Origin of the sequence: Streptomyces sp. NPDC057253, assembly GCF_042669125.1 — a bacterium.
Taxonomy (GTDB): Bacteria; Actinomycetota; Actinomycetes; order Streptomycetales; family Streptomycetaceae; genus Streptomyces.
The window spans coordinates 1-57,505 of sequence record NZ_JBHUXV010000028.1; the positions used below are offsets into that span (position 1 = coordinate 1).

The following is a 57,505-nucleotide window of genomic DNA, read 5'->3' on the forward strand; positions in this document are numbered from 1 at the left end:
GACGCCGACCCTTCGTCGGCGCGTCAGCGCTGCAGTGTCAGCAGACCCGGACGGTAGGGCAGGAGGCCGTAGTCGCCGCCCGAGTTGGGGCTGCGGCCTTGGTAGAGCAGCTGGAGGTTGCAGGGGTCGACCGTCATGGTCTGGTCGGGGCCGGTGCGGATCAGCTCGCCGTGGCTGATGTCATTGGTCCACGTGGCTCCGCTGTTGGCCTTGCCGGCGAAGGGACTGCTCTCGGTCGCGGCCTGGGGTGTCCAGGAGCCGTTCAGACTGGTGGCCGTGAACGAGCGGAAGTAGCGGCCCTGCGAGCCGATCGCCTCGACGATCATGAGGTACCGGTTCTGGCCCTGGAGTTTGTAGACCTGCGGGGCTTCGAACAGGTTGTTCGTCGTGTCGCTCATGACCACCGTGGAGGTCGTGCCGAAACTGCCCGGGAAGTTCCCGATCGGCATACTGGCCCGGTAGATCTTGCCGTTGTCACCGGCGAAGAACAGGTACATGGTGGTCCCGTCGCCGATGAGGGTCTGGTCGATGGGGCCCGTTCCGGAGCCGGAGATGCTCCCGGAGAAGAGAACCTGCGGGGCGGACCAGCCGTTCGGGTTGGTGGGGTCGCTCGACGTCCGGTAGGAGAAGGCGGTCCCGCCCCACTGGTAGGCGAGCACCCAGATGTTCTTCGGGGCGAAGTACAGGAGCGTGGGCGCCACGGTGGACGACGACATCGTGTTCTGGCTGGCCGAGCCCATCTCCGACCAGTTGGTGAACAGGCCGAAGTTCATCGAGCCCCACGTCGTCCCGGTGTCGTGGGTCGTCGCGTAGACGAGTTGCCGGCCGTTGTAGGGGACGACGGTGAAGTCCTTGAGCGAGACCCAGCCTGCCTTCGGCTGCGCCAGGGCGCCCGTCGATGTCCAGCGGTACGCCGACGGCAGATCGCACGCGCCGGGGGTTTCGCTGCCGACCTTGACGAGCTGCCATTGCTGGTTGGCGCCACCCCAGTCGTCGTACTGGACGATGTTCGCGTTGTCGGCGGTGGAAGCGCCTTGCACCTCAAGGGCCTTGCTGGTGTGGCGCGAGATGAGCCGCACGTAGCCGTCGGAGCTGTCGGCCAGCCGCCACTGCTGGTTGGTGGCGTTCAGGTCGGTCCACTGGACGATGGAACCGCCGTTCGCGGTGGACCAGTTGTAGAGGTCCAGCACCTTGCCCGAGAGGCGGGACTTGAGGCGGTAGTAGCCGCCCCCGGAGTCCACGAACTGCCACTGCTGCTGGCTCTGATCGTTTCTGGACCACTGGGTGATGCGGGCGCCGTCGTTGGTGGCCATGTTGTAGACGTCCAGGGCTTTGCCGCTGTTGCGGTTGACCAGCACATACGAGGCGTTGGGGTCGACGGTCGCCGCGGCGGCGGGCTGAGCACCGAGGAAGGTGGCCACCAGCAGGAACGGCGCCAGGACCGCGAGCAAGCGTCTGATGGGGACCGTGGTCGGGGGGCGTAACCACATCTGGGGGCCTCCTTGGGGCGGGGCGGCGTCGGGGAATGCCTCTCTCGAAACATTCGATAAGTTCCCGGATCCTTCGACGCCACAAGCTAGGAATGCGGGCTCCCTAGGTCAAGGTCTCTCGCTGTTCTGTCTGCAAACCGCCTCTCCCGTACGGGGTGCGGCGAGCCGTGGCGATGATCGGAAGCGCCAGGGAATCGATGCACCGCCCGGTTCTCACTCAAGGGGTTTGAGCAGGGGTAGAGCGGTGATCTTGCGGTATCGGAGTAGTCGCCTGGAGGGCATATTTGGCCCTGCGGGGTGTATCGGCAGTGTTACCGGGGATTTCTTGCCCCGCGCGGCAAGGCTTCGAATGTTTCGAAGTGAAGATGGAAAGTTTCTCCGCGCAATGTATTGACGATCCACCGTCAACGCCTCAATCATCCATCTCCAGGGGTCGATCGTAGTTCGATATGTCGAACATAGGTTGTCGCGCGAGAGCCGCAAATGAAGTACCCCCGTGCGCTTCAGTCGTTCCGTGCTGTCTACCTTGGAGGCACAGCAATGGGTTCGTACGCCCTTCTCAGGCCAGGCGTCCGCTGGAGAAGCCGCGGTCTGCTGCCAGCGCTGCTCGTCGGCGTCCTCTGCACGATCGCCGCGCTGATCACACCGCCGACCGCGCACGCCGCCGAAAGCACACTCGGTGCCGCGGCGGCGCAGAGCGGTCGCTACTTCGGTACCGCCATCGCCTCGGGCAGGCTGGGCGACTCGGCCTACACCACGATCGCGGCACGCGAGTTCAACTCCGTGACGGCCGAGAACGAGATGAAGATAGACGCCACCGAACCGCAGCGCGGCCAGTTCAACTTCACCGCCGGTGACCGCGTCTACAACTGGGCCGTACAGAACGGAAAGCAGGTCCGCGGACACACCCTGGCCTGGCACTCCCAGCAGCCCGGCTGGATGCAGAGCCTCAGCGGCAGCACCCTGCGCCAGGCGATGATCGACCACATCAACGGAGTGATGTACCACTACAAGGGCAAGATCGCCCAGTGGGACGTCGTCAACGAGGCCTTCGCCGACGGCAGTTCGGGCGGCCGGCGCGACTCCAACCTGCAACGCACCGGCAACGACTGGATCGAGGTCGCCTTCCGCACCGCGCGCGCCGCCGACCCCGCGGCCAAGCTCTGCTACAACGACTACAACATCGAGAACTGGACCTGGGCCAAGACCCAGGGCGTGTACAACATGGTCCGCGACTTCAAGCAGCGCGGCGTTCCGATCGACTGCGTCGGGTTCCAGTCGCACTTCAACAGCGGCAGCCCGTACAACAGCAACTTCCGCACCACGCTCCAGAGTTTCGCGGCTCTCGGCGTCGACGTGGCCATCACCGAACTGGACATCCAGGGCGCCTCGTCCACGACCTACGCCAATGTGACCAACGACTGCCTGGCCGTCCCGCGCTGCCTCGGCATCACCGTCTGGGGCGTGCGCGACACCGACTCCTGGCGATCGCAGGACACACCGCTGCTGTTCAACGGCGACGGCAGCAAGAAGCCCGCCTACACCGCCGTCCTCAACGCGCTCAACGGTGGCTCCACCACCACGCCTCCCCCCACGGGAGGCGGACAGATCAAGGGCGTCGGCTCGGGACGCTGCCTGGACGTGCCCAACGCCGGTACCACCGACGGCACCCAGGTCCAGCTGTGGGACTGCAACAGCGCCACCAACCAGCAGTGGACGCTCACCGACGCCGGTGAACTCAGGGTCTACGGCACCAAGTGCCTGGACGCCGGCGGCACGGGCAACGGCACCAGGGTGCAGATCTACAGCTGCTGGGGCGGCGACAACCAGAAGTGGCGCCTCAACTCCGACGGTTCCATCGTCGGCGTCCAGTCCGGACTCTGCCTGGACGCCGTCGGAGCCGCCACCGCCAACGGAACCCTGATCCAGCTCTACTCCTGCTCGAGCGGCAGCAACCAACGCTGGACCCGCACCTGACGCCAGGTCGTCCCGGGTCGCTGTCGTGAGGGCGGCGACCCGGTGATCGGCATGTTCCGGGGCACCTTCGCTTCAGCCCGACCGTGTCACGGCGGACAAGGAGGGTGGGGCCGTGCGAGCCGCGGTGAGAAGAGCGCCGTGGACGGCCGCGGACGCCGCGCGGGCGACGTAACGGCCGGTGTCCGAGGGCCATGTGTCGCGTTCCTGGTGGATCAGGAGGGACACCGCGCCGTGGGCGCCGGCACACAGCAGCCTGGCGGTTTCGGTCGTGCTGTCCATCGGCACGCCTGCGTCACGGCAGGCGGTGACCTTGTCCCGGAAGTAGCGGAAACACGCGTCCTCGTTGTGGCGGCTGGCCTCGGTGGCTTCGCCGTCCATCACCAGGCGGTACTGGGCGGGGTGCTGAAGCCCGAACGTGATGTAGGCGACGCAGGTTTCGTGGAGGGCCGTCACAGGGTCCGGGATGCCCCGGGACACCGCTTCCAGTTCGTCGAACAGTGAACTCCACACACGCAGGCACGTGGCGTGGACGAGGTCCTGCTTCGAGGCGAAGTGGAGATAGACGGCGGGCGGGGTGACTCCGGCGGTCGTTGCCACCGCGCGGATCGTCAGAGCGCCGGGGCCGTCGGCTTCGAGTATCCGGCCGGCGATGTCGAGCAGATGCTCGCGGAGCAGGCCACCTTGGCCTTTGGGGGCGCGAGCACGGGAGCCGGTCACGCAGGGGAGCCTTCGAGAGCGGGCGTCATCAGGAGGCCTTCGGCTCGACGGCGGTGACCACCTGGGTCACCCGGGCGCACAAGGCGCCTTCGGTGTCGTGCACGTCGACCTCGACGACGGTGTTGCGCCCCACGCGCAGGGGGCGAGCGGTCGCGACGACGTCCGTGCGGGCCGGTCGGAGGAAGTGCGTGGTCGACTCCACGGTGGCCGGTGCGGCACCAGGGGGACCGTTGAGGGCGGCGCACACGGCACCGCACACGTCGGCGAGCCCCATCAACGCCCCGCCGTGCAGGCCGCCGCCCACCGTGGAAAGCGACAGATCGTGCGCCAGCGTGGCGCGTACGCCGGCTGCGGTCATCTCCTCGAACACGACTCCCAGTGTTTTGGCGTACGGGGCGAGGGCGTAGACGTCATCGGCGGCAAGTGGTGACACGGCTGCTCCAGTTCAAGTTAGTGACGTTAAGTTATCGACGTTAACTCAGGCCGTCAATGCGGGATTTCTGTGAACGCCGGCGCGAGGGTGTCCAACCTCTTGACGGCCACCGTATGACTGCGTAGACATGGCTGCGCAGTCAGACAGAGGGAGAGTCCTCTGTCGAGGGCGATGCGGCCATCGGGAGACATCATGACGCCAACGCGAGGACGGGTCGGCAGTTCCGGCGTCGACCTGCCTCTCGCCCACCCTCGACCGCAGGCCGGCCCATCGACGAACCGAGGCTTATCCGGCCACCGTTGACCAGGAGCAACTTGCCCGGGCGACCCGCCTCGCGGCCCCCGTACGACCCCTGCGGCCGACTGCTTCACCAGCAGTCGGCCCACCGGCCCCCTTCCCGGCCGCGCCCACCACTCCGCGCCCCCGGGAACGCGGGCCCCGGACAACTTGCGCTGACCACGTACGCCAAGGGCCAGGGTTTCACCGTCACGTTCTGACGACGCCGTACCACCCCCTCACCCGACCTCCCAAGGTCGAACGACTTCGCCACCGCCGGGTGGCGAAGGGCCGCCCGGACGACGGCGGCCCGATCCGGCCGAACCCGCCTGACGCGACGACGCCACACCGTGAGCACTCGTGCACCCGCGGACCGCGATCGCGCGGACCGCCAGGCCTCGGCCCAACCGTGAGCAGAATGAGAATGCACATGAGAAGCAGACTGAGAAGATTCGGCGCGGCGCTGGCCGCCGTCTGTGCCGTCGTCGTGTCGCTCGTGGCGGCGCCCTCAGCAGGCGCGTACGCGCCGGTCCCCGGGACCGTCTACCAACTCCCCTCGAACCAGGCGTGTCTGAAGGGCCGGGGCAACTGCGCCATCTACCCGAAGGCCGCGCAGCTCAGGAACGGACAGCTGGTCGCCTCCTTCGAGCAGGCGACGGTCCCCGCGTCCGGTTCGGCGGTCGGTGAGACGCTGCCGGTGTACCGCAGCAGTGACGACGGCACGAGCTGGCAGCTGGTCTCGCAGGTCCGGGCCCCGGCCTACCTGTCGAGCGACCCGCAGTACGCCAAGTACACCAGCGCCTGGACGAACCCCTATCTGTACGTCCTGCCCCAGACCGTCGGCTCGCTGTCGGCGGGCACGCTGGTCATGGCCGCCGTGGTCTCCGGCGACGACTCCTACTACCTGGAGCACAAGGCGGCCGACCCCAACTGGACGCCCAGCGGCGACGGCGACCGCAGGGACCTGGCGATCGCGCTGTACTCCAGCACCGACCAGGGCACCACGTGGAGCTTCCTCAACATCATCACCGGAGGCGGCTGGCAGGGAGGCAGCGCGGGCAATGTCGGTGCCAACGTCTCGAACGCCAACACCAACCACCAGGTGGACCCGGTCTGGGAGCCGTACCTGATGGTCTACAACGGCCAGTTGGTGGCGTACTACTCCGACGAGAACGACTACACGGGCTACGACAGCAGCACGGGTGCGCTGACCATGGACCCCGCCAACGACACGGCCACGGACTCGCTCGGGCAGATCCTCGCGCACCGGACCTGGAACGGCTCGGCCGGCTCGGGCTGGAGCAGCGCGGTGGTGGACGTGACCGGGACGACGGTCACCATGGGGGGCACCAAGACGGAGATCGGCGGCGGCCGGCCGGGCATGACCAACGTCGTCCCCACCTCCGACGGCAAGTGGATGCTCACGTACGAGTACTGGGGCGGCGGCGACAACGTCCGCTACAAGGTGGCCAACGACCCGCTGCACTTCTTCTCCGTGGGCGGCACCAGCGGCACCGGCATCTCCACGCTTCCGGTCACCAGCGGCTCCGGGGCCGTACCGCAGGGCGGCAGCCCCGTCGTCATCCGCCTGCCCGACGGCCGCCTGCTCTACAACGCCGCCGGAAGCGGCAGTGTCTGGATGAATCCGACCGGCTCCAGCACCGGAACCTGGACGCAGTACCAGACCACCGTCCCGGGCGCCTACAGCCGCAATCTCACCTACGACGCCAACACCGGCCGTGTGGTGATCCTCGCGAACCAGGGCACGTCGACGATCATCAGCGCCGACATCGACTTCGGTCACTCGCAGGGCGCCCTCTACCAGATCGTCAACCGGCTGACCGGCCAGGTCATCGGCACCCGCAACAACACGACCGACGCGAACATCGGCAACGGCGACACCCCCGACGTCCGTCTGGAGAACGCCGGTTCGGCGTCCAACGCCGAGACCCAGTACTGGCACGTCACCACCAAGTCGAGCGGCATGACGCTGCTCAACGCGTCGGGCGGCCGGGCCGCGGCGATCTGGGGCAACAACGCGGTCGCGGGAGCGCAGATCGGCCAGTGGGTCGACAACACCTCCACGGGCCTGTGGAACATGGTCCAACTGGCCAACGGCAACTACCAGTTCCAGTCCAGAGGCAACACGAGCCTCTACCTCACCGGCGCCTCGACCGGCGCGAACCTGACCTTGCAGACCGCGACGAGCAACGGCTCCCAGGAGTGGCAGCTCGTGCCCGTCAGCGGCGGCACCCTCGCCGGCAACGCCCGCACCCTGACCAACGTCAACACCAACACCTGCCTGGACGACTACCAGGGGAACACGGCCAACGGCGCGAGCGTGGACCTGTGGTCGTGCACCGGCAGCACGCTCCAGCAGTTCAACGTGACCAGCGTCGGCAACGGCCAGTACACGCTCAGGAACGTCAACTCGGCCACCTGCCTGGACAACTACCAGTTCGGCACCGCCAACGGCACGGCGGCCGACCTGTGGGCCTGCAACGGCGGCGCGAACCAGAACTGGTCCTTCATCCCGGTCAACGGAGGCAACTACCTGATCGTCAACCAGGCTTCGGGGCTGTGCCTCGACGATCCCACCTTCACCAAGACCAACGGTGTCCTCGTCGACCTGTGGGCCTGCAACGGCGGCACCAACCAACAGTGGCACTTCTGACCCGATCCCCGCGACCTGCCGTCCGGCTCCGGTGAGCCGGACGGCACCGGGGCAGGTCACTGACTCGCCAGGTAGCTTCTTGACCCTCACACCGTGTCAGGCGGTCAACTCGGAGACCTCATGTTCATCATCGGAGACTTCGCCCGGCACGGCCGCGTCTCGGTCCGGATGCTGCGTCACTACGACGCGACCGGACTGCTGCGCCCGGCTCACGTCGACCCCGCCAGCGGCTATCGCTACTACACCGCTGCCCAGCTGGCCCGCCTCAACCGGATCATCGCGCTCAAGGACCTCGGATTCACCCTCCAGCAGGTCCAGGACATCGTGGACGAGAAGGTCGGCGTCGACGAACTGCGCGGCATGCTGCGGCTGCGGCGGGCCGAACTGGAGACCGCGATGGCCGCCGCGGGAGCACGGCTGGTCCAGGTCGAGGCGAGGCTCCGAGCGATCGAGAGCGAGGGGCAGATGCCCACGAACGACGTTGTCCTGAAGAACGTCCCGTCCGTCCGGGTGGCGGAACTGACCGCGACAGCCGCGAGTTTCGAGCCCGAGGACATCGGCCCGGTCATCGGGCCGCTCTACGACGAGCTGTTCCGGTGCCTGGAATCGGCGGGCATCACTCCCACGGGCCCCGGCGTCGCGTACTACGAGGACGCCCCGGAGGGCGGCGGCAGGATCAGCGTCCACGCCGCCGTCCAGGTCTCCGCCCCTCTCCAGGACGGCACCTTCCGGATCCTCGACCTGCCGCCCCTCGACCAGGCGGCGACCATCGTGCACCGCGGCTCGATGGACACCGTGCTCCCCACCGCCCAGGCCCTGGCCCGCTGGATCGACGCCAACGGCCACCAGTCGACCGGATACCCCCGCGAGATCAACCTGGAGTGCCCGGACAACCGTGACGACTGGGTGACGGAACTGCAGACACCGGTGACCCGGGCCTGACGCACACGACCACTAGGGCACGGTGTATCCGGCGGCGCGGAACAGTTCGTACCACTCGGACCGGGTGAGCGGAATGTCGGAACCGAGCGCGGCGGCCGTGACCCGTTCCGGCGTGGTCGTGCCGAGCACGACCTGCATCTGCGCGGGATGCCGCGTGATCCAGGCGACCGCGATGGCCTCGGCCGGCACGCCGTATTTCTCGCTCAGCCGGTCGATCACGGCGTTCAACTCGGGGAAGCGCTCGGAACCGATGAACGGGCCGTCGAAGAATCCGGCCTGGAAAGGCGACCACGCCTGAATGGTGATGTCGTGCAGGCGGCAGTAGTCGACGATTCCGTCATCACGCACGATCGACTGATCGAGGCCCTGCATGTTCGCGGCGACGCCCTGCGCGATCATCGGGGCGTGGGTGATCGACAGCTGAAGCTGGTTGGCCACGATGGGCTGCGTCACGTACTTGCGCAGCAGGTCGAGCTGGCGCGGGGTCTGGTTGGAGACGCCGAAGGCACGTACCTTGCCTGCCGCCGACAGCTCGTCGAAGGCGCGGGCCACTTCTTCCGGCTCGACGAGAGCGTCCGGACGGTGCAGCAGCAGGATGTCAAGATAGTCCGTGTCCAGGGCCTGGAGCGAACCGTTCACGGACTCGACGATGTGCTGGTGAGAGAAGTCGAAGTACGGTCCGTCCTTGACGATGCCGGCCTTCGTCTGAATGACGAACTGCTCACGCTCGGACGGGCTGAGCTTCATGGCTTCGGCGAACCGTCGCTCGCAGCCGTGGTCGTCCGTGCCGTAGACGTCGGCGTGATCGAGGAAGGTGATGCCGGCGTCGCGCGCGGTGTTCACGAGCCCGCGCACCGCCTCGTCGGTCATGTCCTGGATACGCATCAGTCCAAGGACGACGTTGGGGACCACCAAGTCGGTGCCGGGCAGGATGAAGGTTTTCACGTGCTCACTCTAGGAATGGCCGATCTGGAAATCCAATAGCTGTTGGTTCTGATATTGAGAACTGCGAGAGGTGAATGAATTCGTGCCGCCCCGGCTCAGCAGGGGCGGCCCGGAATCAGCCGGCCACCTGCCGAACAGGTTCCGGCGCGGTTCGCGTACGGCGTCGACGGGCCGCCAGGCCGAGTGCGACCGTCGCTGCGGCCCCGGCGAGGGAGAGCAGGCCCAGGGCATTGGCCCGGGTGCCGACCGCGGAGGCGAGGGCGAGGACCACGAGCGGGCAGATGAACTGGCCGAGGAAGAAGGAGCCGGTCCACAGGCCGGTACCGCGACCCCGGTCGGCGAAGTCGAGCCGGGACATGGCGAGGGTGAGCAGGCTCGGCAGCATGATGCCGCCGCCCAGGCAGTTGATCACGGCACCGAGGGTCAGCACGACGGGATCGTGAGCGAGCCAGATCACCACGAAGCCGACAGTGCACAGGCCGAAGGCGATCGGCAGCCAGTCCTGCGGTCTGCGGCCGGATCGGCTGAAGGCGGCGGCACCGAGCACGACCGCGGCGCTGGACCCGGCACTGGCCAGCCCGATCACCGCGGAGTTCCGCACACCCAGGTCGTCCAGGAGGAACGCCATCTCCACCTGGACGGTGTAGAAGAGGATGGCGCCGAGGACGGTCAGCGCGCAGGTGCCTGCCAGGGGACGCCAGGGGAAGGGCCGTGCGGTGGCCGGCTCCGGCGTGGTGGGGGAGGAGGTGTCGGTGAGACCGCCAGGTCGGGGCCGCGGCAGGAAGGCGGCCATGGCGGGGGCGAGCAGCAGGCTCACGGCGTAGGCCCAGAACGGCGTCCGCCAGCCCGCCGAGCCGGCCGCACCGCCCAGGGCGAAGAAGGCCGTCGCGGAGATCGATGCGCACATCGTCTGCATCGCCAGGTAGCGGTCGCGTTGCCGGCCGGAGTAGTAGTCGCCGAGGAGCGTGGTGCAGCAGGTCATGATGGCGGCTTCGGAGACGCCGACGAGGGCGCGGCTGGCGACGATGGCGACGAGGGAGTCCAGCCACAGGGGTGCGGTGCCGAGGATCGCGTACACCACGGTCGCGACGACGAGCAGGCGCTTGCGGCCGAGCCGGTCGACGAGGACACCCGCGAAGGGGGCCAGCAGCGCCAGGGACAGCGCGGGGATCGTCAGCGCCATGGGGACGAGGGCGTCCGCGCCCGGCACGTGGGCGAAGTGGTCCTGCATCTGCGGCAGGACGGGCGCGATGAGCACGGCGCCCAGGATGGGCAGACAGGCACCGGCCATCAGAAGCGTCAGGCGGAGCCGGTGGCCGGGGCCGGACACGGTCTGTCCCGGCCGGTCGTCCATGGTCGTGTCGGAAGGTGAGGAAGGTGAGGAGGGCAGCGGGGAGGGGAGCGGGGACACGGGTGCAGGCATGCGGGAACTCCACGGGGCGGGGCGGGAGGGGAACGGGACGGAGCGGCCGTCCTGGTCGGGCCGCCCGGTGCTCGTGGCGGCCTTGGCAGTGGGTTCCGGCGACGGTCGGGCGTCGCTGGGGTCGGCTCGCCGGGCAACGTCCAGCCGGTTCCGGCAGCCTGGGGCGGTGCGGCTCCGGCGCCGGGTTGAGATGACTATGGGGCAGCGAACAGGTCGTGCCTAGCCCATGTCCGATCGATATCGAAGATGCGGATCATCCAGCAGCCGGATGGTCGAGGGTCCCTGCGCGCGTGACCGCCGCCTCGGTCAAACGGCTGTGCGCCGGCCGGGTTCGGGCGCGGCCAGCTCCGCTCCCACCCTGGCCGCGGTCTCGCGCAGCCAGATGTGCGCCGCGTCGTGGGTGTGCACCGGATGCCACCACAGGGCCTCCTGGAGCGGGACGGCCTCGTAGGGGGCTTCCATACGGCGTACGGCGGCCACCCCGTCCATGAGCTCGGCCAGGCGCTGTTGCACCAGGGCGATCCGCCGGGTGCCGGCGACCAGGAAGGGCAGCGCCTGGAAGCTGTCGACGAAGACCTCCACGCGGGGATCGACACCGAGCATGCTCAGCTGCCGGGCGGCCGGGGCGTCGTAGGCGCGCTGATAGACCACCCAGGGCAGGCGTGCCAGGTCGTCCATGGTCAGCTGTGCGCCGACCTCGTCGTTGGTCTCGGCGACGAGGAAGACCCAGCGGTCGGCGAACAGCTCCACGGCGGGGAAGCCGCTGATGACACCGTGCGGCAACAGCAGCCCGTCGGCCGTGCTGAGCAGGGTCTCGGTGTCCTCCGTGACGTCTCCGGGGGTGCGCTGGAAGCGCAGCCGCACCCCCGGGGCCTCGGTGTGCACCCGCTGGGCGAGCTCGGCGCCGAAGACACTGAGGGCGTAGTCGGAGGTGAGCAGGGTGAACTCGTGCTCCTCGCTCTCCGGGGCGAAGTCGGCCCGGCTGGTGAAGAGCCGCTCCAGCAGGTCGCACGCGGTCGCGGTGCGGTCCAGCAGGGCACGGCCGAGAGCGGTGAGTTCGTACTGTTTGCCCGCGCGGGAGATCAGGTCGTCGTCGAAGTGACGGCGCAGGCGGGCGAGGGCGGCGCTCATGGCCGGTTGGCTGAGTCCGACGCGCTGCCCGGCGCGGGTGACGTTGCGTTCCTCCAGCAGGGCCCGCAGGGACAGCACGAGGTTGAGGTCGAGGCTGGAGAGGGACACGGCGCCTCCATGGCTGGGCCGCCACCAGTGGCATTCACCGAGTGGATGATCAACATCTGAAGAATCTATTTCCCAGATTAACGGCAGAGGGCCCAGATTGGTCCCACCGCAATCTGGAGGACATCCCCGTGAAACCCGCAGCCGCTTCCGCGTCCTTCTCCGGACCCTTCGCCCTCGGCTCCCTCTCCGCGCCGGACCAGGCATCCTTCCCCGCTCTCGTGATTCCCGGGGGACTTGTGCTGGACCTGCGCACGGCCCTGGCCCGGCCCGCCCTGACGACCCGGCAGATCCTCGAACGCTGGGACGAACTCCTGCCCCGACTGCACGCCCTCGCGGCCGACACCACGGGTCCCTGGCAGCCGTTGGAGGGCCTGGACGTCCACGCTCCGGTCGAGCCCCGCCAGGTCTTCCAGTCCGGCGCCAACTACCGGCAGCACGTGATCGACCTGGAGGTCGCCCACCGCGCCCAGGACGACCCCCGCACGGTCGAGGAGGCGCGCGCGGAGATCGCCGCGGTCATGGACCGCCGGGCCGCCGAGGACCTGCCGTACGTGTTCATCGGCCTGCCGAGCGCGATCACCGGTCCCTACGACGAGGTCGTGCTCCCGTCCTGGGCCGAACAGCCGGACTGGGAGCTGGAGTTGGCGGTCGTCATCGGCAGGCCCGCCCAGCGGGTGGCCGTGGGGGACGCTCTGGCGCACGTCGCCGGGTACACGATCGCCAACGACCTCACGGACCGGGCCACCGTCTTCCGACGGGACATGAAGGCCATCGGCACGGACTGGCTGCGCTGCAAGAACGCGCCCGGATTCACCCCGCTCGGGCCGTGGATCGTGCCGGCCGCGTCGGTCGCCGACCCGGGAGACCTGCGGGTCACCCTCAAGCTCAACGGCGACACCATGCAGGACGAGTCCACCAAGGACATGCTGTTCGGGGTCGCGCGGCTGGTGTCGTACATCTCGCAGACCGCGCAACTGCTGCCCGGAGACCTCGTGTTGACGGGAAGCCCGGCCGGGAACGGCCTCCACTGGGGCCGGTTGCTGCGTGACGGCGACGTGATGGAGAGCTCCATCACCGGGCTCGGCGCCCAGCGCGCCCGCTGCGTGGCGGAGACACGGTGAGCCGCCACGAGGGAGACGCCGCCACGCGTCACGCCCCACCCGCCCTCAACCGCCACGACCCCGAGGGCGCCATCGCCGAGGCCGCCAAGGCGTGCTCCAACTGGGGGTGTTGGGGCGCCGACGACGTCCTCGGCACGCTGAACCTCCTCGACGAGGCCAAGCGTCGCGAGGGCGCGGCGCTGGTCCGGCGGGGCGTCAGCTTCTCGCTGTCGCAGCGCTTCGACATGAACGGCCCGCAGAGGGGCTGGCGCCGCCGCACCAACCCCGTCCACACCATGCTCGACACCGGCACCGACGCCGCCCTCGGCAACCAGGGCTTCCCGCACGGCATCGGCGGCGCCGACGACGTGATCGCGATGCCCCTCCAGTGCTCCACCCAGTGGGACGGCCTCGGGCACATCTTCGACCACGGCAAGGCGTGGAACGGCCGGGACGCCGCGACCACGGTCACCTCCGAGGGCGACCTCGTCACCGGCATCGAGCACATGGCCCACCACGTCGCGGGACGCGGTGTCCTCCTCGACGTCGGCCGCGTCCTCGGCGACGCACGCGGAGAACTGCCGGACGGATTCGCGATCACCGAGGAGCACCTGACCGCGACGGCCCAGGCGCACGGCGTGGCCGTAGGACGCGGTGACCTCGTCGTCGTCCGGACCGGGCGACTGGCCCGGGCCCGCCGCGAGGGCTGGGGCGACTACGCGGGCGGCGACTCACCCGGACTCTCGTTCACCACGGCCGGCTGGCTCCACGCGAGCGAGATCGCCGCGATCGCCACCGACACCTGGGGCTTCGAGGTACGGCCCAACGAGTTCGACGCCGCCTTCCAGCCGCTGCACCAGGTCGCCATCCCCCACATCGGCCTGCTGATCGGCGAGATGTGGGACCCCGACAGCCTCGCCGACGACTGCGCGGCCGACGGCGTGTACGAGTTCTGGCTCACCGCCGCACCCCTGCCCATCACCGGAGCCGTCGGCTCACCCGTCAACCCGGTCGCCGTCAAGTAACCGGCACAACAAAGGAGTTGGCCATGGAAGCAACGTCCCGAAGAAGGAGAGTCCTGGTCGTCGGAGGAGGCACCTCCGGAAACACCACGGCCGTCCTGCTGCGGCGGGCCGGCATCGACGTCGACCTCGTCGAGGCACGGCCGGACTGGAACGTACGCGGTTCCGGCATCACCCTTCAGGGCAACGCCCTGCGCGTGCTGCGCGAGACCGGCGTCTGGGACGAGGTCCGCGAGCACGGCTTCGCCTTCGACGCCCTGGGACTGACCGCCCCCGACGGCACCGTGCTCCACGTCGGCGACGTCCTGCGCACCGGTGGAGACGACCTCCCCGCCACCCTCGGCATGCAGCGCCCGGTGCTCCAGCACATCCTCGCCGACGCCGTCCGGGCATCCGGCGCGACCGTCCACCTCGGCACCACCGCCGAGATCGTCGCCCAGGACGACACATCCGTGACCGTCCGCCTCAGCGACGGCACCGAGGGCCGCTACGACCTCGTCGTGGCCGCCGACGGCCTGAACTCCGCGACCCGCGCCGCCATCGGCATCGACGCCCGGCCCGAGCCGACCGGCATGGCGATCTGGCGGACCCCGGCGCCCCGCCCCGCCGACGTGGAGCGCAGCGACCTCTGCCACGGCGGGCCCTGCTACATCGCCGGATACACGCCCACCAGCAAGGACACGGTCTACGCCTTTCTGGTCGAGCGCAGCCGCGACCGCGCCGCCGTCCCGCCCGGGTCGTACGCACAGGAGATGCGCCGCCTCGCCGCGGGCTACGGCGGGGCCTGGCACGAGATCCGCGACTCGATCACCGACCCGGAGCAGGTGAACTACACCTGCTTCGACCAGATGCTGGTGGAGGGGTCCTGGCACCGCGGCCGGGTCGTCCTCGTCGGCGACGCGGCGCACTGCTGCCCGCCCACCATGGCCCAGGGCGCGGCGATGGCCCTGGAGGACGCCTGGGTGCTGAGTCTGCTGCTGACCAGCGGCTCCGCATGGGACACGGACCTGCTGACGCGCTACTACGAGCGGCGGATCGACCGGGTCCGGATGGTCGTCGAGGCGTCCGTGCGGATCGGGCAGTGGCAGCTCGACGGGGTGCACGGAGACGTGCCCGGCCTCATCGACGCCACCATGACCGCGCTCAAGGAGCTGCCGTGACGTCCCATGCCGACGCGTCCCGACGCGCGACCGTGGACGTACACGCACACCTCCTGATCCCCGAGGTCGAGGCCCTGGTGGCCGGGCTGCCCGGGCTGGCCGAGGCCAGGGAACTGGAGGCCCGCCGCAACGGCCCGGCGTCCCTCGCGGTCAGCGGCCCCATGGTCCGCACCGCCCTCCCGAGGGCCACCGACGTGTGGCTGCGGCTGGCCGCGATGGACGCGCAGGGCGTGGACGTGCAGGTGGTCAGCCCTTCGCCCTCGCACTACCACTACTGGGCGGACGAGGAGACGGCCGAGAAGGTGTGCCGGCTCGCGGCCGAGGCCACGGCCGCACACTGCGCCCAGGCACCCGACCGGCTGTACGGGCTCGGCCTGGTCCCCCTCCAGCACCCGCGGCAGGCGGTGCGGGCCCTGGACCAAGCCCTGGAACAGGGGCTGCTGGGCGTCGAGATCTCCAGCCACGCCCCGGGGCGGGAGCTGTCCGACCCGGCGTACGAGCCCCTGTGGGCCCGGGCCGCCGCGACCGGCGCGATCCTCTTCCTGCACCCCTTCGGCTGCACCCTCGACGAGCGCCTGGACCAGTGGTACCTGTCCAACACCGTCGGCCAGCCCACCGAGAACGCCGTCGCGCTCTCGCATCTGATCTTCTCCGGGGTCCTGGACCGGCACCCCGAGCTGAAGCTGATCGCAGCCCACGGAGGCGGCTATCTGCCCACCCACATCGGCCGCTCCGACCACGCCTGGTCGGCCCGTGCCGACGCGGGCGCGGGCTGTGCCCACCTGCCCAGCAGCTACCTCAAGCACCTGTACTTCGACTCCCTGGTCCACGACCCGCACGTCCTGCGGGCCCTGATCGACGCGGCCGGCGCGGACCGTGTGCTGCTCGGCTCCGACTTCCCCTTCGACATGGGCACCGAGGACCCGGTCGGCGCCCTGCGCGCCGCACACCTTCCCGACGCCGACTTCCACGCCGTCCGCGGCGGGAACGCGGCGGCCCTGCTGCGCCTGACCTGAACCCCACAGAGGAGGAACCCCCACCATGAGCGCACGTCCGCTGACCCATCTGCGCCACGTCGACCTCGCCGTACCCGACTACGACAGGCAACTCGACTTCTACGCCGGCGTCTGGGGCCTGACCAAGGTCGCCGAGGACTCCGGCATCTCCTTCCTCGCCGCCGAGGGCAGCCCCGAACAGTACGTCGTACGCCTGCGCAAGGCCGAGGAGAAGCGCCTCGACCTGGTCTCCTACGGCGCCGGGTCCACCGAGGACGTGGACACCCTCGCCGAGCAACTCCTGGCGGGCGATGTCCAGTTGATCTCCCGGCCGGGCAAGATCGACACACCCGGCGGCGGGTACGGCTTCCGCTTCTTCGACGTGGACGGCCGTACCGTCGAGGTCTCCGCGGACGTCGCCGTACGGCAGCACCGCAGGATCGAGGAGAAGGAGTCCATCCCGGTCAAGCTGTCGCACGTCGTGCTGAACTCGCCGGACCTCGACCGGACCCGTGCCTGGTACGAACGTCACCTCGGCTTCCGCCACTCCGACACGCTCAGCTCACCGTACGTCGGCGACGTCATGCACTTCATGCGGATCAGCAACCAGCATCACTCCATGGCCATCGCCAAGGGCCCGCACACCTCCCTGCACCATGTCTCCTTCGAGATGCGCGGCCTGGACGAGTACATGCGCGGCTCCGGCCGTGTGATGCGGGCCGGCTTCCAGAAGGTCTGGGGCCCCGGCCGGCACATGGCGGGCGACAACACCTTCACCTACTTCCTCGACCCGCACGGCAACACCGTCGAGTACACGACGGAGTTGGAGCTGCTCGACGAGGACACCTGGCACCCCCACGTCTACGACTTCTCCCAGCCCGAGGTCACCGACCAGTGGGGCACCGCCAACCCCATGAACGAACTGGTCGCCAAGGAGTCCTTCAACGACGTCGACCGCGGCGTGTTCGTCGCCCCGCCGGTCTGACCCCCCCCGGAGCCTGGAGCCCCCATGCGTTTCGCCACCTATGCACACCGAGACCGCCACCGGGTCGCCGTCGTCGCGGAGGACGGCACCCTCCTCCCGGTCCCCGGGGCGCGCTCGCTCACCGAGCTGATCGGCTCCGGTGACGGACTCGACGCGCTCCTGGACGCCGGCGCCGCCACACTCGACGTCCCGCCGGGCCCCCATGTGTCCGAGGTGCGGCTGCTTCCCCCGCTCCAGCCGCCCACGGTGCGGGACTTCGTCACCTTCGAGGAACACGTCGAAGGGGTACGACGCTCCGTGGACGGCGTCGGCGGCGTGCCCGAAGCCTGGTACGACGCCCCCACGTTCTACTTCACCAACCCGTACGCGGTCGTCGGAGCCCACGACGACGTCCCGGTGCCGCCGGGCAGCGCCGTCCTCGACTTCGAGCTGGAGGTCGCCGCCGTCATCGGCCGGGAGGGCCAGAACCTGACCCCGGAGCAGGCACGGGACCACATCATCGGCTACACGGTCCTCAACGACTGGTCCGCCCGCGACCTCCAGTCCCGCGAGATGCAGGTCCGCCTCGGCCCCTGCAAAGGCAAGGACACGGCCACCACACTGGGCCCGTACCTGGTCACCGCCGACGAACTGGAGCCCCGCCGCGACGCCGACGGGTTCCTGCGTCTGGCGCTGACCGCCGAGGTCAACGGGGAGGTCGTCGGCCGGGACCTGCTCTCCAACATGAGCTGGACCTTCGAGGAGATGGTCGCCCACGCCTCACGCGGCACCTCCGTCCGCCCCGGCGACGTGCTCGGCTCGGGCACCTGCGGCAACGGCGGCTGCCTCGCCGAGCTGTGGGGCGTCCGCGGCGAGCAGACCCCGCCCCCGCTGAAGCCGGGCGACACCGTCACGCTCACCGTGGAGGGCATCGGCACCGTCTCCAACACCGTGGTTCCCGGCGAGGATCCGGTGCCGCTGCCCACCGCCCGGCGCCGCAGCAGGGAGCGGCCGTGAACGACACGCACCCCGGAAGACTCCTCGGCAAGGTCGTCGTCGTCACCGGCGCCGCGCGCGGCCAGGGAGCCGCCGAGGCCGAGGCCCTGGCCCGCGAGGGGGCCCACGTCATCGCCACCGATGTGACCTACGCCCCCGGCTGCCGCCGCCTCGACGTCACCGACGAGACACAGTGGGCCCAACTCGCCGCCGAACTGCGGGAGTCGTACGGTCAGGTGCACGGCCTGGTCAACAACGCCGGCATCACCTGGCGCGCCCGGCTCGGCGAGGTGACCCCGGACGACATCGCCCGGGTGCACGCCGTCAACGTCACCGGCCCGCTCCTCGCCATGCAGCACCTGACGCCGCTGATGCCGCCCGGCTCGTCCATCGTCAACGTCGGCTCCACCGCCGCGCTCACCGGGCACTACCCGATCGCCTACACGACGAGCAAATGGGCGCTGCGGGGTCTGTCGAAGGCCGCGGCGACCGACCTCGGCCCGCGGGGCATCCGCGTCAACACCGTCCACCCCGGCTATATCGAGACCGAGATGACCGCCTCCGCCGCGGCTGCCTTCCGCGAGGCGAACATCCGCGAGACCCCGCTCGGCCGCACCGGCACCGTGGACGAGGTCGCCCCGCTCGTCGTCTTCCTCCTGTCCGCCGAGTCCTCCTTCATCACCGGGGCCGACATCCCGGTCGACGGCGGACTCACCGCCCACGGCGGCGCCAAATCCCTCTCGGACGCGGTGAGTTCGCCCCCTGCCGGGCAGGCTCCCGCGAGTCCGGTGCAATCCGGTCCGAGGCGTTCGGGCCCCTGACGATGACCGAACGGCCCGGGACGCACCTCAGCCGAAGAACACTCCGAACTCGTCGTACAGCGACGGATCCACCGACTTGATCCTGCCGCGGGTCTCGTCGAGGGGAACGCGGACGATGTCCGTGCCGCGCAGGGCGACCATCGTGCCGAAGTCGCCGTCCTTGACCGCGTCGACCGCGTGCAGCCCGAAGCGTGTCGCCAGCCACCGGTCGAAGGCGCTCGGCGTGCCACCGCGCTGGACATGGCCCAGGACCGTCGTGCGGGCCTCCGTTCCGGTGCGCCTCTCGATCTCCTGGGCCAGCCATTCACCGATGCCGGACAGGCGGACGTGGCCGTACTCGTCCAGGGACCGGTCCTTGAGGATCATCCGGCCCTCCTTGGGGACGGCTCCCTCGGCGGCGACGACGATCGGCGCGTAGTTGATCTCGAAGCGGCTCTTCACCCATGCGCAGACCTGGTCGATGTCGAAGGGCCGCTCCGGGACGAGGATCACGTTGGCGCCGCCCGCGACCCCCGCGTGCAGAGCGATCCACCCGGAGTGCCGGCCCATCACCTCCACCACCAGCGTGCGCATGTGCGACTCGGCGGTGGTGTGCAGCCGGTCGATGGCCTCGGTGGCGATCCCTACGGCCGTGTCGAAGCCGAAGGTGTAGTCGGTGCCGGCCACGTCGTTGTCGATGGTCTTGGGCACGCCGACCAGTTTGATCCCCTGGCGACTGAGCTCGGTGGCCGCACCCAGGGTGTCCTCGCCGCCGATCACGATGAGCGCGTCGACCTGGTGCGCGGCCAGGGTGTCCCGGATACGCCGCACCCCGTCGTCATGCTTGAGGGGGTTGGTACGGGAGGAACCGAGGATGGTCCCGCCGCGGGGCAGGATCCCGCGCACCTCGGCGATGCCCAGGGGCAGCACCCTGTCGCGGAGGGCGCCGAGCCAGCCGTCGCGCAGTCCGACGAACGTGAAACCGTAGGTCTGGGTCCCCTTGCGGACGACACTGCGGATCACGGCGTTGAGACCGGGGCAGTCACCGCCGCCGGTCAGTACTGCGATCTTCATGGCTTCCTCCCTTTCCCCCGGGCGGAGGCCGGCAGGTGTTCCCGGAGAGCCAGGTGCCTCTTTCTCCATCATGAGCGTCCGGGTCTTCGGCGGCGACTTTCCGTGGGAGGCCGCCGCGGTCGGCGGTGCCCTTGTGCGTGTGCACGCCGGGTGCCACCGGGCGCGTCCGGTGTGGGTGGTCACCCGGGAGGCTGAATTGCAGGTCGGGTGGGGGCGGACGGCGCATGAGGGCGGGTGGGGCAGGAGATGCAACGGGGGAGGGGCGTGGCCGACAGCAAGGAGAGTGCATGTGAATGCCGTCGCGTTCAGCGCGGACTTCTCCTCGGAAAGCCAGTGGGTGGCGGGCCGGTCCTGGGCCTATCCGGACGGAGGACCCACCAACCCGGACGACAACAAACTCGACCACCTCACGGCGGACCCCGAGTGTTCGCGGCTGGGCACGTTCAGGGCCCGGCGCAGGACGGACGGTCTGTGGGACGCCGGGCTGCTGACGACCGAGGGGAGCGCCGAGGGGTTCATGGTGCGCACCGGGGACCACCTGGAGGCCACGGTACGGCTCCCCACCCAGCTGGGTGCCTGGCCCGCGATCTGGACCTGGCGGGACGGCGGCAACGAGGTCGACGTCTTCGAGTACCACCCCGACAACCCTGACCTCCTCGAGCTGACCAACCATGTCCGGCAGGGCCGGCGCTATGTCCGCCACGACGCGGTGCGTCCGGGGGCCGTCATCGATCTGGGCGTGACCTTCGGCCGGCGCAGTGTGGTGTGGACCCTGAACGGCGAGCGGATCTTCGCCGACGGCCGTGGCGTGGGCTCCGGCTGGAAGGCCTACCTCATCGTCAACCTGTCGGTGTGCGCGGGCCGTTACCACCCCGCCCCCGACCCCGAGACGGCCGAGATGTCCTACGAGGTGAGCCGCCTTGTGGTCACCAGACCGTCAGGGGGTCGCCCGACGGATGACCCGCCCGAGGCGGATCGGCCCGTCGGAGGCGGGGTCGAGGATGCCTGACCTCGCTCACCGATGAGTTTCGTTGTGCCCGGTGGTCCAATACGGCACAACGAAGCGAATGGGGAGCCCGATGGACAAGGCGCACACGCATCCGACGACCATCGCCCGGCGCATGTTCGAGCTCTTGGAGCCGATCTGCCTGGTGACCTTCATGGCCGACGAGTGCAATGAGGAGCTGGCCGCGCTCGGCCACCGCACCTACTGGGACGGCTACTTCGCAAGCCGTGCCGCCCCGCTGGGGCTGGTACCCGCGCAGGTCGTGCACGCCGCGTTCTACAACTTCGCCGACGGAGAGGCCGCACGGCACATCCCGAGCGCGTGGGAGACCATCCCGCCCGCTGCCTCCGTGGCCGCGCGGGAAAGGGGCAGCGCGGCCTCCCTGCGGCGGATCCTCGGTGACGAGCTGGCCGGTTCCCCGGGTTTGGTACGCGCCGCCGACCTGACCACCAAGGCCGCGATCAGCGCACCCACAGAGGGCCGGGTGATGTACGCCGGGATGCGGACCCTGCCGGTGCCGAGCGACCCGGTCGCCCGGCTCTGGCACTCCGCGACCATGCTGCGCGAGCACCGCGGTGACGGGCACATCGCGGCACTCGTCGGCGCACGCATCGGCGGCACGGAAGCCCATGTGCTCTCCGCGCTGGAGCAGGGCATCCACCCGCCGGAGTCGTTCGGGCGCATCCATCACCTGCCCAAGAAACGGCTGGCCGCGGTCATGGACGGCCTGCGCGAGCGCGGGCTCGTCGACAGCGAGGGCTGGTTCACCGACGCCGGCCGCAAGACCAAGCAGCACATCGAAACCGTGACCGACGAACTCGCCGCCTCACCCTACGAGGCTCTGTCTCCCGCCGAACTCGACGAGCTGATCGCCGAGCTCGAACCCCTCACCGCAGTCCTGGTGGCCGCGGGATCGCAATGACGGTCAGTGCGCCTGCGGTACGTCGATGATCTTGCCGTTCTTGTCGAGCGTGTGGGTCTCCCAGTACACGTCCCACTTGTCGCCGACCACCTGCGGCACCTTGCCCTTGGGGTATCTCGCGTACCCGGAGGTCGGCTCCTCCCCGTCCGACACGCAGGCGGAGCCGGTCGAGCCCACGTACAGCACGGGGTACTCATCGCTGCTGCAGATGTTCTCCTGGTACTCCCACCCCGCGCATCCCGTGAGCATGAGCGCCGCTGCCGCGCTCGCCAACACGGCGCCGACGCCCGCCCTTTGACGCCGCAGGCCGGAGTGGGCAGGGCGGTCGATGCGAGGCGTGGTCATGATGTTCTCCCTGTTGTTGTCCGGTGTGCCTCCACTCTCGTCGCCGGACGGCGGCCGCCCCCTGAGCACTCGTACTCAGAGGCGGCCGCGCAGATGCTCAATCTTTCGAGCGATGGGCTCAGCGCCACCCGAGGGCCGGAGCCACGTGGGTCAGGATGCTCTCGATCACGTGGGCGTTGTAGGCGACTCCGAGCTGGTTCGGCACGGTGAGGAGGAGGGTGTCGGCGGCGGCGATCGCTTCGTCCTCGGCGAGCTGCTTGACCAGCACGTCGGGCTCGGCGGCGTAGGAACGGCCGAAGATCGCGCGGGTGTCGGCGTCGAGGTAGCCGATCTGGTCCTTGGAGTTGCCCTCACGGCCGAAGTAGGCGCGGTCGCGGTCGTCGACCAGCGCGAAGATGCTGCGGCTGACCGACACCCGCGGCTCGCGCGTATGCCCCGCCTCCCGCCACGCCTCGCGGTAAACCTCGATCTGCTTGCGCTGCTGGACGTGCAGCGGTTCGCCGCTCTCGTCGTACTTGAGGGTCGAGCTCTGCAGGTTCATCCCCAGGCCGGCCGCCCATGTCGCGGTGGCGTTCGAGCCGGACCCCCACCAGATCCGGTCCCGGAGGCCTTCGGAGTGCGGTTCGATGCGCAGCAGCCCCGGCGGGTTGGAGAACATCGGATTGGGGTTGGGCTGCGCGAATCCCTCGCCCGTCAGCACCTCGAGGAGCCGCTCGGTGTGGGCGCGTGCCATGTCGGCGTCGGTGGCCCCTTCGGCCGGCAACTGCCCGAAGTGGCGCCAGCCGTCGATGACCTGCTCCGGGGATCCCCGGCTGATGCCGAGCTGCAGCCGGCCACCGGAGATCAGGTCGGCGGCGCCCGCGTCCTCGGCCATGTACAGCGGGTTCTCGTAGCGCATGTCGATCACGCCGGTGCCGATCTCGATCCGGCTGGTACGTGCGCCGATGGCCGCGAGCAGCGGGAACGGCGAGGCGTAGTGCCGCGCGAAGTGATGGACGCGGAAGTACGCGCCGTCGGCGCCCAGCTCCTCCGCGGCGACCGCGAGGTCGATCGCCTGGAGAAGTGCGTCCGCTGCGGTGCGCGTCTGCGAGTGCGGCGACGGCGTCCAGTGCCCGAAAGACAGGAACCCGATCTTTTTCATACCGCTTTCAACAATCAAGGTGGGCGTTCATTCCCCGCGGCCTGCGGCGTGGGCGTACCTATGACGCGACCCGTGCGAGCCAGTCCGTACGGGTGCGGCGTGCTGTGGCCGAGATGTGTGCCTGCGGATACAGGGCGTCGAAGCCGTGGAAGCCGCCGGCCCAGACGTGGAGTTCGGCCTGGCCGCCGGCCGCCCAGATGCGGGTGGCGTAGTCGGTGTCCTCGTCACGGAAGACCTCCGCGGAGCCGGTGTCGATGTAGGTGGTCGGCAGGTTGGAGAGGTCCTGGGCCACGGCCGGCGACATGTACGGGGAGACCTCGGCGTCGGTGAGGTCTCCGAGGAGCGAGCGCCATCCGAACGCGTTCATCTCGCTGGTCCAGACGCCGGGGGTACCGGCGTACTGGCGGCTGGAGGTGGAGGCGTTGCGGTGGTCGAGCATGGGGCAGATCAGCATCTGCGCGGCGATCGGGGGACCGTCCAGGTCGCGGGCCAGCAGGCCGACGCCGGCGGCGAGTCCGCCTCCCGCGCTGGCGCCGGCGACGACGATCCGGGCGGGGTCGATGTGCAGGTCGGCGGCGTGTTCAGCGACCCACAGCAGTCCCTGGTAGCAGTCGTCGACCAGGGCGGTCCCGGTGGCTTCCGGTGCCAGCCGGTAGTCCACGGAGACGACGACCGCGCCGAACCGGTCGAGCCACTCCAGCGGGATGTCGATCTGGGAGTAGCGGTCGCCCATGATCATTCCGCCGCCGTGGATCCAGTAGATGCAGAGGGCGGCCGCGCTGGGATCGGTGTGCGCGGGGCTGAGGACGGTCAGGGGGATCGGGGTGCCGTCCTTGGCCGGCACGGTGATCTCGCGCCGGTCGACCTGTCGCTGCTGGAGAAGGGATTCGACGGGTGTCGAGGGCAGTTGACGCAGTTGTGCGAGGACCTCGGGGGTGAGCTGGGACATGAGAGGCATGTCGGCGAGGAGTTCACGCAGTTCGGGGTCCAGGGCGGGGCGTGCCAAGGTCATGGTCGTCGTCTTTCGTCGAGGTGTCGGACGGTCGGGCTGGGAAGGGCGCCTGGTGCCGGGGTGGCGGGACGGGGGTCCGATCAGGTGTTCACAAAGGCGGCCTTGCCGCCCACGGGGACGTGATCGGTGTACTCGGGCTCCCGGGCCAGCAGCGGGGCGATCTGCGCCACGAGGGCCTGAGCGGCCGTACCGGCGAAGATGCGGTGATGGTCGTCCTCGCTGGTCCAGCCCTCGGTGACATGGATGACGTCCGGGGCGGACGCGGAGCGGGAGACCAGGTAGACGACGCAGTGTTCGCTCGCGCCGGGGCTGCCCTCGTTCAGGCCGGTCAGCAGCAGGTCGATCAGCCGGTCTCCCAGGGTGGGCTTGGCGGTGAGGGTGGCACTGAAGCCGTATGTGGCGTTCACGGTCGTCCTTTCGGCCGGTGGTGGAGTGAAGTGACTCCATTCAAACGGCCTGACCTGCGGAAACGATAGAACGATGCTCGCCCGCACTTGCACGATCCTCGCGAAGACGGGAGCCATGGCCCACAAGGGTGCTGCAATGGCTCCATGCCTCTCGAAGAGCTCCGAACCCTGCTCGCCCGGCACGCCGGGCCGGATTGGACGACCGCCATCGACGGCGTCCTCGTCTCCAGGGTCGACCGCCCCGATCCGCCGGCCCCGTCCATGTCCGGCATGGTGCTCGCGGTCATCGCCCAGGGCGCCAAACGACTCGCCCTGGGCGACCGGGTCTACGAGTACGGTCCGGGGCAGTTCCTGGTCGCGTCCGTCGACCTCCCCGTCACCGGACAGTTCACCCAGGCCGCCCCCGAGGAGCCGGCCCTCGGCTTCGGACTCATCCTGGATCCGTCCGCCGTCGCCGAGTTGCTCCTCCAGGCCGGTCCCGGAGACACCCCTCGCACCGGAGGGGGCGCGCCCTCCGCGATCGCCGTCAGCGATGCTCCGCCCGCCCTGCTCGACGCCGTGGTCCGGCTGCTGCGGCTGCTGGACGAGCCCCGCGACCGGGCCGTACTCGCGCCGCTCGTCAAACGCGAGATCCTGTGGCGGCTGATCACCAGCGAGCAGGGCGCGGCCGTCCGTCAGCTCGGCCTCGCCGACAGCAGCCTCAGCCATGTCTCGCGCGCCGTGCGCTGGATCCGCGAGAACTACGCACAGCCCTTCCGGGTCGAGGACGTGGCCCGCATGTCGGGCATGAGCGCCTCCGCCTTCTACCGCAACTTCCAGGCGGTGACCGCGATGAGCCCCATTCAGTTCCAGAAGCAGATCCGGCTCCAGGAGGCCAGACTGCTACTCGCCACTCACCCGGGCGATGTCACCGGGGTCGGCCAGCGTGTCGGCTACGACAATCCCTCCCAGTTCAGCCGGGAGTACCGCCGTCAGTTCGGCGCACCGCCCAGCCGGGACGCCGCGCGCCTGCGCGAAGCCGTGCGCGCCCCCACCAGCGTCCTGCCCTGAGCGACACAGCCTGAGCGCAGGAGGATCGAGCAAGGGGCAGCGAGGATAGTTCTAGTGTTCGTGCAGGTCAGAGCGGTCCAATGGGGTTGTTGATTCTTCGGCGGAGCAGGAAAGTGCCAATGCTCCGCGCATCCCACCACAACGCCGAGGGGCACAGCATGAAGACCGTTCTGATCACCGGTACCTCGTCCGGATACGGCCGGGCGACCGCCGTCCACTTCCACGAGCAGGGGTGGAACGTCATCGCCACGATGCGCACGCCCCGTACCGGCGTCCTGCCGGAATCGGACCGGATGCGCGTCGTCCCACTCGACGTGACCGAGCCGGCGAGCATCACGGCCGCGATCGAGGCGGCGGGCCCCATCGACGCCTTGGTCAACAACGCGGGCGTGCCCTCGATCAGCGTGTTCGAGGGCACCCCGATGACTCAGGTGCGGGAGGTGTTCGAGACCAACACCTTCGGCGTCATGGCGACCACGCAGGCGGTGCTGCCCCAGTTCCGCGAGCGCGGCTCAGGTGTGGTGGTCAACGTGACCTCCAGCGTGGTGCTGGGTCACATGCCGCTCTCCGCCGTCTACAAGGCGAGCAAGTCGGCCGTCGAGGGGTTCACTTCGTCCCTCGCGCTCGAACTCGCGCCCTTCGGCGTCCGGGCGAAGACGGTTCAGCCGGGCGCCTGCCTGACGACGAACTTCGCCGCCCGGGCCACGCAGGGCGCCGCACCGGACGAGCTGGTCCCGGCGCCCTACGCGCCGTGGGCGAAGAAGGCCATGAACTCCTTCACCGGCCAGGAGCTGTTCACCAAGGAGACCGATGTCGCCGAGGCGGTGTGGCGGGCCGTCCACGACACGACCGGCCAGCTGCGCTTTCCCGCGGGTCCGGACGCGCACTGGCTCGCGCAGGCGAAGTAGCCGACCGAGCAGGCCGTTTGGAACGTACACCGACACCGACATCGTGGCGTCAACTGTGTTGTGTGGGCGCGGGTGTTGTTCTCGCCGAGTTCCAGGGCGGCCTGGGTGTCCGTGCGAGCGTGTTCGAACGCCCGGATGACGCCGAGATCGCAGCCCGCCTCGGTGCGGCTCTCACCGATGCGGTCGCTCGGTCCTCCTCGCCTCCCTCCCCGAAAGGGCCTTTGTCGGCGGGGTTCTCGCGCCGTGACGGTGGTTGCCGCTGGAGGGCGGGCCGGAACTCAAGGCTGATCGAGACCTGAAAGCCGAGCGGCCCGAGCGGCTGGAAGGCGTGCCGCTCGGGCCGAGCTCCGCAAGGGGGCGGTGCGTATCAGGAGGTGGGACGCCGGCCTCGGAGATCAGGGGGCCTGAAAGCGTCGCACCTCAGCAGGACGCTCAGTAGGAAGCGGTGCGGTCCTCGTAGATGCGGGCGCCGCTGTCCCACATCCCCTTCGCGTACGACGTGACATTGGCGTCGTTGACCATGCGGGTGTAGCAGTCGGTGTCGCCGTTGGGCACGGAACAGGAGTACTCACGCCCGTCGCTGTTGCGGTGCACCGTGGCGTACGGGGTGAACTGGTCCCGCGTGTCATAGCCCGCGTTGGAGATCCGGGCCCAAGCGGCGCGGCAGCTGGGGCTGTAACGGAGTTCGAGCAGCGCCTGCCCGAGTCTGGTGCTCTCCACGGTCCGCGCGTCGCCCTGGCAGTAGACGGAGGGGTCCTTGCCGTCGCAGGCCGACCCCGAGCACGCCGTGGCGGCCGCGTGAGCCGGCGTTCCCGCGAGCAGTCCGCCGCCTGCCAGCAGAAGCGCGGCCGCGGTGCGTACCCAGGTGGTGCTGTTCCTCATCTGTTCTCCCATGTCCGTAACGCGGAGTTGAGCCAGTGACGGGGCCGTCGTCGGCACCGACGGCGACACGGTGGCGGGCTCTCCCGGAATCGGACAAGCGGAAGGGAACCGCCTGGGACGCTGACACTCTCACTCGCCCCCTGAGCTGCGTGTTCGTGGTGCGGCTGGGAGCCGCCTGGGATGCGGGCGGAGCGTCCGTCGGCATCCGGAACGACCAACTCCCGCCTCGGTCAGGCAACTTCTGGCACATTGGACCGCCGGGATCGTGACCGCGTCCCGAGTCGGTGGAGCATCGGGCCGCCGGCATGCGCCGACAGGGGGGTTCTCCGTGAACCAATACAAGGAGGTCGAGCGGCTCGCCGCTCAGCTTCGCGCGCTGAAGGAGAGATCCGGGCTCAGCTACGACGCTCTCGCGCAGCGGGCCGGCATCAGCCGTTCCAGCCTGCACCGTTACTGCGCGGCTTCGTCGGTCCCGCAGGACTACGGCGTCGTGCACCGCATCGGCACGGCCTGCGGTGCCACCTCCGCCGAACTGCGCGAACTGCACCGGCTGTGGGCTCTCGCCGACACGGAGCGCGAGAGGCGGGTGCCGCAGGAGGAGAGCGCGCACGGCGATGTCGTACGGGAGAAGGCCGAAGCCGGGCAGGCAGCGGTGGCTGACACCGAGGTAGCGGATTCCGCAGACCCGGTCTCGACCGCGACTGAGAACCCGGCTTCCGCTCCCGGCCCCGAGGAGCCGAGGACAAAACCCGGTCGTCTCCCGGTGACTCGTCGGACCCTCGCTCTGACCGCCGCAGCCGCAGTCACCGTTCTCGGGACCGTCGGCTGGGCCATGTCCCTGACCTCCACCCCCCAGGAGCCGGCCGACAAGGCAGATCCACGAACCCTGTTCTCCGCCCCCTGCTCGCCCGTCGTGAGCATGGGCCAGCACGACGAGTGCGTACGCGAAGTACAGACGCTGCTCGAGCGTCGTGGCGCCGTCATCGGCGTGGACGGCGACTTCGGTCCCCAGACCCTGCGCCGAGTGACGGCTTTCCAGGTCATCGCCGGACTCCCGCCGAACGGCGTCGTCACGACCGACACCAAGACGGCGCTCTACGAGTCGAAGGCCCGCATGGACACCTGGTCGCCGGAGAAAGCCCGCCAGCGTATCCGCGAGGTCTTCGACGAGGCACCGGACGACGCCGTCGCCATCGCCGACTGCCAGTCCTTCCTGGACCCCCTGCACATCCTGCCGAACACCAACGGCAGCAGGAACTGGGGCCTGTTCCAGATCTCCGACACCCGGTTGCGCGAACTGGGCGGGACCCCGCTCAAGGCGCTGGACCCCGAATGGAACATCCAGGCCGCGAAACGCCTGTGGTCCCGCGACCGCGACTTCCACGACTGGCCACACTGCGAGCGCGCCCTACGGGGCAAAGCACCGGCCACCCCGTCTTCGGCCTCGCCTACGGCCTCGAAGAAGAACTGACCGCGGGATCGCACGCCGGGTTGTGTCAGGGTTGGGGCTTCCACACGGCCCCTGACCACGGGAGGTGGGGTAGCGGCTCGCTGGGGCGGACCACGACGACCGAGCCGGGGCTCCGTCGCCGCTTGGTCGACGGCGCGTCGGCGTCGTCGACCAAAGCGATGAAGCGAGTGCGCTCCGCGTCGCCCAGCCGCCCCTCCACCTGAGCGCGCTCAAGCGCCGGGCGTCCACGTCAACTCGGTGGTCACCAGGCCGGCGTGTCCGGATCGCCGACCTGCCCCCCGTGCGGCAAGACCGACGCCCGCGACGCCTAGCTGAACATCGCGAGGTGGGCGGGGACTGCCCTTAACGTTCGAGCCTGTGTGACTTTTTCGAGATAGACGACATCGAGTTCGTGCCGACTGACACCGACACGTGCGCCGTTAGCCAGGAACGGCCCCTGCGGCCCTGGCTTCGTCGTCCGAACGCACGGAGCTCATCTCCGACTGCCTGGATGTACGGATCCGGCGTAGTCGCGCGTGATGCCGAAGCGAAATGCGCATGCAGCGACTGCGGGGACGGGGCAGGATCGCGGGCATGTCAACCGATGTCAGCGGAGTGATCGAGTGTCGGCCGGGGGCCCGGCTGTGGGGACCGGAGGACGAGGACTCGGTATGGGAAGCCGGCATCGACCTCTTCCTGCTCAACAGGGGCAACGCCTACGACGGCTTGGCCTGTCTCTTCGGCATTCGCAACTCCTTTGGCTTCCGGCCCCTGGCCGAAGGGCGCGGCTTCCCACATGACGCCTCGGATGGGCTGCGCAGGGACTTCTTGGCCTACGGAGGCCCGGACGACGTGCACGGAACTACCTGGCTGACCTGGGCTGAGCTCGAGGCCACCGACTGGCAGGAGACAGACGCCTCCGGCACACGAAGCCGCGCCGCAGCCGCGGGGACCGACACCGACTGGGGTCGGGTCTGGCGCGTGATGTCTGTTCTCAGCGAGGTCCACGGCCCGGAAAACGTACGCCTCGTCGTCTGGTTCCGCTGATACCCGAGTGAGCGCTCCAGTTGGCGAACGGTGCCGACTGGAGCGCTCAGTTACACCCGAAATCGCTTGTCCCCAGGTCGGACGTCGACCAGGATCACCTCATGACGACCAGAAAGGGCCATGCCCTCTAGGCGCCCCGCTCCGCTCTCCACCGCTCGCGCGCCGCCGATCGCCGCACCGCAGTGCCCGATGGCCGTGACCGACCGCCCACTCAGGAGAGCCCACCGTGCAGAAGACCGTCCTCGTTCCCTACGCCCACCTGCCCCAAGCGCACCACGACCGCCACGTCCTGACCAGTACCGTCGACGTTTTCGGCGGCGCCCACTGGCTGCTTGCCGAACGCGCTCCGCAGCCCGGCGGCGATGTCCTGCCCTTTGACGCGCTGGTCGTTTCCGTCGATCCGGGCGGCAACGTCGAACTCACCGAGCTGAGCGCCGTGCGGGCCCGCTGGCCGCGCCTGGACCGCCTGCCCGACGGCGGGTTTGTCGTCGCCGCGTCTCGCGTCCGCCGATACGAGGACGCGAACCAGGTCCAGGTCTTCGACGCGCTCGGCCGTGAGGCCTCGTCCTTCTCCGTCGGGGACGCCATCGAGCACCTGCTCGTGGACGAGGCCAGCCGTATCTGGGTAGGGCACTTCGACGAGAACCCGGTGGGAATCCGCTGTTGGAGCGCCACGGGCCGGCTCGCGTGGACGTCAGATGACGCCCGCATCCCCGGTCTCTTCGACTGCTACGCCCTGAACGTGTCGGGCACCACCGCCTGGGCGTGCCCATACACGGACTTCCCGCTCGTCGAGATACGCCCCGACCGCACCGATCGGCCCGTGAGGGTGTGGGCGAACCGCGTACGGGGCGCCAAAGCGGTGGCCGTCCATGGTGAGCGGGTCGCCTTCTACGGCGGCTACGGCGAGGAGCGGGACCGACTTGCCCACGGAGAGATCATCGAAACATCCGTCGAGTCAACGGACGTCGGGCTGCTCACGCCGCCCGATGGCTCTGCCCCCGGCCGTCGGCGGGTTGTCGGCCGAGGAAGCAGGATCTACGTCCAGTCCGAGCCGTTCACAACCTGGGGCGTGTTCGACCTCAGCAGCTGATACCCGGCACTGGAAAGCCCATTTCTACCCGATCCTCGACCATCCGTTCACGCCGGGGAATTGCGCTGACACCCCGAGACCGCGACCGTCTCCAGGATCAAGTCGACGCCGCAGCAACCGTCATCGCCGCCCTGTACGCCGAGAACGCGGCTCTCCGTGAGCAGATCTCGAGCCAGTCGGCGATCGTCGTACCTCTTGCGTCACGACGGTGACGCCGCTCGTCATCGAGCTCAGCCGGAGATGCACCCGCTGTCTCGTGAGACATCTAAAGGTCTGGAGAACCCTGGTTTGCGTGGACGGCCCCGCCGCATGCCCCGACGGTTGTACGCCGACCGAGGTTACGACCTCGACAAGTACCTTCGCCTGCTGTGTAAGCGCGGCATCAAGCCCGTGATCGCCCGACGTGACCTCGCCCATGGACCCGGACTGGGCAAGGTGCGCTGGGTGGTCGAGCGCGCCTTCGCCTGGCTGCACCAGTTCAAACGGCTCCGCATCCGCTACGTACGACGCAGCGATCTCCATCAGAGCCTGCTTGAACTCGCCTGCAGCCTCATATGCCTCCGCCGCCTCAGAGCCTGATTCTGAAACGCTCGGTAAGTCATCGCCGATGCGGCCTCTGTTACGGGTGCAGCACACCCTGCCGCCCCCCAGTCCCGCAACGTGCTCCCCAGCGACACCCCTGCATGCGTCATCAATCCCCGACCATTGTGTTTCGGCCACGCCTACTCATAAGCTTTCCACTTGGCAGGTATTGAAACGATTCAATACCTGCACAGGGGAGGGACACCCCTGTTCCAGCGCGGTGCGCTCATGAGAGGAATCCGATCCGTGACCGAGGAGAACAGAAGTGCGCTGAGCCGTCGGCACATGCTCGGCATCATGACGGCCGCAGCAGCCGGAGCCTCGCTCCCGCTGGCGGCCGCGTCGAACGCCGTGGCATCGGCCAGGCCCGGTTCCGCACCCGTGGACCTGCGGGTCAACTCCCGGGTCGAACCCCTGGGCACACAGACGGCGCCGGCGTTCAGCTGGGTTCCCCAGGTGGCCAGGCAGACCAGGTACGAGATCCAGGTCGGCACCAGGCCCGGCAGCGCCGACGTCTGGCGCAGCGGCAGGGTGGCGAGCTCGAACAGCACCGCGGTGGCCTACGGGGGCGGCGCGCTGCGGTCGGAGCAGCCGTACTTCTGGCGCGTTCGGAGTTGGGACGAGAACGAACAGCCCGGCCCCTGGAGCGAGCCCGCTGTGTGGGAGACCGGTCTGCTGAAGGGGGAGAAGGACTGGTCCGGCGCGCAGTGGATCGGTGGGCGCGTGACGCAGGACCACGACTGGAAGGACCTCACCGCGACCGTCGTCTTCCGCGGCGGCAGCGACCCCACCGCAGGCCTCTCCCTGCTGCTGCGCGCCGAACCCATCGGCAAGACCTGGGGCGAGGGTCTCAACTGGACGATCCGCCAGAGCGGCGCCGACATGCAGCTGGTCATGAGGACGAGTCACTACGCGGGCAACACCTGGGTGGACGACGGCACTTCCGAGCCCGACTGGGGTGTCAACCACTACGACCCCCAGAGCGAGACCAACCCCACCACCGCGGGCACCCGCAGCGTTCCGGTCGGCACGGTCACCCTCCCCGCCTACACCGGACTCACCAAGGACACCTGGGCCACCCGCGACCACACGGTGCGGGTCGCCGCCCGCGGCCTCACCGTGACCACCACCGTCAACGGCGTCGAAGTCGACAGCCGTGCGCTCTCCGGGGACCAGATCCGCCGCCACGGCAGCTTCGGCTTCGCCGGCGGTACCTCCGCCACCGTGCGCAGCGTCGAAGTGACCGGCACCGGCGCCCGCGACTTCGCGGTCGACCTGACCATGGGCGCCAACCCGTTCGAGAACGGCATCAGTACCCTCGACGGTCTGACCTTCCCGCCGAAGAACCCCTACATCCCGTCCAAGAACAGCGTGCTGCCCATCGCCAACCCGGCTCCGGTGCTGCGCCGCGCGTTCACGCTGCCCCGCGGACGTCGTATCGCCAAGGCGCGCCTGCACCTGAGCGCCGCGGGCAACGTCGGCTTCACCGTCAACGGCGGCCCGATCACCGTCGACGGACGGCGGGCGAACCCGGGCCGGACCAACGTCCCCCGGCTGCTCACCGACCAGAGCACCTACGACCGCACGGTCCTCTACGACACCTTCGACGTCACCGAGCTGCTGGAGGCCGGCGGACCGAACGTGCTCGCCGCCGAACTCGGACGCGGCTGGTACGGAGTGACGACCCCTCAGGAGTGGTACTGGCAGCTCGCCCCCTACGTCGGCCAGCCCCGCTTGCGCGCGAAGCTCGTCGTCACGTACACCGACGGATCGGCCACCACGCTCGTCACCGACCAGGACTGGCTCACCGCGGACGGACCCACGACGTTCGACTCCGTCTACTCGGGCGAGAAGTACGACGCCCGGCGCGCGGACCAGCTGGGGGAGTGGCGCTCACCCGGCCACCGCCCCGGCCGCGGCTGGCGTCCGGCCACCGTCCTGCTCCCGCCGGGCAGTTGCTCCGGCCCCTCGCCCAAGTACCACGGCGCGCTCCCCGCCACGACGATCCCCGAGGGCTTCAAGCCCGCCGTGCTGCGCGCCCATGAGGCCGAGCCGGTGCTGGTCGACCGGACGCTGCGCCCGGTCTCGCTCACCGAGACGGCGCCCGGCTCGAAGACCTGGGTCCTGGACTACGGCCAGATCCTGACCGGCCTCGTCCACCTCCAACTCACCGGCATACGCCCGGACAAGGAGGGGCTCACCCTGCGCATCCGCGGGGGCAACCGGATCGTCGCCGGCGACGGCACGGCCGCCTCGCCGCTCTCCGTCGAGGAGGAGAACTTCCAGCACGACGCCAACCTCCAGACGCACTACTACACCGTCGGCAGCCGCTCGGCCCAGAGCTGGGAACAGCAGTTCAGCCACTTCGGCTTCCGCTACCTGGAGGTCATGAACCTCGAAGCCGTCCTCGGCCGCGCCCCCGACCTCACCCGCGACGCGGACGTCCTGACCGTCGGTGTCGCCCGCACCGGTTTCGCCCGCACCGGCACCTTCACCACCGACAACGCCCTGCTCAACCGCCTCCAGCGCAACCTGGAGTGGGCCGAGCAGAACAACCTCGTCCAGAAGCCCACCGACACCCCGTCCCGGGAGAAGAACGGCTGGACCGGCGACGCCATGGCCAGCTCCGAGTCCGAATGCCTCACCTGGGACGTCAACGCCGTACTCACCACCTACCTGCGGCACTTCCCCGACAACCAGATCTCCACCGGCCAACTGCCCATGATCGTGCCCGTCGCCAAGGGCGGCTACGGATACGACCGCACACCGGGCTGGAACGCCGCGTGGAAGGCGGTCCCGGCCTGGGACTCGGCGTACTTCGTCATCCCGTGGGAGCTGTACGCGTACTACGGCAACAGCAGCCTGTTCGCCGAGCTCTACGACCACCAGGACAGTCTCCTGAGGTACTACGAGACGCTGTTCACCGCCGAGAACGGCTACAAGTTCGAGGCCTCGCTGGGCGCCTACTCGGGCGCCGAGCCCCCGGGCAGCAACGCCGTCATCAGCCTCGCCTTCTACATCCACTTCTGCGACTACATGGACGAGGTGGGAAGCCGCCTCGGCCGCACCGAACGGGCCGCCCACTACGCCCGGTTGGCAGGGACGCTCCGCAAGGCGTTCATCGCCAACTACTGGGACCCGTCAAAGGGTTGCTTCACCCAGGGCAGCATCTCCAGCGAGAACGCCATGGCCATCGCCTTCGACCTGGTCCCCGGCTCCGACCTCGCCCCCGACGACCCCCGCCACCTCGCCGGGACGCAGACCGTCGAGGAGAACAAGAAGGCCCTCGCCGAGCTGCTCGCCGACCGCATCGTGGCAGCGGACCAGCACATCCAGAACGACATGTACGGCTCGCGCTACGAGTTCAACATCCTCAGCGAGTACGGCCACACGGATGTCGCGCTGAAGGCCGTCACCCAGACCGGCGTCCCCGGGTACGTCCACCAGATCGCCAAGGGCGCCACCTCACTGTGGGAGCAGTGGACGGACCGGCTGTCGGTCGACCACCACTACCGGTCCAACGTGGCGACCTGGTTCTACCAGAGCCTGGCCGGCATCAGGCCGACCTCAACTGCCTACGAGACGCTGCGCATCCGCCCGTACATCCCCGCGGCCGCGGTCAACAGCCGGGTGCCGAAGGACGTCCAGGACACCGACCTGGCACCCTCGACCCTCGACCAGGTCAGCGCCTCCATCGACACCGTGCGCGGCAAGGTGTCGTCGACGTGGCGGCGCCGCCCGGACGGCAGGATCGACCTCGCGGTCGGCGTCCCGTACAACACGGAGGCCGAGATCTGGGTGCCCACCCAGAACCGACCCGTCACCGCGCCCCGGGGCGCCGCCTTCGTCCGCGATGACACGTCCGGCGGTGCTGCCTACAAGGTCTACCGGGTGAGGGCGGGCCAATACCGTTTCAACGCCGAATGATCCCGTCCGGCAAGCCACGGTCGCCTGAACATCACGGCAGGTCGAAGCGGTGACGTGGCGCCGACCAGTCCGCTGCCGCCGCCGTCGCGCGTTCGAGGTCCTCCTGGAGCAACAGCCGCCGGGCCACGAGGTCCTCGGCGGCGGCCCCGATCCTGGCGACGTAGTCCGTCGAGTCCCGGTAGCGCTTCTGGACGCTGGGGCGGGGGTCGCCGGTGATCAGCCGTTCGTCCTCCGTGGCGGCGAACGGGAAGGTGGATCCGCTGAACTCGTGCAGCGCACCGTGCCCTTGACCCGGAGCCCGCGTGTTCCAGCCGGTGTGGGTGCCGAGCGGCACGGCCACCATCGGAGCACGTACGCCCGCGGTTTCGTTGCCGTCGGCGTCGACGGCGGGTACCAGCACGGTGTATCCGCGCGTGCGGTCCGCGACCGGTGGCACGGCCGAACGGTCCACGGCGTACAGCTCGTTGGGGCCACGGGGAGGCAGGGCGGACGGCACGGCGGGGAACTGGCGCGACCAGACGTCCATCGTCACCAGGGTGCCGCCCGCCACGGTCGGCACCGCGCTGGCCGGCGGCTCCACGCCCTCGCTCACCCAGGCGTCGAGGGCGTGCAGGACCGCGCGGAAGAGGGCCGAGGTGGCGACGGTGTTCTGCGGGTGGTTGCAGATCCCCTTGGTGGGGGCACCGGCGGACGGGTCGGCCACGTGCTGGCTCGACGACCACAGATACCCGCGTGCGTTGGGCGGGAAGCCCAGGTCCTGGCCGTCCGTGGTGGTGTGCACCAGCGATCCTCTGCGCTGCCAGTACTCGGTGGAGGTCTGGGTGTGCAGCACCTTGGGGTCGGTGGGCCGCTTCATGATCGCGTCCCGCTCGCCGGTGAGGTGATCGACCGTCTCGGCGTAGGCGAAGGGGAAGGTGTCGGCGGAGCTGAGGTGGTCCTCGTACTGCTGGCCGCCCGGAACGGTCAGGTTGGTGAAGCGCTCGATGCCGAGCCGGCCGGCTCCGGAGACGTGGGGCAGCAGCCCGTCGAAGACCGGGCGGCCTTCGGCGTCCTCATTGAAGCCGAGGTGAATGAAGTCGCGGATGGCGCGGCCGGTCTGGGAGCGTCCCCATCCGTAGGCGTGGTCCACGGGACCGGCCGGCCCTGCGGGGTCGTGCCGCAGATGGCTGACCAGGTCGCGCACCGCGGCCAGGCCCAGCCCGAGGACGAGCGGGCCCTCGGCCTCGTAGACGAGTTCGTAGATCCAGCCGGGCTGGAACCCACCGTCCACGTGGAGGTCGTACCGGCTCGGCACGACGGCCGCGGCCGAGGTCCTGAGCTCGCTGCCGCCGCCCTGCACTCTCGCGAACCGCCAGGCTCCGGAGGGGAGTTCCTCCGGTGTGCTGTGCGGATAGCGCCGCCGCGCGAGACGGGCGGTGTGTTCGCCTCGTGCGCTCACCGGGCAGGACCTGGTGCTCGACCAGCGGGACAGCGGCAGCGAGGCGGTGGGTGCCTCCACGATGAACTCGGCTGTCGTCAGGCCGCGCACGGGCTCCCCGCCCTGCCCCGCCACGGGCAGGTCGAGCAGCAGTCTTCCGTCGCCGGGCAGCAGGTCGCCCTGCCAGGCGCCGAAGACGACGGTGTAGCCGCGGCGCATCAGATGGCCGTTCCCGGCGTCGGCGAGCGTGCGTGGCCGGTTGGTGTGCGGGGCGTCGCAGAAGTACTGGAGCGCCCGCTTGTTGCCCCGGTTGCCCCAGTCGAAGAACAGCCTCCTGCGCCCGCCGTCGACCGGACGCAGGATCTCGACGTCCCCGCTGAAGCGCACCGCGCCCGTGCTGTCGGGCGGCACGAGGTCGAGGTCGGGGATGACCCGGTTGGCGGCCGACTTCGGGTCCACGGCGTAGTGGGCGGTGGCGGTGAGCACCTCGTACGCCCCGGCGCCGGCGAAGTGGTGGCCCGCGGCGAACGGCTCGCGTGCGTGCACCTCCAGCCGGACAGGACTCACCGGCCCGTCCCCTGGAGCGCCGGGGCGGCGGGGCGCCAGCCCAGCTCGGGAGCGATCAGCTCCCGGACGTCGTGCAGGATCTGCTCGTACTCCTCGCGGTGGAACTCGTACGGCAGCTCCAGGCGCAGTTCCGACACCTGCGCCAGGACGGGATCGGCCGCCAACTGCTCCAGGATCTGTTCCGCGGTGCCGACCACGTCCGGGGCGAACAGGATCCGCTTCGGGCCCAGCGCCGCCAGGGTCTGCGGCTTCAGGGTGCGTTCGTGCCGACTGGCCGCGTAGTCCCGGTAGCGGGCCCGGGTGGCCGCGTCGGCGCTGTCGAAGGGCACGATCACCCGCCCGAGCGCCACCCGCGCAGCCCGCCGCTCCTCGCCCGGGCCGCGCCGGTACTCGGAGAGCAGGTTGAGCTGGACGGTGGTGAAGTCGTCGGTGTCCTCGCCGGTGACGATGTTGCCGGACAGCAGGTTGAGACCGTTGTCGGCGGCCCAGCGGACCGAGCGCAGGCTGCCTCCGCCGTACCAGATCCGCTCCACCAGCCCGGGATTGTGCGGCTGGAGCCGCGGCCGCTGGATGTTGCCGGGCGAGTGGATCACGGTGTCCGGGCCGCCGAGGTAGTCGCCGCGCAGGTTGTCGACGAGTCGGGCGATCCTGCCGTACGACAGGTCGAAGCTTCGCCAGTCGCCGTCGTACACCAGGTCGCCGAGCAGGTGGGCGTGCGGCATGCCGGTGCTGAAGCCGACCTGGAGGCGGCCGCGGGACAGGACATCGGCGAGCGCCAGGTCCTCGGCCAGGCGGAACGGGCTCTCGTAGCCGATCGGGATGACCGCGGTGCCCAGCTCGATCCGCTCGGTGCGCTGGCCCGCCGCGGCGAGGAACACGGCAGCCGATCCGACGCCGTGTTCGAGGTGGCGCTGGCGGATCCAGGCGCCGTCGTAGCCGAGCCGCTCACCGTGTTCGAACAGCTGGAGTGTCTCCTCCAGGCCGGTGTAGGGGTCGTCGTCAGCGAAGTTGCCCGGGGTGAGAAAGGCCAAGGAGGTGATGGTGGGAACGCTCATGACGCTGGTCCTCGGCTCGTGGCGGTCTCGGGGGTGGCAGTGGTGACCCGGCCGCCGGGGATGGCGGCGAGCAGTTCGCGGGTGTACTCGTGACGCGGGTGGGTGAACAGTTCCTCCGGCGGGCCCGCCTCGACGACGCGGCCGTTGCGCATGACGGCGACCTGGTGCGCGATCTGCCGTACGACGGCCAGGTCGTGGGAGATGAAGAGGTAGGCCACCCCGGTGTCGGCCTGCAACTCCGCCAGCAGGTCCAGCACTTGGGATTGCACGGACACGTCGAGGGCGGAGACCGGCTCGTCGCAGACCACCAGGTCGGGGGAGAGGGCGAGGGCGCGGGCGATCGCCACGCGTTGCCGCTGCCCGCCGGACAGTTCCGCCGGCCGGCGCTCCAGTGTGGCGGCGGGAAGCGCCACCCGGTCGAGCAGTTCGCGGGCCCGGGTGACCCGGGAGGCGCGGTCGCCGACCTTGAAGGCGCGCAGCGGCTCGGTGATCACATCACTGATGGAGAAGCGCGGGTCGAGCGAGGCGTAGGGGTTCTGGTAGACGAGCTGTGCGCGGCGGCGCAGTTGCCTGGCCCGGGCGCCCTTGGCGGTGGTGACGTCGGTGCCGTCGAAGAGGATCTGTCCCGCGGTCGCGTCGGCGAGCCGGAGCGCCAGGCGGGCGGTGGTCGACTTGCCGGAGCCCGACTCCCCGACCAGGGCGAGGGTCCGGCCGCGGTGGAGGGTGAAGCTGACGTCGTCGACGGCGCGCAGGGTGCGGGGCCCGTCCCCGGTGCGGGGCAGCCTGAACTCCTTGACCAGGTTGCGTACTTCGACCAGGGGTGCCGCGTCCGGTGGGGTGTGGGGGGCCGGGGTGCGGGGCCGGGCGGTGGTCAGGCTCGGGGCGCTGGCCAGCAGGTGGCGGGTGTAGGCGTCCTGGGGGTCGGCGAGGATGTCCTGGGTGGGGCCCGCCTCGACGACCTTGCCCTGTGACATCACGACCAGCCGCTGGGCCCGGTCGGCGGCGACCCCGAGATCGTGGGTGACGAGCAGGATCGCGGTGCCCGACTCCTCGGTGAGGCGCTGGAGATGGTCGAGGATGACCCGCTGCACGGTCACGTCGAGCGCGCTGGTGGGCTCGTCGGCGATGATCAGCTCGGGCCGGGCGGCGATGGCGATGGCGATCAGGGCGCGTTGGCGCATGCCGCCGGACAGTTCGTGCGGGTACTGCCGGGCCCGGACGGCCGCGTCGGGCAGTCCGGCCCGGTCCAGGACGGCGACCGCCTCGGCGTGGGCCGAGCGGCGGGTCGCCAGACCGTGGATCAGCAGCACTTCCGCGACCTGGTCGCCGATGCGCTTGACCGGGTTCAGGGAGACCGTCGGATCCTGCGGGACCAGCCCGATCCGGGCCCCGCGTACCGTGCGCAGTTCGGCCTCCGACAGGGTGGCCAGGTCGTGCCGGCCGAAGCGGACGGTGCCCGTGTCGATGCTGCCGTTCGCCGACAGGAGCCGGGTGATCGCGTGCGCGGTCGTGCTCTTGCCGGAGCCGGACTCGCCGACCACCGCCGTCACCTGTCCCGGCCAGACGTCGAGGTCCACGCCGCGGACGGCGGCGACTGTGCCGCCCCGGGTGCGGTACGACACCGACAGATCGCGTATCTCCAGCAGGGGTGCGCTCACGTGCTCACCGTTCTCACGTTCGTCGGTCATCGCTGCCGGGACCATTCGCCGTCCAGTGCCCGGGCGATGCGGTTGGTGGCCAGTACGGTCGCGGCGATCGCCAGCCCGGGCAGTGCGGTCAACCACCAGGCGTTGGCGAGGTAGTTGCGGCCGTCGGAGATCAATGTCCCCCACTCCGGGGCCGGCGGGGGCGCGCCGTAGCCGAGGAAGCTCAGCGCGGACACGGCCAGGATGGAGGAGCCGAAGTCGAGGGTGGCCAGCACGACCACCGGGCCCGCCGCGTTGGGCAGGACGTGCCGGCCCAGCACCGAGTACCAGCGGGCCCCGCTCGCGCGCGACGCCTCCACGAACACCGCCTGCCGTACCCGCAGCACCTCCGAGCGCGCCACCCGCGCGAAGGCGGCCACGCTGGCGATGCCGACCGCGACCGCCACCTTCACCGTGCCGTAGCCCAGCGCGGTGACCAGGGCCAGGGACAGGAACAGCGCGGGGATGGACAGCAGCACGTCGACGAAGCGCATCAGCACGTCGTCCACCCAGCGGCCCACGAACCCGGCGACCACCCCGAGCAGACCTCCGACCACGAACGCCACGAGTACGGCGATCAGCGTCGCCTTCAGGGACAGTTGGGCGCCGTGCACGACCCGGGAGAACACATCACGGCCCAGCTCGTCGGTGCCGAACCAGTGACTGCCGCTCGGGCCGCGGAAGTTCTGCGACGGTACGCCCTTCAGCGGATCCTGCGAGGTGAACAGGGTGGGCCGGAACGAGGCCAGCACCACCAGCACCAGGACGACCACGGACAGCAGCAGCCCGGGGCGGCGCACCGCGAAGCGCAGCAGGCGCCGTACGTCCACGCGGCGGCCGGGACCGGGGTCGGGCCGCGTCTCGACCGGGCGGGCCAGTCCCAGGGCCGCTTCGGCGGAGTCGTCGACAAGGCTCTGGCTCATGCGAGGGCCGCCTTTCCGCCCGAGGTGACCACGATCCGGGGGTCGAGGAGGGGATAGACCAGGTCGATGACGAGGTTGGTCATGACGAAGATCAGTGCTCCGAACACCACTACCCCCTGGACCAGCGGGATGTCCTGCGCCGTGACCGCCGCCGCGGTGACCCGGCCGAGGCCGTCGCGGGAGAACACCGTCTCGACGACCACCGAACCGGCGATCAGCTGTCCCACCAGGAGGCCGACGACCGTCAGCGCCGGCAGGGACGCGTTGCGCAGCGCGTGCCGCAGATGGACCCGCCACCGGCCGGCGCCCTTGGCCCGGGCGGTCTCCACATACGCCTGGTCCAGTGCGGTGAGCAGGCTCTTGGCGAGCACCTGCGCGATCTGCGCACCGGTCGGCACCGCCAGGGTGAGGGCCGGCAGCACCAGCCCCCTGAATCCGTCGTTGCCGAACGCGGGGAACCAGCGCAGCCGGAAGGAGAACGCCTCCACGAGCAGCAGCCCCACCCAGAACGTCGGGACGGACACCCCGAGCGGCGGCAGCGACAGCAGCAGCTGCCGCAGCCACCGCTGCGAGGTGTAGGTCGCCAGCACCGCGAGGCCTCCGCCGAGCAGCACCGCCAACAGCAGGGCGGCACTGGTCAGTTGGAGGGTCTGGGGCAGTGCGTCGCCGAGCGTGGAGGTCACCGGGCGGCCCGTGGACACCGCGTTGCCGAAGTCCCCGCGCACCGCCCGTCCCAGATAGTCGGCGTACTGCACGAGCACGGGTTTGTCGAAGCCGTACTCGTGCCGCAGGGCGGCGAGCCGGGCCGGATCGACCTCGCCCGAGTCCAGCCCGGCACCGGCCATCGCGGTGACCGGGTCACCGGGCAGCCAGTTCAGCACCAGGAACGACACCGTGTACGCCGCCCACAGCACCCCGACCGCCTGCGCGAGTCGCTTGATCACATAGCGGCGCACGTGTCAGCCGATCCAGGTGTCGTGCAGCTGGACGCGGCTGCCCGAGTCGAAGTCGAGGTCGTGGACCTTCTTCGTCACGGCCAGTTGGGTCTGGAGCTCGACCACCGGCACGTTGTACGCGTTCTGCACGATCAGCTTCTGCGCCTCGTCCACCAGTTGCCCGCGCTTGGCGGTGTCCGGGGTCGCGGCCTGCTCGGACAGTGCCGTGTCCAGCGAACTGGCGGGCAGCTTGTAGGAGTTGTTCAACTGGGTGGAGAAGGAGGTGCGCAGGATGTCCGGGTCGGCGCGGGTCACGTTCCCCCACACCACGTCGAAGTCACTCGACTGGACGGTGGTGGCGAAGTCACTGACCTGGCGCTGCTGGAGCACCACGTCGATCCCGACCGCCTTCAACTGCTGCTGGACCAGCTCCAGGGCGGGCTGGTTGGTGCCCGCGTTGGGGAACCAGGTGATGGTCAGGCGCAGCTTCTTGCCGTCCTTGACGCGGATCCCGTCGCTGCCCTCCTTCCAACCGGCCTCGTCGAGCAGGGACTTGGCCTTGGCCGCGTCGAAGGCGAGATCCGAGGAGAGGTCGGTGTAGTCGGGTGTGGTGTGCGCCAGGACGCTGGTCGCCGGCCGGGTGCCGGTCGGGAACACGGTGTCGGCGATCTGCTTCCGGTCGACGGCGGCCAGGATCGCCTGACGCACCTTGGTGTCCTTGAGCAGGGGCCGGGAGTTGTTCAGGCCCAGGCCGAACACCACGCCGGGGTTGGCGCGCCGCAGCAGGGTGACCTGACCGCCCTTGAGGGCCGCCTCGTTGGCCTTGCCGACGCTGCTGATCGCGTCCACCTGCCCGGACTGGAGACTGCCGGCCCGCACCCCCGCCTCGGGCACGACCTTGAACACCACCTTGTCCAGGTAGGCCTCGCCCTTCTTGGACCACAGGGAGGAGCCCCAGTCGTAGCCGGTGCGCTTGGCCAGGGTGATCGACTGGTTCTGCACGTACTGCTTCAGCACGAACGGCCCGGATCCGATCACGCCCTCGCTGCACTTCTGCTGCGGGGTCTTCTTCGCGCTCGCCGACGACTCGATGCCCAGCGAGTGGGTCGAAGTCGCTTGCAGGAACTGTGCGTTGGGCTGCTTGAAGGTCACCTTGACGGTGAGCGGGTCCACCACGGCGGTGCTCTGGACACCGCTGAGGTAGCCCTGCGCGAGGGCCCCGAGGGGGCCGAGCTTCGGCACCGCGTCGAAGTTGTCCTTGACCACCTGCGCGGTCAGCTGGGAGCCGTCGCTGAAGGTGACACCCGAGCGAAGGTGGAACGTGAACTGGGTCGCGTCGGAGTTGACGTCCCAGCTCTTGGCCAGCCACGGCACGATCTTGCCGGTCTCAGGGTCCTGGTCGGTCAGGGAGTCGACGGTCTGGCGCACCGAGTAGATGCTCTCGTTGCTGTTGACCTGCTGAGGGTCCACGCAGCCGGAGTCGGAACCCACCGCGAACGTCAGGGTGCCGCCGGACTTCGGCCGGCCGCTGCCGGCGCCGGAGCCGTCACCGCTCGATCCGCAGGCGGTCAGCAGCACACCGGTGGTGGCCAGGGCGGTCAGCGCCGCCCAACGGGAGGATCGGAAATCCGGAATTGCTCTCACGGAGGGGTACTCCTACTCGTGTCACCAGGCACGGGTGCCGCAGAAGGCGCGGGCGTGCGTGGGCGTGCCGGGGCGTGCGGCCCCGGCCGGCGTCGGCCGGGCCGGGGCTGCGCGATGCAGACGGGGATCAGGGGGGAAACGGGGATCCGGCAGAGGGCGGGATCAGGTGGAGCCGGGTGCGGCGACGACCGGTGCCGGACGTCGACCGGCCCTGGGACGGCCTGTCAGGCCTGACAGAGGCTGCTGTCCGAGCGCTTCAGGTCGATGTGGCGCCGGCGCGAGAGCCGGGAGAACACCGTGGCGAGACCGAAGGACGCACCGAGGTCTTCACAACGAAGCCGCATGCCGATCCTTCCCGTCCTTGGCCCCGTGCGAGGGGCTACGCGCTTGCGGAGATCGTCGGTGATCCCGCCGGGCTTTCACCTGGAGCACCCCACCGCGTGGGAGGGTTGCCGGTCAGCGAGCCAGGGCTTGACGCTGACACTCAATGCCTTTTGTGATCGTACGGAGGGCGCTTGCCGTACGTCAATGGCGCAAAAGCACGCCGTGCAGGGGGAGTCGGGGCGCGAGTGCGCCCAGCTCAGGAGCCACCGCGCTCACGGGGGATCTTCTGACCGGCCTCGACCGCCACCGGCAGCCGGTTCTCGGCCGGGGGCAGCGGGCAGGTGGCCAGGTCCGTGTAGGCGCAGGGCAGGTTCGTGGCCCGGTTGAAGTCCAGGACGACCGAACCGTCGGCGGCGGGCGGCTCCAGGGCGAGGGCCCGGTTCGCGGCGTAGGTCGTGACCCCGGAGGTCTCGTCGGTGAACAGGACCAGCAGCCGTCCCGCGCCGTGGCCGGGGAACGCGGTCAGTGACAGCGGGCGCCCGTCCAGCTCGAACTCGACCCTGCCCGGAGCGTCGTACACATGCTCAAGGCCTTCCACGGCGGCGCCCACGGTGGTCGGCCGCGGAGTGTCGAAGGGGACGTAGCGGCCCGTCACGGCCCAGCGCGGGTCGGGGGCGTAGGCGGGCGTTCCGGCGAAGGCCGTGCGCAGCGGCGCGTCCGGGTGCCGGGGGCGCACGATGTCGTTGCCGCCGCGCTTGGCGACCTCGATGACGGCGTCCTTCCAGACGGCGTTGACGCCGCCGCGCTCGGGAATCACACCGAAGCGGTGTTCACCGTGCACCGGCGTGCCGTCGACGACCAGTTCCTCGCCCTCGTCGAGGTCGACGACGACTCCCTCGGGGCCGGTGCGCCAGGCGCCGGGCGCGTCCGGGAAACGCTGGGGCGTCTCGTCGAGCCAGTGCAGGCCGGTGACCGCCAGGAACCCGTGGGGGTCGGCGAGCCGGGCCTCCTGGGCGCGGTGCCACTCCTGCCAGTTCTCGGTGAAGGCGTGGAGGTCAGTGGTGGCCTCGGTGGTCATGGGGAATCTCCTTGGTGTCGGGGGCTTTTGGGCGGGGGCGGTAGGGGGTTGTCGAGTCGACGGCTGTGCTCAGCCGGCCAGTTCGCCGAGGAGTCGCCAGGTGCGTCGGCGAGCCGCCTCCCCCGCGAGCTCGGTGCCGGAGAACACGACCTCGGTGGCGCCGGCGTCGCGGTAACGGCGTACCTCGGCCTCGACCGTCTTCTCGTCGCCGATCACGGCCAGGTCGGCGGCACGCCGGCCGCCGGAGAGTTCGATGACCCGGGCGTAGGACGGGATCTGCTCGTAGAACGCGAGGTTGTCGATGGCCTTGGCCCGCACCGCGTCCACGTCGTCAGTGACCACGCCGGGCACCAGGGCCACGACCCTCGGCGCGGGCTGTCCGGCTGCCTCGGCCGCGGCGGTCAGGGCGGGCACGATGTGGTCCGCCAGGGCACGGGGACCCGCCAGGTAGGGCAGGATCCCGTCCGCCAGTTCCCCGCTGGCCCGCAGGGCCTGTGGGCCCATCGCGGCGACCAGCAGGGGGACACCGCCTTCGGCGCCCGGCACGCGCGCCGGGACCGGGGTGGCCGCGGTGAGCAGTTCCCCGTGGAAGTCGGCCGTACCGGTCTCGGTCAACTCCCGCAGGGCGATGAGGAATTCGCGCAGCCGGGCGATGGGGCGTTCGAAGGGCAGGCCGAAGCCGGTCTCCGTCAGCAGTTTCGTGCCCAGGGCCAGGCCGAGGTGGTAGCGGCCGTGGGTGGCGGCCTGCGCGGTCTGGGCCTGGCTGGACACGAGCAGCGGATGCCGGCCGAAGACGGGAATCGCGGAGGTGCCGACCTGGAGGCCCGGCACCTCGCGCCCGACGATCGCCGCGAGCTGGGGTGAGTCCGCGCCGAAGGTCTGCCCGAACCAGGCCGACGTGACACCGAACTCCGCGGCCTCCTGGGCGAGTTGGACGGTGGCGTCGACCTGGTTCGGCGCGTCGGACGCGTTGAGCGCTACTCCAACAGTCATGTCAGTCAGAACCGGCGCGAGGCGAGCCCGCATTCCGGTCCGTCTGTGACAGCTTCTTGTCAGTCATGTGTCCTCGGTCCTGAGGTCCTGAGGTCCTGAGGTCCTGAGGTGAAGGGGCATCCCGGTCCTCAGCCTGCCTGCTGCCGTTCCTGCGCGGCACGGTGGGTGAGGGGCGCGCGCAGGCCGAGGTGGTCGCGGAGTGTGGTGCCGGTGTACTCGGTGCGGTAGATCCCGCGTTCCTGCAGTTCCGGGACGAGCAGGTCGACGATGTCGTCGAGGCCGTCGGGGATGAGGTACGGCGTGACGTTGAAGCCGTCGATCGCGCCGTGCCGTACAAAGCGGGCGAACTTGTCGGCCAGGCCGGACGGGGTGCCGACGTGCCCGCGCTGCGGGCCGAGGGCGATCACGGTCTCGCGCAGCGACCAGCCGTGCGCCTCGGCCTTCCCCCGCCATTCGGCCACGACGGCCCGCGGGTCGGCGATGCGCCGGGCCCCGAAGGAGCCGTCGTTCTCGGTGACGACCGGGTCCTCGGCGGGCAGCGGGCCGTCGGCGTCGCGGTCGGACAGGTCGATGCCCCACAGCAGTGAGGCGATCCCGAGCGCGGTGGCGGGGGTGACCTGCTGGAGCCGGATCCAGCGCTTCTTCTCCTCGGCCTCCTCCTCGGTGGCACCGATGATGATCTCGGTGCCGGGCAGGATCCGCAGATCGTCGTCGGGCCGGCCGACGGCGCGCAGACGGGTGCGGATGTCCTCGGCGAAGGCCAGGGCGTCGTCGAAGTCGGTGCCGTGCGCGGAGAAGATGACGTCGGCGTTGCGGGCGGCGAAGTCGCGGCCCTCGCCGGAGTCACCGGCCTGGAAGATCACCGGGTGGCCCTGGGCGCTGCGCGGCAGGGTGGGGGCGAGGTCGACGTCGAACTGCGGCCCCCGGTGGCGTACCTGCTGTACGGCGCCGGCCACGGACCAGGCGGGCGCGTCGACGGACGTGCTCACCGCCTTGTCGTCCCAGCCGTCCCACAGGGCGCGGGCCACGGTGAGGAACTCCTCGGCGCGCCGGTAGCGGTCGGCGTGGTCGAGGTAGCCGCCGCGGCGGAAGTTGGCGCCGGTCCAGGCGTTGTCCGTGGTCACCACGTTCCAGCCGGCGCGGCCCTCGGAGAGCAGGTCGAGGCCGGAGAGGCGGCGGGCGAGATCGGTGGGCTCGTTGAAGGTGGAGTTGGAGGTGGAGACCAGGCCGATCCGGCGGGTGACCGCGGCCAGGGCAGCGAGCTGGGTGATGGCGTCCGGCCGTCCGGCCACGTCGAGGTCGTGGATCCTGCCGTCGACCTCGCGCAGCCGCAGCCCCTCGCCGAGGAAGAACGCGTCGAACAGGCCCCGTTCCGCGGTCTGGGCGACCTTGCGGAAGGAGGCGGGGTCGATCTGCGAGCCGCTGTCGGGGGCGGACCAGATCGTCCAGTGGTTGACGCCCTGGAAGAAGACTCCGAAGTGCAGCTGTGCGTGTGGCCGGGGGACGTCGAGGGGGTCGGTGCGGGTCATCGGGCTTCCTCCTGGACGGCCGCGGACGCGAAACGGTTGGCGGGGCGCTCCAGACCCAGGGTCGAGCGCAGGGACGTGCCGGGCAGCGGGCGGGCGACCAGGCGCCGCTCCGACAGGGCCGGCAGGACGAGGCGGGAGAGGACGGGCAGGTCCTCGTCCAGTACGAGCGGATGCAGCCGTACGCCGTCCACGTGGCGGCTCAACTCGTCGAGAACAGCGACCAGTTGGCCGACGGAACCGATGTGGCGCAGCCGTCCCCGGTCGGTCCACGGCGCGTACCGTTCCAGGTCCGCGACGCGCTCGGCGCCGGTCGCGTCCGGCGTGTCCAGCGCCACCTCGACCTCGGCGAAGACGCGGGGCGTGCCAGCGCCGGCGGCGGTCTCGGCGATGGATGCCGGGTCGCGGCCCTCGACCAGGGCGATGTCGAGCTGCGCGGCGGGCACCCGGTCCGGCCGGCCCAGGACGACGAGTTGCCCCTGCGGCGGACGCGGCACGATCGCCGGGCCCTTGACGGCGTACGTCTCCCCGGTGAAGTCGATGTAGTGCAGTCGGTCGCGGTCCAGGTAGCGGCTGGTGGCCACGGACCGGATGACCGCGTCGTCCTCCCACGAGTCCCACAGGGCGCGGGCCACCTCGACCCCGTCCCGGGACTCCCGGGCCCGCGCGGCCGCGTCGGCCACCAGGGGGCGCCCCCACGCGCGAGCCGCCTCGGGACGCTCCTCCTCCGTCACCACCCACCCGGCGCGGCCGGCGGAGATGTGGTCCAGGGACGCCAACTGGCTGGAGACATGGAAGGGTTCGGCATACGTGACCGGCACGACGGGGGCGATCCCGATCGTGCTCGTGGACGCCGCGACGAAGGCCGCTCGCTCCACCGCGCCGATCCGGCCGACGGGGTCCGGCGCGGCACCGGGCGGCAGCACACCGTCGTCCAGGGTGATGAGGGTGAACCCGGCGTTCTCGGCCACGGCGGCGAGCCCGGCCACCCGGCGCGGGGTGAGCAACTGGTCGGGAGAGTGGGCGGCGCGGCGCCAGGCCGCGGGATGGGCGCCGTCGCCGTCGATCTCGACGGCGAGGTGCAGGGCGGGGCCGGACATGCGGGTTCCTTCCGAGGCATACGCGACGTCACGGCCGAGAGGCCATGACGAGAGGGCCGGCGGGGGCGGGCCGGCAGGGGTCAGACGCGTGCGGAAGGACAGACCGCGGAGGAGGTACGGCAGTAGTCGACATGCCGCCGGGTGATGAGGCGCGCACCCGTACGGACACCCTGCGGTGCCGCGTCCGGTACGTGCATGAGGGCCTCCACCCGTCAGAGTTTCGCCGGATCACCGTACGTCGAGCGCCCTTGTGAGTGTCAAGGGAACCCGATGCGAGCGGACCGCGCCCGGTTCGGTCATCGCACGTCACGGTAGCCTCGCGCCGTGAGTCACCGGGAGGACGAGGGCGCGCTGGTTCTGGAGGCGCGGGAGATGCTCGCCGCAGGGCGGAGCGACGAGGAGGTCTTCGCCGAGCTGGCCGCGAGGACCGGCGACTGGGGTGTCTGTGTGCTGGCCGTGTGCGTGGCCCTGGGTGTGCCCCGGACCGACGCCGAGGCCCGGCTCCGCGAGGTCGAGCCACTCTTCTCGGACTTCGCGGCGGGTGAGGAGGAGTACGTCGCCTTCGTGTTCAGGTTCGGGCGCGTCTTCATCGTGGACCGGGTGCTCGAGGAACACGAGGAGCGCATCCGCGACCTCCTGGCAACCGCCGCCGGCGCCCGCGGAGGCTGTCCAGCCGGCCCGCTCACGTGGTTCCGCACCGGGGAGCTGACGAAGCTCTTCCTCTACTTCGCCAAAACCCGGTTCCGGGACGGGCGCGGCTCACCACCTGAGTTCTGGGCCGCCATGACCGCGGCCGGCGAACTCCTGGCCGAGCAGGACCGCCCCGATCACGAAGAGGTGAGTGCAGGACTGGAGCGATGCCGCATGAAGGCCACGACAGCCTCGCGCAGACCACGTGGAATTCCGTAGCAGCGCCCGCGTCAAATCCCTACAGTCGCCGCATGGCCGCCGCCGAAGACGAGAACCCAGGTCAACCCGACATCACCGCGATGCTCAAGGACCAGACCAGTGCCTGCAAGGCAGCACGCGACGCCATCGCGGCCGGTGGCGAGGTGATGCTCTACGACGGCCAGCCGCCGAAGTGGATGGTCCTCGGCATCGCTGCGACCAGGCTGAAGCGGTCGTTGAAGATCGGCCTGACGACCCTCGGCCTCGACGAGTCCGTTGAGATCCTGCGCGCTCGGCCCCGCGACGAGCGACTGCGTACCGGCAACATTGTCGCAGCGGACCGCAGGTGGTTCTTCACTCTGTACTTCGACGCCACCGGGACTGAGCTGTTGGCGTGCAGCGGCGTCAAGAAAGTGCGCGGGGACGCTCAGAAGCTCCAGCAGTAGAGGCCGCCACCCGTACGCGTCGCGGACACGGCGAGGCGGGCGACGCCCTGCACAACGGCTGGGAGGTCATCGTCGGTCATGTCGTCGCCGTCCTCGGAGCGAAGCCGCGCGATCCAGCGGCCTGCCAGCTCTTCGAGTTCGGCGGAGGTTGCTGTGGCGAGCGCTTGGGTCAGCCGTTTCGGCAGGGCGAGTACCTCGACGCCGTCGTTCAAGGGGGCCGTGACCCACTCCGGCCACGGCCGCCACGCATAGAGCTGCTCAAGCGGCGGGGCCTCGGCCGAAGGTGCCTCGAAGTACATGTCCCACTCGGCGATGGCGGTGTCCGGCTCAAGGGAACGGCAGGTCACCGACTCAAAGCGCTCGCCAGGTCCCCGTAGGCGCGTCGAGGCGGCCGTCTTGTCGTCAGGGGCGAGGAAGAACACTATGTCGTGGGCCATTCGAGCATGATGGCAGGGGTGCCTCGACCGCCCGCCCGTCATTTCATGCAGCTGCAACGATCCATCCCTCAACTGCCTGCTAGACATGGTGGGGTGAACGCCCCAGTGCTGTACCGCAGGTTGTACGTGGATCTGGCGCGCGTCGACGCCTCCGCGTGTCGATGCCTGTGACCTCGTCTCCACCCGCTCCACGGAGACGACCACGCGCACCTCATTCCCGTAGGGCAGCACTGAGAGGGAAAACCCATGACCACCACTGCCGCAAGCCCTCAGATCCGCCGGGCCGGTCCGCGATTCGGCGCGGAGGTGACCGGCATCGACCTGACGGCCGGCGTCGACGACGAAACCGCCGAGCAACTGCGTCGGGCGTTCCGGGAACACAAGGTGCTGGTGTTCCGCGGCCAGCACCTCACCCCGCAGCAGCACGTCGAGGCCGTACGCATCTTCGCGGAGCCCTTCGACCACCCCACCGCGGTGAAGGACCCCGCCCATCCCCTGGTGTACCCGTACAACGTCCAGCAGACCGGCAAGGCCAGCACCTGGCACATCGGCGGACTGTGGCGGCAGCCGGTCTTCGCGATCGAGTCGCTCACCTACGAGGTCGTGCCCGAGCTGGGCGGCCATACCCTGTGGGCCGATCTCCAGGCGGCGTACGACGACCTGTCCGAGCCCTTCAAGGAACTGCTCGCATCGGTCGGCGCGGTCTACGACGCCAACGCGGGGAACTACGCGCAGGGCAGCAAGCGCGTCGCGGTCGCGGAGACCATCGAGCATCCTGTCGTGCTGGAGCACCCCGAGACGGGCCGGAAGGGACTGTTCATCAGCACCTCGCCGCGCGGCCTCACCGGGGTCACGGCGCAGGAAGGGAAGGTGCTGCTCGACTACCTCCTCAGCCACGCGTCCTCACCCGACTACACGATCCGCTTCGGCTGGAACGCCGGTGACTTCGTGCTCTGGGACAACCGGGCGACCTGGCACTACGCCGTGGACGACTACGGGGACGGCGCCCGCGTCTACCGCAAGGTCATCGGGGTGGAGCCGGTACGGCAGCCCGCGGTCTCGCGGTGATGGAACCGCCGACCCCCGTCACCGGCAGACCCGAGCAGACCGCGGATCACCTCAAGGAGTGTCTCCACGCTCGCCCCGCCCACGGACACAAGGGCCTGCCGCGGCTGTCCCGGCGGGTGTAGATGCTGCCGGGAGAAGACCTCGCCGCACGGCGGGTGTTGCTGGTGTGCATGGCGGCGGGCGCCACGACCCTGCTGGACCAGGCCGTTCTGAACATCGCGGTGCCGAGCATGCGGCAGTCGATCGGGGCCACCGGGGCCGACGTCCAGTGGATCGTGGCCGGGTACTCGCTCGCCTTCGGCCTCGCCCTCGTCCCCGGTGGCAGTCTCGGAGACCTGCACGGACGCAAGCGGCTGTTCCTGGCCGGGATGACGGTCTTCCTCCTGGCCGGGGTCACGGCCGCGACCGGAGGAGGGCCCGGAACCCTGATCGCTGCCCGGCTGGTGCAGGGAGCCGCGGCCGGGATCGTCAACTCGCAGGTGATCGGCACCATTCAGGACGTCTCCCAGGGTGTGGCCCGCGGCCGAGCGCTGGGCCTGTACGCGGTCACCGGCGGCGTGGCCACGGCCCTCGGACCGCCTCTCGGTGGTGCGCTCGTCGCCGGGCTCGGACCCGAGGCGGGCTGGCGCGGTTCTCTGTTGCTGAGCGCTCCGTGCGCGGTGCTCACCCTGGCCCTCGCGGCCCGCTGGCTGCCCCCACCGCGGCGCACCGCCCGCGACTCCCGGCTGGACGTTCTCGGCCTCGCTCTGCTCTGCGGCTGCACGCTGACGCTGATGGTGCCCTTCATCCGGACCCCGGGCAGCGGGGGAGAGGCGCTCCTGTGGGGCACCGCGGTGGGTGCGGCGGCAGCCGTGTTCGTCGTTGACCAGCGACTGCGGGTGCGACGGGGACGCCAGCCGCTGGTGCACCCCGCGCTGACCTCGTCGAAGCCGTACATGCTGGGCACGGCCGTCGCCATGGCCCAGTTCGGCTCCTCACTGGCCGCCTTCCTCGTGCTCACCGTCTTCCTGCAGGACGGGCTCGGCCTGTCCGCACTGCTCACGGCGGCGGTCACCCTGCCCGGTGCGGTCGGGATGGGCGCCTCCTCGGCCCTCGCCTGGCGGCTCGTGCGGCGGATCGGAGCGCGCACGGTGACCGTGGGCCTGAGCCTGGGCATCGGTGCCGCCCTGGCGGGGGCGGCGGTCGCGCTGTCCGTGCCGACCGCGGCGCTGCCCGTCGCTCTGGCGGCGACCCAGTTGGTGTCCGGTGTCGCCGGGGGGCTCACCGTCTCACCCAACCAGACCCAGGTACTTCAGCATGCTCCGGCAGAGGCGGCGGGAGTGGGCGGCGCGATCCTTCAGATGGCCCAGCGCATCGCGGCGGCCGTCTGCCTCAGCGCCGTCCCCGCGGTGTACCTCCACGCCGCTTCCGGCCCGCCCGGAGCCGGCCATCACCGGACCGGATACGCACTGGCCTCCTGCGTCTGCGCAGGCCTGCTCGCCGTGGCCCTGCTGCTGTCCCTGCTGCGCCGCACCGGCACGCGGTCCCGCCTGTCGGTGCACCGCGCCGGCTCGCTCCCCGCGCTCCAGGAGGACGACCTGACCACCCGTGCCGCGGAGCCTCGCATCAGCACCCTGTTCCCATCGAATCCCAAGGAGAACTCATGCGTTCGACCAGAACCCGGCCCGCCCTCGTAGTGCTGGGCGCGACGGCACTGCTGACCGCGTCCCTCGCGGTTCCGCAGGCCTCGGCGGCCGGCCGTACGTCCACGGCTCTCACCTGGTACGACGCGACAGCCGAGACCATCGCGAAGGCCGGGGCATCGACCCAGATCACCAACAGCCGTACCTGGGCCATCAGTTGGCTCGCAGCCGCCCGGGCCACCCGGAGCGTCCCCGCCGGTGTCGACCGCGGCGTGTATCAGGAGGCGGCGCTCGCCGGGGCCGTACATCGTGCGTTGGTGGCGCTGGCCCCGAGTCGCACGGAACAGCTCGACGCGACGTCCAAGGAGACCCGCGACGCGATTCCCGACGGTCCGGCCGAGGAGCGGGGCATCGCGGCGGGCGAGCGGCAGGCGGACCTCGTCCTCGCGTCGAGACAGGGTGACGGTCTCGACCCCGCCTCCGTCAACGCGCCGTATCCCGTCAAGCCCGCGGCGCCGGGTGTGTGGCAGCCGACGCCACCCGACCACGCGCCGGCGGCCCAGTACGGCAACCGTCTGGCCGAGCCGTTCCTGCTGAGGACACAGAGCCAGTTCCGGCTCGGCCCGCCGCCCGCCCTGGATTCCGAGCGCTACGCCACCGACCTCGCGGAGGTGCGGGCCTACGGTGCCGTCGACAGCGCGGTGCGCAGCGCCCGCCAGACCGAGACCGCCACCTTCTGGCTCGGCTCCTCCCTCACCCTCTACACCGAGCCGCTGCGGGTGGCGTTCGCCCGCTCGCATCAGGGTGTCGCCGGGCAGGCACGGCTGGTCGCGCTGTTCCATGTGGCGCTGGTGGACACGCAGATCGCGACCTCCGACACCAAGTACGCGTACGAACGCTGGCGTCCCGTGACCGCGATCCGCACCGGCACCATCGACCCCGATCCCGGCTGGACGCCGCTGCACACCACCCCGGCGCATCCGGACTACCCGAGCGGCCACAACACCTACGCGGGCGCCGCGCAGACCGTCCTGTCGGCGCTCACCGGCCCGCGCACAGCCCCCTTCACCCTGACCAGCCCCACAGCTCCGGGCGTGACCCGGACGTACACCACCTGGAAGCAACTCTCCGACGAGAACATCGACGCCCGGGTCTACTCCGGCATCCACACGAGGTCGGCCGACGAGGCGGGGATCACGCTCGGCACGAAGGTGGCACGGTACGTCCTGAAGAACTCGCACGGACTCCTTGCGCCGCGGTGACCCTCCGGGCATCGGAGACGGAGCCCGTCCGGACGTGAGCCGGTGGCCGGCGGGGGATCCGTGCGGCAGGGGGTCGCGCGAGGCCGAGGACATGCGCGAGGCGCGGCGTCAGGTGATCAGGGCCGTCGGAAACCGGCCCTCCTGGCCCCACCGGCACTGCTGCCCCGGACGTCACCCCGATGTGTGCCCCGCCTACCCAGGGCGGTGGGGTCGGAGACGCGTCGCCGCTCCGGTTCGACGGTAACGGCGGCGAGCGGCGAGGCACCCGCAGCGTGAGCCGGCGCGCCCTCGCCGCCTGCGCCTGCCCCGTGCGGAGGATCAGTTCCGGCCCGTCCGCTGAGCCAAGAGGGTGCGCAGACGGGTCAGGCGGTCGATTTCTGTGTCCATGGCGGCGAGCCGGTGTGTGATCACGCGGGCACCGGGGGCGGTCGAGTCGGCGTCCGCGCAACGCAGTTGTGGGTTCCCGGCCAGGAGGTGGATCCGGTCGGCGATGCCGTGCAGGTCCTCGACGGTGAGGCCGAGGCCGAGGAGCTCGCGGATGACGCGGACGCGGGCGACCTCGTCCGGCCCGTACCGGCGTTGGCCGGTCGCCGTACGCCGCGGTGGCGGCAGCAGACCGCGCTCCTCGTAGAACCTCAGGGCCCGTGGGGTGGTCCCGGCCGCTGCCGCCGCGTCTCCGATGCGCATCCCGACCTCGCTTCGTGTGGGTCACCGGGCCGGCAACTCCACGACCACGGTGCCGAAGTGCCGTCCCTCGAACAGTTCCTGCAACGCCCGCGGGGCCTGTTCGATGCCCGGGATCCGCACGTGCGGAAAGGAGATCTCACCGGAGCGCAGCCAGCCGCCGAACCGTTTGACCCACTCCTGCGTCACCTCGGGATGGTCGACGCCGCTGTAACCGCTCAGCGTGATCCCCTGGTTGATGACGCGGAAGGTGTCGATCTCCGCCGGAGCGCTGTCACCGTCCTGGTGCGGTGACAGCTGGCCGGACAGCGCGCCCACGAGCGCGAAGCGGGCGCCTCGACGCGCCACCGTGAGCGCCGCCGTCAGCTGCTCGCCGCCCACGGTGTCCACCAGGACGTCGATGCCTTCGGGCGCCGCGGTGCCCAATTGCTCGGCGAACGTGGGGAATTGCCCGCCGGACACCACCACCGCGTCGTAGCCCAGTTCGGTGCGCAGCCGCTCGGCCTTGGCCGGGGACCGGGTACTGCCGATGACCTTGCGGGCCCCCAGCAGCCTGGCGATCGGACCGGCCAGAGTCCCCACCGCGCCCGCCGCCCCCGTGACGAGGACCGTGTCGCCGGGACGGACGTCGGTGAGCCTGGTGAGCGCGCCGTAGGCGGCCGACCCCGACGACAGGTGGGCGACCGGATCCGGCAGTGCGGCGTCGACCGGGGTGCAGTCGGCCGCGGCCACCAGCGCGTGCTCGCGCCACCCGAGCAGGTGGGTGACGGCGTCCCCCGGCCGCAGTGGGCTGCCCGGGCCCACGCCGACGACCTCGCCCACAGCGGGGCCGAAGAGCACGCCACCGGCGTGGATCGGCGGCAGGGGTACTCCCTCGGGTGCGCCTCCGATCAGGGTGCGCAGCCCGGGAAACACGAGGAAGTACCGGTTGCGGACGAGGACCTGTCCGGGCCCGGGCATGGGCAGCGACTGGGCGACGACGGCGAAGTGCTCGGGGCCGGGCAGCCCCTCAGGAGCGGTGACGAGCCGGATCTCGCGGGTGGCGGACGGCAGGGGAGTGGCCATGGGGGCTCCTGGTCGGGAGAAGCGAGGCGGGCCGAGCGGGCGACCCGCCGGTGCGGGCGCGCAGACGTTAGCCCCTGACGCGCACGTCAAGGTCAAGCCGGGATGCTCGCAGCGTCCACGCCGGCCCCTTGCCGGCGTCGAGCGTCCGCGTCGAACCGGGCCGCCGACCGTTCCACCTGCTGGACCGGCGTTGACAAGAGTTCGGACTGTTGTCTTAATTACCGTTCAGAACGGTCAAGAGCGTCAGCGACAAGCCCTGGCTTGCTGACCGGCAACCCTCCGCCGCGGTGGGGTGCCCCAGGTGACGACCCGACCGATGAAGTGTCGGTAAGCGCGAGGCCCTCAGGGCAGGAACGGTGACGGTGACGCCATGTACGCAGCACCCAGGACGGCGACGTGCCGCTCGCAGGGCTGCGCACCGTACGCCAACCTGCTCGTCGCCGATCGCGCCGTCGATCTGCTCCGCGTGAGCAGCGCACTGTGTACCGAGCCGGGCCGCGCCCGCTGTCGGGGCTGACACCTCCCCGCATCTCCCCCACTTTCTGACGGACACCGCCGCGGTGTGCCGTCGCCCTCCCCGCCCCCGGTGACTCGCCGAGGCGTCGGCCACTGACGGCCTGTCAAACCCCTTGGCAAATACACGAGTTACCCGTCCGCCGTTTCGTCACCGCGGTCGTGCCGGCCCTGGTCGCCCAGGTCCTCCGACCGGCCGCAACCAACAGACCTCCCCCCACGCCACCCTCATCACCTTCAGCGACAAGGAACGGCCATGCCCACCCAGTTCACC

At 70.3% G+C, this 57,505-nt stretch carries 49 protein-coding genes, 1 pseudogene and 2 riboswitches (1 of these 52 cut by a window edge); of the genes and pseudogenes, 25 read left to right on the forward strand and 25 right to left on the reverse strand.

From position 1 onward, the window contains the following. Positions 1-23 precede the first annotated feature (23 nt). On the reverse strand, positions 24-1,490 hold the full coding sequence (locus ACFULQ_RS17630) for a non-reducing end alpha-L-arabinofuranosidase family hydrolase (RefSeq protein ID WP_383544454.1): 1,467 nt from the start codon (positions 1,488-1,490) through the stop codon (positions 24-26). A gap of 540 nt (positions 1,491-2,030) precedes the next feature. Here ACFULQ_RS17630 and ACFULQ_RS17635 point away from each other — a divergent pair. Next, on the forward strand, positions 2,031-3,467 hold the full coding sequence (locus tag ACFULQ_RS17635; RefSeq protein WP_383544456.1) for an endo-1,4-beta-xylanase: 1,437 nt from the start codon (positions 2,031-2,033) through the stop codon (positions 3,465-3,467). 72 nt (positions 3,468-3,539) lie between these two features. Here ACFULQ_RS17635 and ACFULQ_RS17640 read toward each other — a convergent pair whose 3' ends face one another. Together ACFULQ_RS17640 and ACFULQ_RS17645 are read right to left on the reverse strand one after the other, a co-directional pair. After that, a complete protein-coding gene (locus ACFULQ_RS17640; RefSeq protein WP_383544459.1) occupies positions 3,540-4,184 on the reverse strand; it encodes a TetR/AcrR family transcriptional regulator in 645 nt (214 codons plus the stop codon). Positions 4,185-4,212: 28 nt separating this feature from the next. Next, positions 4,213-4,617, reverse strand: a complete 405-nt coding sequence (locus ACFULQ_RS17645; protein ID WP_383544466.1) for a PaaI family thioesterase — start codon at positions 4,615-4,617, stop codon at positions 4,213-4,215. Positions 4,618-5,323: 706 nt separating this feature from the next. Here ACFULQ_RS17645 and ACFULQ_RS17650 point away from each other — a divergent pair. Continuing rightward, positions 5,324-7,567: an RICIN domain-containing protein gene (locus ACFULQ_RS17650; RefSeq protein WP_383544469.1), complete on the forward strand. Its 2,244-nt coding sequence runs from the start codon at positions 5,324-5,326 to the stop codon at positions 7,565-7,567. Between the two features lie 120 nt (positions 7,568-7,687). Beyond that, entirely contained in the window at positions 7,688-8,509 is an 822-nt protein-coding gene (locus ACFULQ_RS17655; RefSeq protein WP_383544472.1) for a MerR family transcriptional regulator, read from the forward strand. A 12-nt stretch (positions 8,510-8,521) separates the two neighbouring features. On the opposite strand, the gene ACFULQ_RS17660 is transcribed toward ACFULQ_RS17655, so the two are convergent. The 3 genes from ACFULQ_RS17660 to ACFULQ_RS17670 form a co-directional block, all read right to left on the reverse strand. Further along, positions 8,522-9,454, reverse strand: coding sequence for an aldo/keto reductase family oxidoreductase (locus tag ACFULQ_RS17660; protein ID WP_383544475.1), 933 nt, complete (start codon positions 9,452-9,454; stop codon positions 8,522-8,524). 115 nt (positions 9,455-9,569) lie between these two features. Continuing rightward, positions 9,570-10,877 (reverse strand): MFS transporter, encoded by a 1,308-nt coding sequence (locus ACFULQ_RS17665; RefSeq protein ID WP_383544478.1) that lies wholly within the window; start codon positions 10,875-10,877, stop codon positions 9,570-9,572. Positions 10,878-11,183: 306 nt separating this feature from the next. Next, the gene (locus ACFULQ_RS17670; RefSeq protein ID WP_383544481.1) at positions 11,184-12,116 is read right to left on the reverse strand and encodes a LysR family transcriptional regulator; all 933 of its coding nucleotides are present in this window, start codon (positions 12,114-12,116) and stop codon (positions 11,184-11,186) included. A 128-nt stretch (positions 12,117-12,244) separates the two neighbouring features. Here ACFULQ_RS17670 and ACFULQ_RS17675 point away from each other — a divergent pair, with 128 nt between their 5' ends. Genes ACFULQ_RS17675 through ACFULQ_RS17705 form a run of 7 tightly spaced genes read left to right on the forward strand, consistent with a single transcriptional unit; the run spans position 12,245 to position 19,174 of the window. After that, positions 12,245-13,237, forward strand: coding sequence for a fumarylacetoacetate hydrolase family protein (locus tag ACFULQ_RS17675; protein WP_383544484.1), 993 nt, complete (start codon positions 12,245-12,247; stop codon positions 13,235-13,237). Beyond that, the gene (locus tag ACFULQ_RS17680) at positions 13,234-14,241 is read left to right on the forward strand and encodes a cyclase family protein (RefSeq protein ID WP_383544487.1); all 1,008 of its coding nucleotides are present in this window, start codon (positions 13,234-13,236) and stop codon (positions 14,239-14,241) included. The genes ACFULQ_RS17675 and ACFULQ_RS17680 overlap by 4 nt, the downstream gene beginning before the upstream one ends. Before the next feature lie 23 nt (positions 14,242-14,264). Further along, positions 14,265-15,398: an FAD-dependent oxidoreductase gene (locus tag ACFULQ_RS17685; protein WP_383544489.1), complete on the forward strand. Its 1,134-nt coding sequence runs from the start codon at positions 14,265-14,267 to the stop codon at positions 15,396-15,398. Next, entirely contained in the window at positions 15,395-16,414 is a 1,020-nt protein-coding gene (locus ACFULQ_RS17690; RefSeq protein ID WP_383544492.1) for an amidohydrolase family protein, read from the forward strand. The genes ACFULQ_RS17685 and ACFULQ_RS17690 overlap by 4 nt, the downstream gene beginning before the upstream one ends. Positions 16,415-16,439: 25 nt before the next feature. Beyond that, positions 16,440-17,378: a VOC family protein gene (locus ACFULQ_RS17695; RefSeq protein WP_383544495.1), complete on the forward strand. Its 939-nt coding sequence runs from the start codon at positions 16,440-16,442 to the stop codon at positions 17,376-17,378. Positions 17,379-17,402: 24 nt separating this feature from the next. Continuing rightward, positions 17,403-18,374 carry a fumarylacetoacetate hydrolase family protein gene (locus tag ACFULQ_RS17700; RefSeq protein ID WP_383544498.1) on the forward strand — a complete coding sequence of 324 codons (972 nt, stop codon included), beginning with the start codon at positions 17,403-17,405 and terminating at the stop codon, positions 18,372-18,374. Next, a complete protein-coding gene (locus ACFULQ_RS17705) occupies positions 18,371-19,174 on the forward strand; it encodes an SDR family NAD(P)-dependent oxidoreductase (protein WP_383544501.1) in 804 nt (267 codons plus the stop codon). The genes ACFULQ_RS17700 and ACFULQ_RS17705 overlap by 4 nt, the downstream gene beginning before the upstream one ends. A 27-nt stretch (positions 19,175-19,201) precedes the next feature. Here ACFULQ_RS17705 and ACFULQ_RS17710 read toward each other — a convergent pair whose 3' ends face one another. Further along, a complete protein-coding gene (locus tag ACFULQ_RS17710) occupies positions 19,202-20,227 on the reverse strand; it encodes a 6-phosphofructokinase (protein ID WP_383544505.1) in 1,026 nt (341 codons plus the stop codon). A gap of 289 nt (positions 20,228-20,516) precedes the next feature. Between ACFULQ_RS17710 and ACFULQ_RS17715 the strand changes: the two genes are divergently transcribed. Together ACFULQ_RS17715 and ACFULQ_RS17720 are read left to right on the forward strand one after the other, a co-directional pair. Beyond that, on the forward strand, positions 20,517-21,236 hold the full coding sequence (locus ACFULQ_RS17715) for a beta-glucanase (protein WP_383544508.1): 720 nt from the start codon (positions 20,517-20,519) through the stop codon (positions 21,234-21,236). Between the two features lie 70 nt (positions 21,237-21,306). Further along, entirely contained in the window at positions 21,307-22,155 is an 849-nt protein-coding gene (locus ACFULQ_RS17720; RefSeq protein ID WP_383544511.1) for a MarR family transcriptional regulator, read from the forward strand. A gap of 3 nt (positions 22,156-22,158) precedes the next feature. Here ACFULQ_RS17720 and ACFULQ_RS17725 read toward each other — a convergent pair whose 3' ends face one another. From ACFULQ_RS17725 to ACFULQ_RS17740, 4 genes are all read right to left on the reverse strand, one after another. Continuing rightward, positions 22,159-22,500 carry an SCO0607 family lipoprotein gene (locus ACFULQ_RS17725; RefSeq protein ID WP_383544514.1) on the reverse strand — a complete coding sequence of 114 codons (342 nt, stop codon included), beginning with the start codon at positions 22,498-22,500 and terminating at the stop codon, positions 22,159-22,161. A gap of 118 nt (positions 22,501-22,618) precedes the next feature. Then, positions 22,619-23,641, reverse strand: a complete 1,023-nt coding sequence (locus ACFULQ_RS17730; RefSeq protein ID WP_383544516.1) for an LLM class flavin-dependent oxidoreductase — start codon at positions 23,639-23,641, stop codon at positions 22,619-22,621. 58 nt (positions 23,642-23,699) lie between these two features. After that, positions 23,700-24,653 carry an alpha/beta hydrolase fold domain-containing protein gene (locus tag ACFULQ_RS17735; protein WP_383544519.1) on the reverse strand — a complete coding sequence of 318 codons (954 nt, stop codon included), beginning with the start codon at positions 24,651-24,653 and terminating at the stop codon, positions 23,700-23,702. A gap of 80 nt (positions 24,654-24,733) precedes the next feature. Further along, positions 24,734-25,060: a putative quinol monooxygenase gene (locus ACFULQ_RS17740; RefSeq protein WP_383544522.1), complete on the reverse strand. Its 327-nt coding sequence runs from the start codon at positions 25,058-25,060 to the stop codon at positions 24,734-24,736. Positions 25,061-25,204: 144 nt separating this feature from the next. Here ACFULQ_RS17740 and ACFULQ_RS17745 point away from each other — a divergent pair, with 144 nt between their 5' ends. Both ACFULQ_RS17745 and ACFULQ_RS17750 read left to right on the forward strand, forming a co-directional pair. Beyond that, positions 25,205-26,110, forward strand: a complete 906-nt coding sequence (locus ACFULQ_RS17745; protein ID WP_383544525.1) for an AraC family transcriptional regulator N-terminal domain-containing protein — start codon at positions 25,205-25,207, stop codon at positions 26,108-26,110. Positions 26,111-26,268: 158 nt separating this feature from the next. Beyond that, positions 26,269-27,018 (forward strand): SDR family oxidoreductase, encoded by a 750-nt coding sequence (locus ACFULQ_RS17750; RefSeq protein WP_383544528.1) that lies wholly within the window; start codon positions 26,269-26,271, stop codon positions 27,016-27,018. A 432-nt stretch (positions 27,019-27,450) separates the two neighbouring features. Here ACFULQ_RS17750 and ACFULQ_RS17755 read toward each other — a convergent pair whose 3' ends face one another. Next, complete coding sequence (locus ACFULQ_RS17755) at positions 27,451-27,900, reverse strand: DUF2690 domain-containing protein (protein WP_383544531.1); 450 nt, start codon at positions 27,898-27,900, stop codon at positions 27,451-27,453. A 328-nt stretch (positions 27,901-28,228) separates the two neighbouring features. Here ACFULQ_RS17755 and ACFULQ_RS17760 point away from each other — a divergent pair, with 328 nt between their 5' ends. The 5 genes and pseudogenes from ACFULQ_RS17760 (at position 28,229) to ACFULQ_RS17780 (ending at position 35,999) form a co-directional block, all read left to right on the forward strand. Continuing rightward, entirely contained in the window at positions 28,229-29,371 is a 1,143-nt protein-coding gene (locus ACFULQ_RS17760) for a helix-turn-helix domain-containing protein (protein ID WP_383544534.1), read from the forward strand. Between the two features lie 537 nt (positions 29,372-29,908). After that, positions 29,909-30,397, forward strand: a complete 489-nt coding sequence (locus ACFULQ_RS17765; protein ID WP_383544537.1) for a hypothetical protein — start codon at positions 29,909-29,911, stop codon at positions 30,395-30,397. A 226-nt stretch (positions 30,398-30,623) separates the two neighbouring features. Beyond that, positions 30,624-31,490: a hypothetical protein gene (locus ACFULQ_RS17770; protein ID WP_383544540.1), complete on the forward strand. Its 867-nt coding sequence runs from the start codon at positions 30,624-30,626 to the stop codon at positions 31,488-31,490. 285 nt (positions 31,491-31,775) lie between these two features. After that, positions 31,776-32,069: pseudogene (locus ACFULQ_RS17775) on the forward strand (transposase); the annotation flags it as partial. Positions 32,070-32,318: 249 nt separating this feature from the next. Next, complete coding sequence (locus ACFULQ_RS17780; RefSeq protein WP_383544543.1) at positions 32,319-35,999, forward strand: family 78 glycoside hydrolase catalytic domain; 3,681 nt, start codon at positions 32,319-32,321, stop codon at positions 35,997-35,999. A 31-nt stretch (positions 36,000-36,030) separates the two neighbouring features. Here ACFULQ_RS17780 and ACFULQ_RS17785 read toward each other — a convergent pair whose 3' ends face one another. From ACFULQ_RS17785 to ACFULQ_RS17830, 10 genes are all read right to left on the reverse strand, one after another. Next, entirely contained in the window at positions 36,031-37,983 is a 1,953-nt protein-coding gene (locus tag ACFULQ_RS17785; RefSeq protein ID WP_383544546.1) for an alpha/beta hydrolase domain-containing protein, read from the reverse strand. Next, positions 37,980-39,038: an LLM class flavin-dependent oxidoreductase gene (locus ACFULQ_RS17790; RefSeq protein WP_383544549.1), complete on the reverse strand. Its 1,059-nt coding sequence runs from the start codon at positions 39,036-39,038 to the stop codon at positions 37,980-37,982. Before ACFULQ_RS17790 ends, ACFULQ_RS17785 begins: the two co-directional genes overlap by 4 nt. Then, on the reverse strand, positions 39,035-40,726 hold the full coding sequence (locus tag ACFULQ_RS17795; protein WP_383544552.1) for a dipeptide ABC transporter ATP-binding protein: 1,692 nt from the start codon (positions 40,724-40,726) through the stop codon (positions 39,035-39,037). The genes ACFULQ_RS17790 and ACFULQ_RS17795 overlap by 4 nt, the downstream gene beginning before the upstream one ends. Continuing rightward, positions 40,723-41,646, reverse strand: coding sequence for an ABC transporter permease (locus ACFULQ_RS17800; RefSeq protein WP_383544555.1), 924 nt, complete (start codon positions 41,644-41,646; stop codon positions 40,723-40,725). The genes ACFULQ_RS17795 and ACFULQ_RS17800 overlap by 4 nt, the downstream gene beginning before the upstream one ends. Beyond that, positions 41,643-42,602: an ABC transporter permease gene (locus tag ACFULQ_RS17805; RefSeq protein WP_383544558.1), complete on the reverse strand. Its 960-nt coding sequence runs from the start codon at positions 42,600-42,602 to the stop codon at positions 41,643-41,645. Before ACFULQ_RS17805 ends, ACFULQ_RS17800 begins: the two co-directional genes overlap by 4 nt. Before the next feature lie 3 nt (positions 42,603-42,605). Next, complete coding sequence (locus ACFULQ_RS17810; protein WP_383544560.1) at positions 42,606-44,225, reverse strand: ABC transporter substrate-binding protein; 1,620 nt, start codon at positions 44,223-44,225, stop codon at positions 42,606-42,608. A 378-nt stretch (positions 44,226-44,603) separates the two neighbouring features. After that, a riboswitch (SAM riboswitch) is annotated at positions 44,604-44,717 on the reverse strand. Positions 44,718-44,805: 88 nt separating this feature from the next. Then, entirely contained in the window at positions 44,806-45,627 is an 822-nt protein-coding gene (locus ACFULQ_RS17815) for a DUF1684 domain-containing protein (protein ID WP_383544563.1), read from the reverse strand. 69 nt (positions 45,628-45,696) lie between these two features. Then, positions 45,697-46,620, reverse strand: a complete 924-nt coding sequence (locus ACFULQ_RS17820) for an LLM class F420-dependent oxidoreductase (protein WP_383544567.1) — start codon at positions 46,618-46,620, stop codon at positions 45,697-45,699. Between the two features lie 128 nt (positions 46,621-46,748). Then, a complete protein-coding gene (locus tag ACFULQ_RS17825) occupies positions 46,749-48,149 on the reverse strand; it encodes an NtaA/DmoA family FMN-dependent monooxygenase (protein WP_383544570.1) in 1,401 nt (466 codons plus the stop codon). Continuing rightward, a complete protein-coding gene (locus ACFULQ_RS17830) occupies positions 48,146-49,246 on the reverse strand; it encodes an LLM class flavin-dependent oxidoreductase (protein WP_383544573.1) in 1,101 nt (366 codons plus the stop codon). Before ACFULQ_RS17830 ends, ACFULQ_RS17825 begins: the two co-directional genes overlap by 4 nt. Before the next feature lie 324 nt (positions 49,247-49,570). On the opposite strand from ACFULQ_RS17830, the gene ACFULQ_RS17835 reads away from it, so the two are divergent. Beyond that, positions 49,571-50,155 (forward strand): hypothetical protein, encoded by a 585-nt coding sequence (locus ACFULQ_RS17835; protein WP_383544576.1) that lies wholly within the window; start codon positions 49,571-49,573, stop codon positions 50,153-50,155. 32 nt (positions 50,156-50,187) lie between these two features. Continuing rightward, positions 50,188-50,580: a hypothetical protein gene (locus ACFULQ_RS17840; RefSeq protein WP_383544579.1), complete on the forward strand. Its 393-nt coding sequence runs from the start codon at positions 50,188-50,190 to the stop codon at positions 50,578-50,580. Here ACFULQ_RS17840 and ACFULQ_RS17845 read toward each other — a convergent pair. Next, entirely contained in the window at positions 50,562-51,017 is a 456-nt protein-coding gene (locus ACFULQ_RS17845) for a hypothetical protein (RefSeq protein ID WP_383544582.1), read from the reverse strand. The genes ACFULQ_RS17840 and ACFULQ_RS17845 overlap by 19 nt on opposite strands. A gap of 246 nt (positions 51,018-51,263) precedes the next feature. Between ACFULQ_RS17845 and ACFULQ_RS17850 the strand changes: the two genes are divergently transcribed. From ACFULQ_RS17850 to ACFULQ_RS17860, 3 genes are all read left to right on the forward strand, one after another. Beyond that, positions 51,264-52,085 carry a TauD/TfdA dioxygenase family protein gene (locus ACFULQ_RS17850; protein ID WP_383544585.1) on the forward strand — a complete coding sequence of 274 codons (822 nt, stop codon included), beginning with the start codon at positions 51,264-51,266 and terminating at the stop codon, positions 52,083-52,085. Positions 52,086-52,207: 122 nt separating this feature from the next. After that, positions 52,208-53,761, forward strand: a complete 1,554-nt coding sequence (locus ACFULQ_RS17855; RefSeq protein WP_383544588.1) for an MFS transporter — start codon at positions 52,208-52,210, stop codon at positions 53,759-53,761. After that, a complete protein-coding gene (locus ACFULQ_RS17860) occupies positions 53,728-54,969 on the forward strand; it encodes a vanadium-dependent haloperoxidase (RefSeq protein ID WP_383544590.1) in 1,242 nt (413 codons plus the stop codon). The genes ACFULQ_RS17855 and ACFULQ_RS17860 overlap by 34 nt, the downstream gene beginning before the upstream one ends. A 318-nt stretch (positions 54,970-55,287) precedes the next feature. On the opposite strand, the gene ACFULQ_RS17865 is transcribed toward ACFULQ_RS17860, so the two are convergent. Both ACFULQ_RS17865 and ACFULQ_RS17870 read right to left on the reverse strand, forming a co-directional pair. Then, positions 55,288-55,656 (reverse strand): MerR family transcriptional regulator, encoded by a 369-nt coding sequence (locus ACFULQ_RS17865; protein WP_383544593.1) that lies wholly within the window; start codon positions 55,654-55,656, stop codon positions 55,288-55,290. Between the two features lie 21 nt (positions 55,657-55,677). Beyond that, the gene (locus ACFULQ_RS17870) at positions 55,678-56,718 is read right to left on the reverse strand and encodes an MDR family NADP-dependent oxidoreductase (protein WP_383544595.1); all 1,041 of its coding nucleotides are present in this window, start codon (positions 56,716-56,718) and stop codon (positions 55,678-55,680) included. Positions 56,719-56,950: 232 nt separating this feature from the next. Further along, positions 56,951-57,058, forward strand: a riboswitch (SAM riboswitch). Between the two features lie 429 nt (positions 57,059-57,487). On the opposite strand from ACFULQ_RS17870, the gene ACFULQ_RS17875 reads away from it, so the two are divergent. After that, on the forward strand, positions 57,488-57,505 hold the start of the coding sequence (locus ACFULQ_RS17875) for a transporter substrate-binding domain-containing protein (RefSeq protein WP_383544598.1). 1,008 nt of this gene lie beyond the right edge of the window; the window shows 18 of its 1,026 coding nt (coding positions 1-18); it begins with the start codon at positions 57,488-57,490; its stop codon lies off the right edge, out of view.

Bases quoted from the DNA above. Each gene is read 5' to 3' on its own strand.
- ACFULQ_RS17870 (WP_383544595.1), bottom strand. From the start codon at position 56,718: ATGGCCACTCCCCTGCCGTCCGCCACCCGCGAGATCCGGCTCGTCACC.
- ACFULQ_RS17825 (WP_383544570.1), bottom strand. From the start codon at position 48,149: ATGACCCGCACCGACCCCCTCGACGTCCCCCGGCCACACGCACAGCTG.
- ACFULQ_RS17795 (WP_383544552.1), bottom strand. From the start codon at position 40,726: ATGACCGACGAACGTGAGAACGGTGAGCACGTGAGCGCACCCCTGCTG.
- ACFULQ_RS17790 (WP_383544549.1), bottom strand. From the start codon at position 39,038: ATGAGCGTTCCCACCATCACCTCCTTGGCCTTTCTCACCCCGGGCAAC.
- ACFULQ_RS17695 (WP_383544495.1), top strand. From the start codon at position 16,440: ATGAGCGCACGTCCGCTGACCCATCTGCGCCACGTCGACCTCGCCGTA.
- ACFULQ_RS17845 (WP_383544582.1), bottom strand. From the start codon at position 51,017: ATGGCCCACGACATAGTGTTCTTCCTCGCCCCTGACGACAAGACGGCC.
- ACFULQ_RS17710 (WP_383544505.1), bottom strand. From the start codon at position 20,227: ATGAAGATCGCAGTACTGACCGGCGGCGGTGACTGCCCCGGTCTCAAC.
- ACFULQ_RS17685 (WP_383544489.1), top strand. From the start codon at position 14,265: ATGGAAGCAACGTCCCGAAGAAGGAGAGTCCTGGTCGTCGGAGGAGGC.
- ACFULQ_RS17725 (WP_383544514.1), bottom strand. From the start codon at position 22,500: ATGACCACGCCTCGCATCGACCGCCCTGCCCACTCCGGCCTGCGGCGT.
- ACFULQ_RS17800 (WP_383544555.1), bottom strand. From the start codon at position 41,646: ATGAGCCAGAGCCTTGTCGACGACTCCGCCGAAGCGGCCCTGGGACTG.
- ACFULQ_RS17730 (WP_383544516.1), bottom strand. From the start codon at position 23,641: ATGAAAAAGATCGGGTTCCTGTCTTTCGGGCACTGGACGCCGTCGCCG.
- ACFULQ_RS17850 (WP_383544585.1), top strand. From the start codon at position 51,264: ATGACCACCACTGCCGCAAGCCCTCAGATCCGCCGGGCCGGTCCGCGA.
- ACFULQ_RS17765 (WP_383544537.1), top strand. From the start codon at position 29,909: ATGCAGCGACTGCGGGGACGGGGCAGGATCGCGGGCATGTCAACCGAT.
- ACFULQ_RS17635 (WP_383544456.1), top strand. From the start codon at position 2,031: ATGGGTTCGTACGCCCTTCTCAGGCCAGGCGTCCGCTGGAGAAGCCGC.
- ACFULQ_RS17840 (WP_383544579.1), top strand. From the start codon at position 50,188: ATGGCCGCCGCCGAAGACGAGAACCCAGGTCAACCCGACATCACCGCG.
- ACFULQ_RS17630 (WP_383544454.1), bottom strand. From the start codon at position 1,490: ATGTGGTTACGCCCCCCGACCACGGTCCCCATCAGACGCTTGCTCGCG.
- ACFULQ_RS17650 (WP_383544469.1), top strand. From the start codon at position 5,324: ATGAGAAGCAGACTGAGAAGATTCGGCGCGGCGCTGGCCGCCGTCTGT.
- ACFULQ_RS17735 (WP_383544519.1), bottom strand. From the start codon at position 24,653: ATGACCTTGGCACGCCCCGCCCTGGACCCCGAACTGCGTGAACTCCTC.
- ACFULQ_RS17655 (WP_383544472.1), top strand. From the start codon at position 7,688: ATGTTCATCATCGGAGACTTCGCCCGGCACGGCCGCGTCTCGGTCCGG.
- ACFULQ_RS17745 (WP_383544525.1), top strand. From the start codon at position 25,205: ATGCCTCTCGAAGAGCTCCGAACCCTGCTCGCCCGGCACGCCGGGCCG.
- ACFULQ_RS17860 (WP_383544590.1), top strand. From the start codon at position 53,728: ATGCGTTCGACCAGAACCCGGCCCGCCCTCGTAGTGCTGGGCGCGACG.
- ACFULQ_RS17665 (WP_383544478.1), bottom strand. From the start codon at position 10,877: ATGCCTGCACCCGTGTCCCCGCTCCCCTCCCCGCTGCCCTCCTCACCT.
- ACFULQ_RS17820 (WP_383544567.1), bottom strand. From the start codon at position 46,620: ATGACTGTTGGAGTAGCGCTCAACGCGTCCGACGCGCCGAACCAGGTC.
- ACFULQ_RS17815 (WP_383544563.1), bottom strand. From the start codon at position 45,627: ATGACCACCGAGGCCACCACTGACCTCCACGCCTTCACCGAGAACTGG.
- ACFULQ_RS17830 (WP_383544573.1), bottom strand. From the start codon at position 49,246: ATGTCCGGCCCCGCCCTGCACCTCGCCGTCGAGATCGACGGCGACGGC.
- ACFULQ_RS17755 (WP_383544531.1), bottom strand. From the start codon at position 27,900: ATGAGGAACAGCACCACCTGGGTACGCACCGCGGCCGCGCTTCTGCTG.
- ACFULQ_RS17700 (WP_383544498.1), top strand. From the start codon at position 17,403: ATGCGTTTCGCCACCTATGCACACCGAGACCGCCACCGGGTCGCCGTC.
- ACFULQ_RS17750 (WP_383544528.1), top strand. From the start codon at position 26,269: ATGAAGACCGTTCTGATCACCGGTACCTCGTCCGGATACGGCCGGGCG.
- ACFULQ_RS17855 (WP_383544588.1), top strand. From the start codon at position 52,208: ATGCTGCCGGGAGAAGACCTCGCCGCACGGCGGGTGTTGCTGGTGTGC.
- ACFULQ_RS17720 (WP_383544511.1), top strand. From the start codon at position 21,307: ATGGACAAGGCGCACACGCATCCGACGACCATCGCCCGGCGCATGTTC.
- ACFULQ_RS17865 (WP_383544593.1), bottom strand. From the start codon at position 55,656: ATGCGCATCGGAGACGCGGCGGCAGCGGCCGGGACCACCCCACGGGCC.